Origin of the sequence: Litoribacter ruber, from assembly GCF_018449405.1 — a bacterium.
Lineage (GTDB): Bacteria > Bacteroidota > Bacteroidia > Cytophagales > Cyclobacteriaceae > Litoribacter > Litoribacter ruber.
The window spans coordinates 1-50151 of sequence record NZ_JAHCMY010000018.1 but is presented as its reverse complement, the minus strand read 5'-3'; the positions used below and the strand labels follow the sequence as shown (position 1 = coordinate 50151).

Sequence of the window (50151 nt, the reverse complement as noted above, 5' to 3'; positions counted from 1 at the left end):
CGTGGACAGCATCCACCACCAAGCCCCACAACTCCGGAGGAGTTGAATATCGGCTAGTAAAAATTGCCTTCTTACCGATTTTCACATACTAAAAAGTGAATTTTTCCTTCTGCTCTTTCAGGTACTCCAAGAGCTCCTGCCCTTCTACCACTTCGATTTCCCCGGGAAGGCCCAAAACAAACCTGCCCACCCCCGGCAGCTCAGCCACCTCGGTGTCAAAATAGTAATGCTTCCTGTTTTTGATGCTGGTAAACTGCTTGGCCTCTGGATAACCCTCAATCAAAAGCTGATAAGCTTTGTGGGATAATTTCAGCTTGACCTTGTATTTGGCTTTGCCCGAATAGCCAAACATGGACTCGTTGATCTCGGAATGAAGACTTTTATACAACTGCTTTTTGTTGCTCACCCTCAGGTCACTTATCCTTTCCAATTTGAACTTCTTCATGGACTTGCTTTCCACATCGAAGGCATGGATGTAATCGTAGTCCCTGGTAAAGGCAACCGGCTCAATCAGCCTATCCTTTACCGAATCGGTATGCAGGGAATAATAATCCCTCAACTCCACCTGCAATTCCTTCCTCAAAGCCTCGGCCAACTCATCCACAAAAAGTCCCAGTTTGGCATTGAAAAGACTTTCTATGCTCTGCTTAAATTCCGCACGGGCGTGGATTTTCTCAAGTAAGGAGTCCTTAAGTCTGTTTTTCTTGCCCGACTTGGCAATTGCCTGCGCCAAAAAGGCCGACTCCTCCTCGGTGAAGGTTCCCACAAGGTTCTGCGAGGAGGTCTCCACCATATCCACGATTTTAAATTTCCCGTGTTCCTTTTCAATCTTGAACCCCACCTCCTCCAAAAGCTTGAAATACCGGTAAACAGTCCGGGTATCCGTCTCCAGCGTTTCGGCTAGCCGGTGGACATTTTTCCCTATTCTGGACCTCAAAAGGTTGATTAATTTAAATACGCGAAGAATTTTCTGCTGCTCTACTTTGGCCATAACCTAATCAAAAATCTAAACCCAAAACTACTAAAAACATCATTAAAAATTTAACAATTGACAATAATTGTCCCACAACCCGCACATCTGTCTCCCGTCTTCGGTCTTCCGTCTTTCGCCCTCTACCTATAAAATTTGGCAAATAAACTTTATATTGCATAAAATAGGTAAACTATGAAAAACCCTTATAGCCATTACTATTATTTGGGAGCAGGATGCATCTTCCTAATCTTGTATTGGCTACTGGGCTATGAAGGGATTGCCTTTGAGGATGACGTGCTTTATTTTCAGTTTGGGCAGTCCTATTACCAGGGCCAGCAGGTCCAGTCCGAGGACTATCTCAGTCACCGCTGGGGAAGTTACCTGTTCTCAGGTTGGATTACCAGCTTGCTTGGCCCATCTTACAGGTTGGCCACACTGATCAACCTAGTGGCTTATCTGGGTACGCTGACCATAATATGGCTCGTGATTCCCTACCGGAACCTTAAAAAGTGGGGCGTCATTTTCTTTGTCACTCACCTATTCACTCTTCAATATCTGAATAAACTGTTCCCGGATAGTCTGCTTATCTTCTGGGTTTTATTGATCCCAGTCCTATCCCTGTATCGCCACAGCGAAGCCCCAAAGACAGCCATAGCAATGGGACTGGTTATGTTCTTGGGGTTCTTTACCAAAGAATCCGTTTCATTTCTGTTTATCTATCCCTTGATCCTGATGGCTTTTGACATGCATTTCAAAAAGCCGCTTAAGTTCTATTTCTATTTTTTCCCGTTTGCGGGGATCTTAATGGCAGGCTATTTTCTTTACTACTGGTGGAATTTTGACAGTCCCTTTTATCATATCATGACCTTACAGGAAAGCTACCATTTACTTTCCCATTCATACGCTGAGTCAGGATGGAAAGCCATACTCTCCCGTCTGACCTATCAGCCCTTCATTCATCTGACAGAAAATTACCTCTGGGTCTTGGTAATGCTGGCCTTGCCTAGCTGGTATTTGGGCATGAAATTCCATAAGCCCATCCATTTGGAATTTGCCATCGCCAACACCCTTCTATTGGCCGGGTTCTGGTTTATGACTACTTCCCTTCATCATTACAACCCCATGTATCTGCAGCCCCGTCACATGATCATCATGGTGGCTCCCCTCAGTGTGGCCATAGCCTATGGGGTACCGAGCTGGTTGCAGAATGAAATCTGGAGAAGAAATTTGGCCATTCTGATGTTTGGCGGGAGCCTTATTGCCCTAAGCCAGGCTTGGTGGGTCATGGCGGGGATGCTGGCCCTTATTTCCGCCTTGATCTTTAAGCTTTACGGAAAAAAACTATGGCCTGCCCTGGCAGGGATCCTGCTACTGGCGGGCATCCTGTTTCCTTTTCAGGAAATCACCTCAAAAAACTACAGCCACTTTTACCGTCATTTTGTAGAGGAAAACAAAAAGGCCTCCAAGTCCAAAATCCCCCTGTTCACCAATGACTTTGTCTACCGGAGCCGGGAGGTACTGGCCGTAAACCCAGTGGGGACCCATTACCTGCACAGCATTGGCCATTTTGACCTGATGGAAGAAATCCCCGCCCAGCTGCGCCTGATGGTGTACCACCGGCAGATCCACCAGTACCCGCATGAAGATCAGCTTCTGGAAGAATTCCAAACCTGGCTCACCCGCAACGGTTACCACAAAATCGGGGAAAGTGAAGATGACTGGGTGGGCATCTATCTATATGGCAGATTCTGATCAGGAGGTTGTCGCTTGGGCACTTGGGCCAGCCTACTCCACCCTCACCTTATAAAACACCACATAATCCTCTTCCTCCTCCTCATTTTTCACTTTGTTGAAATAAAGGTGATCATGTCGGGCTAGGAAACCAGCCTGGCCGTCAAATTTATCATGCAGGCGTAAGTCCACTTGCTCATTTCCTTCCGCATCAAACAGCTTCAGCCGGTTCTCCCTCGTGTTTAATTCCTCTTCATATTCGGCCATCCACTTATTCATATCATCAATCTGCTCCAACTCAGCCATTCTTTCCTTGGAAATCCCCTCGAAATATTGAAGATACACCGACCTGTTATCCGCTTGCAAAAACCTCAACCCACTCTTGGCCGGGTCGAAATAGACATCCACATCAGCATACTCCACCGGCATTCCCTCGTTGGGCTGCACATTCTGCAGGGTTAACGGTTTTTTGAAAGCCAAATTAAATGGTTCATCTTTTTCATAGGCATATAAGGTGGGGTCTCCATCAAAACTAACATAGATTTTATCCTCACCCACAGCTAATCTTGAATAAAGATCACCATTGTCATAAAGATTACCATCTCGGAAACGGCTATCCTCTTCCAATGGAAAAAGCTCTATCATCTCAAAATTATTGGTATTGATCAAGGTACCGCCTCTCACTTCATCCATATATCTTTTTTCAGTTCTTTTGATTTTAGGCATATGCCCCTGATGCAAAAGGTGCTGCTCATCTCCTAGGGAAATCTTCTGGGCCTGTCCTCCCGTGTACCTCATGGTTACCGACTTTTGATAATCCCCTTTCATGGGAGTGCTTTTCACTTCATTGCCCTGCAAGTCATACCATTTGATGGCTTTGGTACCCATGATGAATACCGTTTGGTCATCCCAAAAGCCCATTTCGGATAAATACTGCCCATACGTATCCGGAGTATCGCCCCCCTTTTGGAGTTCCTGCAATATCTCACCGGATTCATTCAGGATAAAATAGGTGTTTTTCCGATAATCGGCGGCCAGCAGGTGCTTTCCATCGGGAGAAATATCTGAAAGGGTCATATTCCCCAAATATTCCACTGTAACCGAATCCACTACGGCCCATTCTCCTGCCAATGAGTCTTGCGATTTTTTTTCATCCTGAGGGCTAGTGCAGCCAATTGCCAATAAAATGGCGCAAATTAAAACAAGGTTGTATTTCATAAAAAAGAGATGTAAGCTAAAACATTAGGTCAAATTAAGGGAATTAAGTTTGTTAAACAAAAAGTAGGTTGATAAATATTAAAAGTATAGTGGGTATATCCTTTTTTGATAAACCAATTCGACCGTCTACGGACAAAACTGTCCAAATTTGAATCTGAGTGGTTGAAGGGAAAGGCCCCTGCCAATACCCAGAGGCACTTTTCTTATTGGTATATGAATGGTAATAAACTCATTTTGATCCAATCCTTAGCAATCATGTTTAAAAACTACCTGCTTATCGCCTTTAGAAATTTGGTTAAATACAAATCATTTTCCGCTATAAATATTCTCGGAATGGGGATCAGTCTGGCTTCCGTTATTTTGATCTCACTATATATATGGGATGAATGGCAGTTTGACCGGTACCACCCTGAGGGCGAAAGGGTTTTTCGGATCTACAGCATTATGAGTTCTCCCGAATCAGGTGAGCGTTATGCAGCCATGGTACAGCCTGCCTTGGCAACCAAATTACAGGAGGAGTTCCCGGAGGTGGAGCAGACTGCCAGGATCCTCGGCACAATTTCAGAAAAGCAGGTACAGCTGGAGGAGAAACTATTTAGCGAAACCCGTGGTGCCCATGGTGAAGGTCAACTTTTCGACATCATGGCCATTTCCATTTTGGATGGTGACCCAAATCAGATATTGACAAAGCCTAATGCCGTGGCTATCTCGGAAAGCCTTGCTGGCAAATACTTTGGATCTGATAACCCTATTGGCCAGACCTTAAAAATTGATGGCACCGATCATGAGGTTACTCATGTTTATGCGAATTTCCCATCCCACTCCCATTTGCAACTGGATTTTTTGATCTCTATGGAAAGCCTCACCTGGCTTCCTGAAAGGATAGACTCCTGGACCTGGCACCAGATGTACACCTATTTCAAATTAAGGGAAGGAACAGATTCTAGAGATTTGGAAAAAAAAGTTCAAGCCTATGCCGAAAAGGAATCCGCACCGTTTAACTCTGATTCCGGCTTTAAATCTGTCCCCTATTTCCAAAACCTACATGATATTCATCTAAAATCTTCAAACTTCCAATATGATCTGGCCATCATCGGCAACAAGGACACCGTACATATCCTGATGGTGGCCGCAGGCATGATACTGCTTATTTCCTGCTTCAACTTTATAAACCTTTCCACCGCAAGAGCTGTGAAACGCATGAAGGAAGTTGGGGTCCGAAAAGTCATTGGTGCGCAAAAGTCAAATCTGCAAATCCAGTTTCTCCTAGAATCCTATGCTTTTACTTTTTTTGGTTTAATGTTAGCCATCCTATTGGCTTCGCTCAGTATTCCCCTCCTTGCTGATCTTACGGGCAAGGAACTCTCTTTGCCGTTGTCGATGGCTTCAGTTATCTTACTTATAGCAACTCTACTGGTACTCGGCATATTAGCTGGTGCTTATCCTGCATTTTTACTTTCGAGTTTCAAACCTATTACTGTGATATCAGGAGCCAAGGAAATGCAGGGTGGCCATGGAACCTTCAGAAAAGCCATGGTCATTTTACAATTTGTACTCTCCTTTTTTCTTATCATAGGTGCTTGGATCGTGGTTGAGCAAAACAACCTTTTGAAAAATAAAGACATGGGTTTTGACAAAGACACCTTGATGTCTGTTTATGGGCGTGGAGTCAAAGCTTCTCAATTAGAAAGTATAAAAACTGAGATTTTGAATCGTACCGGAATCAAACATGCCACCTGGAGCTATGGAATCCCAGGTGATATTTTTGCCCAGGACGGGGTGATAAATCCCACGACCGGGGAAAGAATGAGCACCATTATGTTTGTGGTCGATTATGATTACATCCAAACCTTTGGTATGGAACTACTTGCGGGAAGAGATTTTTCCAGAGATTATGGAACTGATCCCCAGAAGGCATTTATCCTTAATGAGACTGCTACCAAAAACTTCGGATTCGGCACCCCTGAGGACGCCCTTGGCAAAAACCTATACTGGGATATGTGGACGGCCGATTCCGTCAAACAGGGAGAGGTCATCGGAGTGGTCAAAGATTTTCATGCCAACAGTTTAAAAGAGGCCATTACACCTTTGGTGATGCACATACAGTCAGAGATTTATTACACCTTGACTATGCGACTGGACAAGAACATGGCAACTGCCCAAATTTCAGAAGTAGAGAAAATCTTTAATGACCAAGTGCCCGGCCAATTGTTCAGCTACAGTTTCGTGGACGACAATTTCAACAAGATGTACCGCTCCGAGCAAAACCTTTCCATCCTGCTCAACATATTTGCAGGATTAACAATACTGGTCGCTTGCATGGGCTTGTTTGGGTTAGTGGAATACCATGTGCACCAAAGAGCAAAGGAAATCAGTATCAGAAAGGTTTTCGGTGCCCGGACCGACAGCATCCTTTTGGTATTGACCAAGCAGTACTTTGTGATGATAATGATAGCATTCGCCATAGCCGTACCCCTGGTCTGGTACACCTCAGGTGGCTGGCTGGCTAATTTTGCCTATAGGATAGAGATTACTCCTTTTCTATTCCTCAAAGCAGCTTTGCTCGTTGGACTCATCACCCTGATCACAGTTAGCTATCAATCTATTAAGGCGGCACTGGGAAATCCAGCGGAAATACTTAAGGGCAACTAATTTTAAAAATTTCTCTTGACCTATTTGCAAAATTGAAAAAAGTGCTAACTTTGAAATACAAAGTACTTTCTATGAAAACAGAACAGGAATATATCAATGACTTATCAGAGATCAGATCCATGATGGAGAGATCCTCCAAGTTTTTGACCCTGACCGGCTGGCCAGGGATTATGGCTGGTATATATGCTTTAATCGGAGCTTTTATCGCCTACAGGTCATATTATAAAAATGATCAGTTGGTATATAATACCCTAGAAAGACAGGAAGTACCCGGAATTGTTAACGACATCTTCCTTTTGGCCTTAGTGGTGCTGGCATTGGCCATTGGCACTGCTATTTATTTTCCTTATAAAAAGGCGCTCAAGAATAGGGAAACACTTTGGAACGCAAGCTCAAAAAGGCTTGTAATAAATATGACCATCCCCCTATTGACAGGGGGTATTTTGGTGCTTATAATTTATTCGAAAGGATTATACGCCCTAATGGCTCCCTTAACCCTGGTCTTTTATGGCCTTTCACTGCTTCAGGGAAGCAAATACACTTATGAAGAGGTAAAATACCTGGGGATTTCAGAAATTGTGCTGGGCTTGATGGCCACCTATTTTATAGGGTATGGCCTCCTTTTCTGGGCCATAGGATTCGGGGTCATGCACATTGTTTATGGGATTTACATGCACCTGAAGTACGAGAAGTGAAGACAATCATCAATGATTTACATAAAGCGTTTGAAAGCAGGGTGAGGTTAGGGATAATGTCTGCACTTGCCGTAAATGAATCTCTGGATTTCACAGCCCTAAAAGAATATTTAGAAGTCACGGACGGAAACCTTGCCAGCCATATGAAAGCTCTTGAAAAAGAAGAATTTGTAGGAGTAAAAAAAACATTCATAGGCCGCAAACCTAACACGATGTATTACATGACCAAAGCCGGAAAAAGGGCATTTGAGGAACATCTGAATGCCCTTGAAGCTTTGATAAAAAGTCAAAAGTAAAGCATATTTTTTTTGAACAATTACTTTGAAACACAAAGTACTTTCATAATCATTATTCAACTATCACTGATCAATTTATAAAACAACTTAACTCGCTATGAAACTTGAAATCCTCCCCCATCTTGACGACCCAAGCTATCTGGAAAAATTGTACAGAAACAACAAGCTGGCCTTCAAAAAAGAATTCACCACTCTTTATCCCGGTCTTAAAGGTAAACCTTTGGCTGACTTTTGGCATGAAAGGCTAAATTTTGAAACCGACGAATTGAATTGGGGCAACGGCAGGGAATTGGGCTTAGTATTAATGGCCTCCTTGTGTGCAGGCCTTTTGGCAAAGCTCCCTGCAATTTTTTCCCTTCCGGTAGAGTTTTTTTATTCCAGAAACATCGGTTTCATTATTTTCCCCGCACTGGCCGCTTATTTTTCCTGGAGACAAAAACTATCTTCAGTAAAAATAGCCTTATTGGCAATTGCCATCCTGATAGGGGTGCTTTATATCAACCTTCTCCCCAACGAGCCACAAAGTGACACCTTGACCCTCTCCTGCATCCATTTGATTATTGTACTATGGGCATTGTTGGGCTTTGTGTTTGTGGGCAACAGAACAAATAGCATAGGAAGACGCCTAGAATATTTACAATATAATGGAGACCTGGTTGTAATATCGGCACTCATTTGCATTGCCGGGGCAATGATGACTGGCATCACAATTGGCCTTTTTTCCTTGATTGGCTTAGAGATTGGCGAATTCTATTTTAAGAACTTTGTGATATTCTTTTTACCGGCTGTTCCTATCTTCGGTACCTTTCTCATCCAAAGCAACCCACTGCTGGTTGGAAAAGTCTCACCCGTGATAGCTAAAATCTTTAGTCCCTTGGTCCTGGTCATGTTATTCATTTATCTGATTGCCATGGTTTACTCAGGAAAAAACCCATACAATGACCGTGAATTTTTGCTTATTTTCAATCTCCTATTAATTGGTGTTTTGGCCATCATATTCTTTTCTGTGGCCGAAACATCAAAAAACACACAAAACAGGACAGAGCTCTGGATTCTTCTATTACTGTCGATTGTGACCATTACGGTCAATTGCATCGCATTATCTGCAATAGTTTTCCGAATTGCGGAATGGGGAATCACCCCAAACAGGGCGGCGGTTTTAGGGGCAAACCTCCTGATCCTAATCAATCTCGGGTTGGTGACTAGGCAGTTTCTAATGGCTTTGTCGGGCAGAGCAACCATTCAAGGCGTAGGGCATACCACGGCCCGATACCTGCCACTCTACGCCATATGGGCCCTTATTGTAACTTTTCTATTTCCATTCCTTTTCGGTTTTCAATAGGGAAGCTTACATAAAGGTCAAGAGCAGGGATTCGCTCCCTGCTCTTTTTCTTCTCCCCGTGCCCTTTATGCCCATTTCTCCTTCGTGCGACTTATTTTTTGAACTTCGTCGACTTTGTGACCAATTTCTCATGGCGTGACTAATTCTTAAACTTCGTGTCCGTTGTGCCCATTTCCCCTTCGTGCGACTTATTTTTTGAACTTCGTCGACTTTGTGACCATTTTCTCGTGATGTGACTAATTCTTAAACTTCGTGTCCGTTGTGCCCATTTCTCCTTCGTGCGACTTATTTTTTGAACTTCGTCGACTTTGTGACCATTTTTGTCTAAGCAACTTAGTCACCCGTTTATTACTTCGGCTCATTCACTCTTAATCGTCTTCACCGGATTGATCCACGATGCCGACAGGGACTGCAGGCTCACCACCAGAGCCGTCAAGGCCAGTCCGCCCAGGATTGTAATTCCAATGGTCAAAGCACCTGGCCATTCCCTCACGGCAAACTGCTGCAGCCAATTCTGCATCAGCCACATTCCTGCCGGTATGGCCAATAAAATACCCACAATTGTAATAGTCAAAAATTCCCTATTGAACATCCAGGTAATGGAGCCGGAAGAAGCTCCCAGTACCTTGCGGATGCCGATTTCCTTGAGCCTTCCCGCAATGGTCATGGCCGTAAAGGCCAACAAGCCCATCACGGCAATCAATACCGCTAACAGCGCAGTGTAAGTCACCATTCGACTCAGTCTCTCCTCGTTTTCGTAAGCTTCAAAAACAAACTCATTGAAAGGATAGTAGTCAAAGCTTTCTCCCGGGTAGATTTTTTGGTACTCCTCCTCCAACATCGAAATAAACTGATCCGTATCTGCCCGATTGCTTCTGACCAGGACCATGGCACTGGTCCGGCTGATTTCAATATCGTTGATGCCCTCAAAAATTAAACGGGGGTTTTTGGATATCAACACCGGGTTGATTTCTTCATACAAAGAGGCATGGTTAAAGTCCTGGATAATGCCTACCACCTCATGGGAGCCAAAATTGGCACTCGCAGGCAACTGGGCCTGCTCAAGACCATTCCAGCCCATTTGCTCGGCAAACTTCTGGTTGACCATAATCGCACTCGAGTCCAGAGTGATGTTGTCATAGAAATTCCGCCCTTCCGCCAATTTCATTCCCATGGTATTAAGATAATCCCCTGTCACGAAATTGAGCTGGAAGAAAAACTGCTTGCCATCCGAATTGGTAAATCCTGCCCGCCACCAGTCACCGTCCCCAAAAAGGGAAACAGAAAGGGCAGCATTTTCCACATCTGTCCTTTCCAGCAACCTTTCCCTGAAAAGATTGGCTTTCTCGAAAGTCGTTTTCATCTTGGCAGACAAATTAGTGGATGACTCGGCCTCAACAGGCACTACAAATACCTGTTCGGCCTGAAAACCCAGATCATGACTTTTCAGAACCTCCATTTGATTATACATCACCAGGGTACAGGAAATCATCAGAAAGGAGAGGAAAAACTGAAAACCCACCAATCCTTTTCTCAAGGCCTGCTTCCCAAAGCTGATGGAATAACTTCCCTTCAGCACTTTGATTGTCTTCATGCCAGACATATAAAAGGCCGGAAAACCTCCCGCCATGGCGGTAAGCAAAGCCAATAAAATGACCATCAGCACTAGCTGCTCCCAAGAATGGCCTATGGCAAGGCTGGTATTGAAAAGCGTATTGAAATGCGGTAGGATTAGGAAAGCAAGAAGAATTGCCAACAAAAATGATAAAATGGTAATCACCATGGACTCAAAAAGAAATTGTGTTGCCAGCTGTTTCCTTTCTGCCCCCAGTGATTTTCGTACCCCAACCTCTTTGGCCCTAACCACTGCTTTGCCAATGGCCATGGTGGTAAAGTTTATGGATCCCAAAACCAGCACGATCAGACCCAAGGCCAACAGTACATACAGCATTTGGGGGTTGGTCACACGGACGTTTCCGGGATTTTCTCCGGTATGGAAGTGGATATCCTCCAAAGCATAAGGTTCAAAATAGTAGAAGCCTTCCCTGTAATTATCCCCCAAGGCCCGCTGCATCATCGGTTCCATACCTGATTGCAAAGCGGCCTTGTCGCTTGGGGAAGTAGTCATAACATACGTATCGGTGTTCACATTAAACCAGTTGTTCAGGGCAGTCTCAGCCTGCATGTCCCGCACCAACTCGTCGGACACCAAAGCATCTACCACAATGCTTGAATTGGCAGGCACATCCACCATGATTCCCTTCACCGTGAAGAGGATGAAATCCTCCATCAACTGCACCTCAACGGTTTTGCCCACGGCGGGCTCCTTGCCAAAGTAGCGCTCAGCGGCAGTTTCGGTGAGGATGATGTCATATTTACCTGAAAAAAGCGGTGCCCTTGCACCCTCTTTGAGGCCAAAATTGAAAATCTCCAGAAACTCAGGACTCACAAAAGTAATGGGCTGCCGGTATTCTGTATTGTCAGGAAGCTTAAAGGCCCGATTTGACTGCAATACCCGAGTGGCCTTTTGTATCTGGGGAAATTCATCCTGCACCACATCTTTAAGCAAGAAGGGGGTTGAAAAAGATTGAACCATACCATCATCAAACATCTCGAACCTTTTGAGCCTGAAGATGCGGTCACCTTCTGTATGAAACTTATCAAAACTCCATTCGAACTGGACGAATAGCAGGACGATGATGGATATGGAAAGGCCAATGGACAGGCCCAAAAAATTGATAAAAGAAAAACCAAGATTCTTCCTGATGTTTCTGAGGGCAATGTAGAAGTAATGTTTTAACATGGGATCTTCATTTCTTTGAAATACCCAAAAACCATTTCCAGATTAATGCCGAAATAAACCCTCTCAAATCACCTAGATTGGACCTTTGGAACAGAAGAAGGCCATAAATTCGGACATTTTTGTTCGGGGACGGTCGGTTTCCTGATACACCCATTATTTACTTCTTACTATCCTCTTTTTTCCACAAAAGTAATAGGCACAAACTTATCCGTAGGGGAACCTATATAATAAACAGTCCAGTTGGGGTCGTGTTTGGCGAGCATCTCACTCAGGCAGTCTGCGCGGTGCCCTTGGGGATTGCTGCAGTCGTCCCAATAAAATAGCTCCACCCTATAATGCAGAGTCTGCTTTTCATTGTTGATGGTCACCTCTACTTGGATATCCTGCTTGCCAGGGGCCGTGGGTATGGGTATGGCTATATGTGTCATGAGAAAACCTTTAAGAAGTTTTAAAACCAAATCACTGATAACCTTTTAGCCTGCGAACTACATACCGAACAAAATCCTCTTAACCACTTAAAAATCAAAGAAACCAACTTATTTGACTTCTAAAAAACGAACATTTTTGTGCGAAAGCGGACTTTTTGCTACCGCAAAATTGAGTCCCTACTTCGTCGTCTTCCCTCCCATTTCTGTAAACACCCTATCTACCGGCTCCCAAAGTTCAATCTTATTACCTTCGGCATCCATGATGTGCACAAACTTTCCGTAATCATAGGTCTCTATATCGTCGAGAACAGTCACACCGTTAGCCTTGAGTTTTTCCACAAGACCTTCGATATTTTGAACGCGATAATTGATCATGAATTCCTTCTTGGATGGGGCAAAATACTCACTTCCCTGCTCAAAGGGACTCCATTGAAGGTAGTTGATTTCCTCGGGGCGGTGGGCATTTCTAAACTCAAAACTTGACCCCCACTGGTTTACCTCCAGCCCCAAATTGTCCGCATACCATTCCCGGGTTTTTTCCGGATTCGGGGAAAAGAAAAATATCCCGCCTATTCCAGTGACTTTAGGGGTATTGTTCTTTTCGGATAATGAGTCCGTGTTCTTGTTGTGTTGCTTTGTCATATATTTAAAGGAAATGAAAGATTAAGAAGATCAATATAGGAATTTTGGTAAAGAATAAACAAGCCAGTTGCCAACCTTTTAACCCTCTATAAATTTATAATTCTCCAAAATGGGCCCCGTGTAGTTGAATCCTGCTAAATAATGCTGCAGGCCATTTTTAAAAAATCAACATCTAGTAGACACACATAGTCCTACCCAAGTTTGGTAAAAAAAAAAAGGACTCCTGCAGGAGTCCCAAAAAAACAATAACCAAACAATAACAAACACGAATTACCATATTCGATATGCCCTATAAGTATAGGGATTAATTTATAAAGAACCAAATTGAAATGCTGAGAATGGTTGAAGAGAAAAATTCGAAATGCGCTTGGGGCGTCTTTAAGTAAGGGAATGAGATTTGACGTCTTTCCCAAAATTAATTTGCCCATTGGTCAGGCAACTCGAAATGAGCACCCCTACAGAAAATAAACTCACCCATGTACAAGTCTCAATTTGGATATAGGGTATTGTATCATGAGAATTAATTAGGTAAAATTGTGGCTTGATTAGACTTAATTGGCCAGAGAATTGGAACTTTTCCCTAAATCAACTATGAAAAATATTCTTTTTACAATTGCGTTATACGCATTTTCCTTGTCTTTACATGGTCAAGAACAAGAAAAAACAAGGATTCTATTGATGGGCACCACCCATTTTACCCCATCCACTTCCGACAGCTACTCCAATGAGGAACTAATTTTGGATGATAAAATGATAAGGGAAATCGAAGATGTGATCCTGAAATTGGCGTCTCTTAACCCCGATCAAATTTTTATTGAGGTGCCCAGGGAAAACCAAGAAAATATTGACAAGCAATTTCAGCAATATATGGCCGGCACCTACCAGTTACAGCTTAATGAAATTGACCTTATCGGATTCCAAACAGCCAAAAGGGCGGGATTGGAAAAACTAACTTGTGTCAACTACAAGGGTAAATTTGACACCAAGCCGGTATTTGAAGCCGCAATAAATAACGGAGAGCAACATATTTTGGATAGTATGGATGTATTTGCACAAGCATATGTGCAGGAAATGAATGGTAACCCCAACCTTGAGCTGAGAGAGAATCTAGTTCACATTAACTCTTCCGAAATGTTGAATAAAAACCAAAGGCTTTATACTAAATACTTCACACTAATTGGAAGCCAAGCGGACTATGAGGGGGCAGGTTTAGTGGCGGAATGGTACAAGACCAATATCCACATATACACAAACATCATCTCCAGCATCCGACCCACAGACAAATACGTCATAGTGATTTATGGCGTTGGACATATCCCCATTCTCAAACACCTCTTCGAATCCAACCCGGATTATAAGGTAACTGAAGTGGGCGATGTGTTTGGTTCAACTATTAATCCCACCAATAACATAGAATGAAGTTTTTACTAAATCTAATAATGCTCCTCTTGATTATATTACCTTCAGGAGTAGCCCAATCCCTTTATGTCAAAAATGTGAACATTTTAGATGTCCATGATGGAACCATGCAGCCAAACATGCATCTATTAATGACAGATGGGGAAATCACTTCCATTTCCGCCAAGCCTTTGGAGAAGGGAAGCGATTACCAAATCATCGATGGCTCGGGGAAATATGCTATTCCTGGACTATTTGAAATGCACGCCCATTTTGGCCAACCTGGGTGGATCCCCATGTATCTTAGCTATGGGGTCACAGGAATCAGAATCATGAGTGGGAATGACCAGCTGCTTGCCATGAGGGACTCACTGGAGGCAACAAATCTGCCCCAACCTGATCTTTACATTGCCTCCCCATTGATCGACGGCAACCCTCCGCTATGGGGAGAGCAGCATACCGAACCCGCCATCGACACCAACACCCCTGTAAACCCTATTCTCCAATCCTATGTAGACAAAGGGTATAAAGAATTAAAGGTTTACAACAGGCTGCCTGAAAATAAATACCTGGAAATATTGGAGTTCGCCCAGCAAAATGGACTGAGGGTTTCCGGCCACCTTCCCTATACCCTGACGGAGGAAAATTTCGCCGATCCCAGACACCGATCAATTGAGCATATGGATGGGTTTGTCCAGCTTGACCCAAGCAGCAGAAGTAAGGATTGGACGCTCATTGGGGAAGAGGAAAAGAACAGAACAGCCTTGTACCATACTTTTCAATTGAAAGAAATTGAGAATTATGTTCAAAAAATTAAAGACAATCAGGTATGGCTCTGCCCTACCCTGGCCCTTTATGCCAATATGGGCAGCGAGCAGATCAAGTCGGAAATCAAGGAGTCAAGGTATGGAAAGGAATTAGCCGGACTGATGAATTGGTGGAAGGCTGCTGAGGGAAATGCGCCAACCTTTGCCGTGAAAGACAGCCTGCATCAAGAAATACTTAAAAAATATTTCCTCGATTACCCTGACCGGATTCTAGCGGGCACAGATAGTCCAAACCCCTACAACCCACCCGGCCTGGGCCTTCACTTTGAGCTGTATCATTTGAGTCAAGTTGGATTCACCAATGCCCAAGTCCTTAAAATCGCCACTTTGAATGCCGCCGAATACCTGGGGATAGCCTCCCAGCTGGGCTCAATCGAAGAAGGTAAGGTTGCCAATGTTGTTTTGCTAAACTCCAACCCACTGGAAGACATCCAATACACAAGAGATATTCATGCGGTAATTGTTAAGGGAACACCAGTAAAGTAGTTTAAAGGTTGAATTCGGATGGCACATTCTAAATTAATCAACCATCTACCGATACGCATGGAGCCAACGACTCATCCGTTGCTTTCGGGTTTCTAAACCCTTAAACCAGGTCGCAGGCCGAATAAACTCATAAACGGATTTTTACGGATTCAACGATAAGAAAAATATGCCTTCTATGCCAGAAACTTTGGAGATATTGTCGCCCAGAAGATAAGTCGGGGTTTTTGATGGCTTTGCTTCATCATTATTTATTAAATAAAAGTTTCATTTTAATGTAAGTAACAAAAACTGGATTAGACAATAATTGAAAAGTGATAAGAATTGTCAAAACTTATAAGACATTAATCAATCTGCATAGACCGTTTTTCATAGCATAAAAACCGCCGCTTAACAACGCTGATAACCATCCAACCTCAAGAGGTTTTCATAAACCACTGAATAGTATACATTTGGAGAAATTTATCCTTTCGCCATCCAACAATGATTATACAATCTAACTATCAAAGGCTGAGTTATAGGTTAATTATGGGTACGCTCTTATGGATAAGCCTACCTCTTGTCTATTTAATTTCCATAGATTTTTTTTGGTCAAATTCTGCTAAAACCTTTTTTCTACTCACAACATTTTTTGCCCTAGCTACAACCTTTATGGTCTGCTCGATTTTTTTTAGACATTTCCAATTGATTATTCAAAACATTCCCCCAAACCAGAATTTTTATTATCAGATTGGTGATTACCTACAAAGCCAAGGATTTGAAAGATCTACAGAAATTAGGGAGACCTATGTAAGATTTATTAGAAAAAGTAAATTTTTCCCAGTTTGCGGCCATTTATTCATACACCATTTCAACGGACGCATCATAATTATGGGAAAAAGAAAGACTTTAATTGCCCTTGAAAAATGGTTTTGTGAGAAAAACAGACACCTATTAACTACTCCCCCACATCCCTCCCGGCTAGTAAGCCGGGCCAAAATTTTAACGAGATCGAAAAATTAATTGAAAATACCCAATTAGGGTATTGCGTTAAACTAATTTAATAGATATTTTAGGGGCTATGATTATTCAAAGTAGACATCATTGGCCTAGCCCAAAGCTTATTTTGGGAATGACTTTTTTGGGGGCAGTGATGTTCCATCAATACACCCACGGGATTCGGGATTATTTCAATAATGGATTTTATATTTTCGGCAACCCCGATATTGACTATTTAACAAACGTAGGTTGGTGGCCCAAATATTTTATTTACCCACTGATCATTGCCCTACCCACAGCCTTCAGAGTAAGATTATACCAGATCTCTATTTCAGATTTTTCAGAAGGAGAAAAGCTTTATAAAAAGATTATAATTCTATTGCGAAAGCAAGAACTGGAGATTTTGGAACAGAAAGAAAATGCTTGTTCATTTTTGCCCCAATGGAGATCCTTTTCAGACAGGTTTTTTCACTCTGACCTTGTTAAGGTATACCACATAGATAATAAAATTGAAATCATTGGTAGGCAAAAATTTATTGGAGAATTGGAATATTATCTTATAAGAATGAACAAAAATAATAGTTCAATTGAAAAGTTAACATCCCGTTAGGGCCTCGAGTAGCAGTATCCTGCTAATAATTCTGCAGCCCATTTTCAATAAATCCCACTACTCGAGGACTTGACTTCTTAACAATGTAATTGGGTACTCATTTTATAATCCAAGTTCTCTATAGCAAAACCCTAAAAATTGGGAGGTAGTGAACACTTCAAAGTCTTCATCCAAATATCTTTTAAGGTAATGCTTAACATCTTTACACTGCAGTGTGCATTCTTCACTGAAAAGGCTATCCATTCTGTAAATGCTCTCATCGTGAACAACATAAAGTTTTTTGTTTATCGAAAAAAGAGACAAATTTTTCATTTGGGCAAACAACAAAAGTAAGTTTTCGTACCGTTCACTTTTTTCAAGTGTAACTTCAATTTCCTCTCGGATAATTTTCAATTCTTCTACCATGGTTCTTTAGGTTAAGGTTATTTGTTTATTAGAATCAAAAATATTAGTAACAAGTAAGCGAGCAGGCCATTATTCTCATGACCTACTCAGCCTAGCCTTTTAATGTTCCGCCTTTTCCTGCAAAGTGAATGAGATTTTGGCATTAACCGCATAGGAAACAATCTGGTTGTTCTCTACATTGGCATTCATGTCCTTTACATAAATGGATTTAATGTTTTTTACACTTTTGGATGCTTCCTTCAAGGCATTGTTGACGGCGTCATCAAAACTCTTGTCTGAAGAGGCTATCACTTCGATTATTTTTACTACTGACATAAAGGTTGGGGTTAAGAGTTAGAATAAACATTTGTGGCACCTGCCAGGAGAGTTTACCTTACAAATACTATTCTAATCCAATGCATTTCCGCCTGAATGACTGCTAAGCTCCAATATCCCGGATAACAGACCACTGTAATTCTTGTAATGTGTTAAAAAGTAACCATTTTGTTTACCTCAATGAACACAATGCCCTTCTATAAACTTGGTAATAAAAAAAGGACTCCATCAGGAGCCCTAAAAAACAATAACCAAACAATTACAAACTCGAAGTACCATATTCAATATGCCCTATAAGTATAGGGATTATAATATTAAGATACAAATTGAAGTGTAATAAATGTGGTTTAAGGGTTGAATTTGGATGGTCATTCTCGAGGAATGACCCAGCATATTTTCTTTTGCTATGATTTTCCCCAATTCTCCTTTTAAAGACCTCTCCAAGGTCTAGTCTTTGCTTGATAATTAACACCACCAACCTACTTTATTGTTATGACCGAATATACAAAAACTTTAATAAGCCCATCTATCGGCGTACAAGCAGACATACCCGTAAAGAAAGTGACCTCTGGCATGGGAAAAATCGTATTAGGAGCAGCTGCTTCCATTTTTCTTGTAGCACTTACCAGTAGGCGTGTAAGAAAAATCACAAAGAAAATCCTAAACAAAACTGTAGGGCATTACAGTGAAGAGAAAGAAACTGTCCAATTGGATCCCACAGAGAGGGCAACCCGTCGGTATATGATGAACATCCTTCTTCCCATCTGGATTGGGGCTGGTTTTCTGGATTGGTATTGGCATAAGAAATCGAGTATTGAAACCACGGCAGGCACTCGTGAGTCAATTACCCATCTGACCATGCTAACCGAAGCTGGCGTACCCATCTTAGCCGCCTTATTTTTTGAGGTGAATTCTGGGCTGCTTGCTACCATGACAGGTGCCTGGGCGGCACATGAAGCTACAGCCTATTATGATGTCACCTATGCGGGTAATCATAGAGATGTCACTATCCCAGAAATACACACGCACACATACCTTGGAGTGCTTCCTTTTTGCGCTTTATCATTTATGTTGGTTTCACATTGGGAACATGTAGAGGCCATCTTTGACAAAAACAAAAAAGCAGACTTCACTCTAAGGAAAAAGAAAGTGCCTTTAAAGCCAAAAGCAGTATTAAAAATTTTCGCCCTCCTTACCGGTGGATTAGCAATTCCCTACCTAGAAGAACTTTACCGTTGTCTCAAAGCTGAGCGTGAAGGGTTCAAAGTGGGAAGCGAAACCCCTCCCCATGTCCATCAACGTGTGGATGAATATGTTACCAGAAAAGACAAGGGCTTAGATAGGTGGTTTTAAGCCATTTTAATGATATAACTATGGTCAATTCCGTTTTTCTTTGCATTGCCTGCAATCAAGAAGTTCAGGAGGGGATATTAACAGAGGATTTCATCCTAACTTTATTAAAAGTAATCCTGCCACTGATTATTTTGGTGCCGCTTCTACTAATATACTTGAATACGGTAAAACTAAGAAATAAAAACATAAGACATAGAACCTCAGAAATCATATCAACCTTGACTTTAGGTATCGGGATGGGGGATTTATAGATGTATTTTCCGACAACTAAATGATTGGAGGCCTTCTTGCAGGATGGGGCACTTTCAATGCAATGGACAGCATCGGGTTATTCATCAAACCTGGCAGGTTTAAAATCATCACTCACTCCTCAGCGCCCTTACTGGGTTCATCAGGCTCATGAGTTGCTCCTTGACACTATTCTACCTTTTAATCAACTCCTCAAATTCCTTTCGGATTTTAGCAGAGGTCTGGTTTTCCAGTACTTCCAGGAGATGTGGCGTGGTGGCCACCTGCTCTCGATTTACCGCCACCATAAAGTCCACAAATTTTTCATAACCAAGGCGGTTTTCCAACTGATATAAGATATATGGTCCTTTTTCATAGATCAGGTCATCACCATATCTCCCAAACCTATCTCCTCCCAATAGAGGAGGCAGTTTTTCAGCACGGTCTGCAAGCTTCTCAATGATCATGTTAAACTTATCTTCCCCCTGCTCATGGCGAATAAACATCATCTCTGAATATTGGGCAAATGATTCAGTCAGCCATTTTTCGGTGGTAAGGGCATCTCCCCTGTTCCACCAGAAATGGGATATCTCATGCGCCAAAGTTGCGATATTTTCATGTGGCTTTGCAAATACTACCGAAGGCTTAAAGGACCTGGTGACCTTATGTTCATCATACGGAATCGGTCTGTAAAGCACAGAACAGAAAGTAACGGGTTCCTCTCTGGCAAAAGTACTGTTGAAGAAATCAAATATCCTCAAGGCCGCATCTCCTACATATCGGGCACTGTCTGCATATTCGGAAAACACCCTGACTTCTTTACCATCAGCTGAATAATCATATAAACCTACACCATTCTTTTGATTATTGCTGGCCAAAATGGGATTGATATAATAGGATGTGGTAACCGATGTCACCTCGACTTCCTGTGTAAGTTTACCTTTCTGTACATCTATAAGTTTATAATTTACATCATCCACAACTGCCTTGATTCTATAATCAAAACTTTCCAGTGTACTAAATACGGGAAGGATCATAAAGTCCGGGTCAATATCCACCCACTGATATTCCTCAATCCAAAATCCTTGGGAGGGTTTACCTGAATAAGCAAATGAAAAGGCAATTTCCTCCCCTTCCGACAGGGCTTCTTTAAAGTCTATTGTGAGAGTAGCAAAGGGTTTTGCTTCCTGATCAAAACTATAGCTTTTCACTAGGTCACCATCTACTGATTGGATCTCCATTGCTGAATCCATCCAAAAGCTTGTGCTTGCACGGGCACTGTCTTTTACTACATAAGTAATATTAAGTGTTGCCTCGATAGCTTCATCTTCTATTGATATCTTCAGTTCTCCTTCTACAAGGGTTGGTTTTTTCTCCTTTTTGGACTCCGCTCCAAAATTAGTGGTGTAAAAAACTAAAGCAATTAAAAGTAAAGTGGCAAGCTTATTCATTTCCATATTTTTTTATAATCATTTTTAACAGCTGAGGAATAAACTTCTTAAAGTTTTGCTCCTATCTGTGTGGAAAATATTCCTTCGCGAGGATTTCCACAAATTCCCGGTACAGCGGACTTTCCTGCCGCTCATTGAGAGACTAAATAGTGATTTCATAACGCACTTTATAAAAAATCAGTCAGCTTGGGATGTAGCCAACTTCAATTTATTACCTTACTCATTTTCAATCAATTGCCGCATATGCAACAATGCAAATTCGAGGACATCTTCTGATTTGTCCAAAAAGACATCGGGAGCAATACCATATGGGTCTATAGGATTGGTATCTACATCCAGCGACCTCACGCTCAAAGGATATCTCAAAGTCACGCAGCCCAGCTCCAGTTCAGCACCGTTAAACCCGTCTATTATACCTGCTGTGTTCTGGCCATAAACAGTTACCCGAGAACTTTTTTTGGCTCTCAAAACAAAGGTTTCTCCCGAACTGATGGTTTTGTCGCTAGTAAGCACAGCTATTCTTCTTGGTTGGGTATATAGCGTATCCGGGTTGTAAGTATAGGTTTCGCCGCCAAAAGCCAATAAAGTATCCATGCTACTATAAAATAACTTATACATGGCCTTTTCCTCTTCATCCTCTAGTTCATCAACATCTTCCTCAGCCACCTCTGCTCCCATTTGAGTTTTATTATAAGCACTCAGGTAGTGGTAAACATTCGGCATTTCTATGGGGCCGGAAAGGATATAGGGCATCAAAGGATAGTAGACATAATCATAGCCACCGCTATTCTGCCGTACATCCACAACCATGAAAGAAGCCTTAACTAACTGCTCATGGTACTCCTCTAAGACTTTTTCCAGGCTTTCAATAGAAGAAGGCGAAAAGCTGGGAAACCTGAAATAAGGAACCTCTCCATTAAGCATTTCGAAATGAAAGCCCTCATAGGCCAGTGTCTCGGGTTGAACTTTTAAACTACCCTGATCTTCAGGCCATACTTTGTACCATTCATTCAAACCTTCAAATTGTAGTAGTCCTGCATTTTTTAGTTTGGATTCCACCGATTTAGGCCGGCGGTCACCCAAATAAAAAGTAGCTTTATAATCATTACCGTAAACTTTCTGCAGAGTAAATTTTACCTCATCCGGGTGCCAGTCCGGATTTTTACTTTCTAGTATCACCCCGACAAAGTCTCTCCTTTTGCCAACAGGATCTTCTTCAGGTATGATGGCCACCCGATAGCTTCCGCTTTCCCAAATGCCAAGCAAATCCTCCGATTCAGCCTCGGCGACAAACCTTTTTTTAAAGTTGTCTTCCCCTAACACAACTCGCTCATTAAAAACCTCCCCATTCTCTTGGAAATTAAGCCACATATGTCCGTCCCTGAAAAATCCCAACCAAGTGTTGAGTACCTTTTTGCATTCCTCAAAATCGGAGGTAGTTTCAGCCTGTTGCCTCATCACTGCTGTAAAGGCCGTATAAATTTCCCGGTTATTATCCGTAACCTTAAATTGAAATAGGGAATAGTTTTGTTCTACTCCTACAGCCAAGGCATCAAATGACTCCCCACAGGAGCATTTCACAGGCGAATCTTCCAAATTCTCAGCAATTTCAGCCTCCTTTTGCCCGAAGCTTGAAAAGATTATAAAGATTAATAGCAATGTAAATGAATGCTTCATAGGTAGATAAGTTAAATTAAGAGCCCTTTCGTGGGATAGGAAAACATTACCGGTGGCAGGTTGAATAACCTCCTAAACTACGCAGTACAGCGCCAGGGATTAATTGAGAGAAAACAACTCAAAACAAAGCTTGTCAATATTTTCCTTTTTAGAGCTTAACCCCGATACATTCGAAAGGATAATTACAGCCGTTTTCTTTACCGGGTCAATTACCATGGAGGAGGAATAGCCCCCGGTACCGCCATTGTGCCAGTAAGCATTATTGCCATTTTGTGATTTGAGTATGTGCCATCCTAGCCCCATATCCATCGTATTATTGATCGAGTGCGTTGACTCCCTTAACAAAGCAAGTACTTTATCATCCTCATTAAAATTGGCTTTTGCGAATTTTACCAGATCTTCGAGCGTGGATAAGGCCCCACCGGCACCACTCAGCACATCGAAGTCCCAATTGGAAACAACCTCACCTTTAGGGTTCATACCCTGTACCAGTTCACGCCGAATATCTTCTACCCGCATATAGGTATTCCCCATGTCATATTTAACAAATACCAATTCATCGACAAGTTGCTTGTAGGGCTTCCCCTGTGACATTGCCATACTATACCCCAAAAGGCCTACACCCAAATTGGAGTATTCATAGTCACCAGGTTTGGATATCTCCAGTTGTTGTTTTAAATATTCCTCCAGCTTTTCCTCCCCATAATATTTAAAAGGGTTTTCCGGGTCCATTCCTTCAAAGTTACCCGGCATTCGGGGCAATCCTGAGGTGTGGTTTGCAAGTTGTAGGTTTGTAATTCGAGAATTTTTGTGAAAATCAAAAGGAAACCATGTATTTACTTCTCCTTCCAAGTCAAGTTGCCCTTCATTCACCAGAGTTGCCAACACTGCCGCTGTAAACACTTTGGTGATGGAGCCGATTTCAAAAATTTTATGATGGTTTTCAATAGGGCGAACAGCTTCCTCGCCGACAAATGTCCCATAATAGCTTGACACCCCTTCACTGATTACTGCAATAGCGAGCTCGGTGTTCTCTGGAAATTGGTTGACCTTGGAAAAGATTGACGATGCAAATTTCTCGGGGTAGCCGGTAAGTCCGTTTTCCCGCTCGGCCAATTCAGCCTCTTCTTCATATGGCCTGACCAGTAATCCACTGATTTCGTTTTGATCGTTTAGGGCAATATTGACTAATAAAACCTCTTTTTCAAAGGTGGTTTTATATACTGCTGAAATGCTCTGTTCAAATTTGATGAATTCCATATCCTGGATGTCGCCAAATTGATTTCGAAGGTCGTTTAAAAATTTACGGGTATTCTCAACAGGCAGGGCACTTTTCATCTGGGCGGAAAACACCTCAAAAATTTGATCGTAATCTTCATCATTGAAATTGCTTTTGAATCTTTCAGCACTTTCGGAATGATTTTCTGATTGGGCAAATAAATTGGCAGTAAGGCATCCAAAAATCAAGAGGGTAAGTAAATATCTCATAGGGAGCATATAAATTGCTATTTGACAATTGATATAGCTAAGATAGCTCATTTTTGGTTACCCGTATAATGAATTATACTTCTTTCCTCATCCCTGCGCCCATGGGGAGGTGGTAGTGAGGTCAAAGCCTCATCTTTCGTGCTGCTAACGATTTCTAAACCCCTTAACCAGGCCGCAGTCCGAATAACCTCCTAAACCCTCTTTTTAATATATTATTCTGAAGTTGTTGGCCCGTGAACCTCTAGTTGGCCATTATCATTGATAGACATACGATCGATGAACACTACCCGTTCATCTCCGCTCCTTTGGGTGCGGCCATGATACACGGCATACATTTCCTTTCTATCTGGGGAAAATAAAACACTATTATGCCCCGTACCTGTCACCTCGCCTCCTGTGGCTGTGTTTTTTTCAATCACCGGGTTGTTGGATGCCTTTTCAAAGGGACCTAGAGGTGACGGTCCAGTTGCATATCCAACCGCATAATGCTCACCCGCAAAGTGGTTAGCGGAATACATAATATAGTACAAATCCCCATGCTTAAATGTAAACGAACCTTCTGTCCACCTCCTATTGACTTCTCCCGCAGTTACAGACCTGCTTTCCCATTCGGCTTGACTATCATCCATAGTAACAGGAGGTCGCAAAAGTAAAACAGGTTCTCCGATTACTCCCAAAAAATCAGGAGCTAACTCCACACCATATATCCAGCTTTCTTCAACTTCACCAAATAAGCCCTTTTCTTTAGCCCAGGTCGAAATTTCTGACTCAACAGGGTGTTTGTAGCACGCTCTCGAATAATATAAGTAAAACTTGCCATCTTTATCCTCATACACATTTGCATCAATGATAGGATAACCCGGATCGAAAAGCGGTTCGTTTTTCATATCTTTAAATGGACCCGTCGGGGAATCAGCGACAGCTACTCCAATCTTAAAATTCTCCTCCTCATTTGTCGGATTATTCCTCCAATCTGCACTGTAGAACATGTAATATTGATTATCAAATTTATAAACTTCCGGGGCCCAAAAGTTTGCTACACTCCAGGAATCCTTTGTATTTCCACTGAATACTTGTCCTTTGTTCTCCCAAGCTTGGAGGTCTTCAGATTCATAGACAACAAACCCATTCTTTGCTCCACCTCCGGTACCATACATGTAAAATTTTCCATTCCCATCATCTAAAATATAAGGATCCCCAAATTCCACATTTAGGGGATTGGAAATAAAATCCGTCGGGAAGCTGTTTGATTCTTCTGCTTGACGTTGTTTGCAACCAAGGGGTAAAATGGCAATGGAGAATACCATTATAATGAAGGAGGTAAAGCTTATTTTCATGAGTGTGTCAATTTGTCTTTACTTTATAATGCTGTTGTGGCAAGGTCTTAAGCAAACCTGCGGCTTTTTCAGGAGTCAAATCCCGCTGTGGATTGGCTAACATTTCATAGCCTACCATGAATTTCTTGACTGTGGAAGATCGAAGCAAGGGTGGATAAAAAACGATGTGCAAATCCCATTCTGGATGTTTATGACCATCGGTTGGTGCCTGATGTATCCCTCCTGAATAGGGAAATGAGACCTCAAACAGATTATCGTACAATATGGTCAGCTTACGATAGGCATCAGCCAGGTCTTTAAGTTGGGCGTTATCCATTTCAGATAGTGAAGGCAAATGAACTTTTGGAGCAATCATGGCTTCGAACGGCCAAACTGCCCAAAAAGGCACTAACCCCACAAAAGTGTTGTTTTCAAAGAGCACCCTATCTTTTTTCTTTAATTCTTCCTGTACATAATTTACCACCATGGACCGCCCCTTTCTATGATAATATTCAGTAAACCGGAGAGATTTTTTGACCTGTTCGGTAGGAATACTCTGCTGCGCCCAGATTTGGCCATGAGGATGTGGGTTGGAGCATCCCATGATTTGTCCTTTGTTTTCAAAGACCTGAACATTATTTATATAAGAAAGGGAACCCAGTTCTTGATATTCCTTCTTCCAAAGGTGAACCACTTTTTCCACATCTTCCAAGGCCAACTCTGGAATAGTCAGGTCATGCCTGGGGGAAAAACACACCACTTTGCAGATACCTTTTTCACTGCGGGCCTGAAAAAACTCCCCCTCGCTCATTTCTCCATCCGGTACTTCTTCGTTGATAGCCCCAAAATCATTCGTAAATGCAAATGTAGTTTCATAGGAAGGGTTAAGGTCCCCTCCAACCCGTGGGTTGCCAGGACAAAGGTAGCAAGTAGAGTCATAGTGCAGCCCTTCCTCCTCAGGTGCTTTTTCCTGCTGGCCCTGCCACGGTCTTTTACCCCTGTGTGGTGATACTTGTACATATTCCCCAGTAAAGGGATTGAACCTTCTATGGCTATGTTCCTCGAAATCGAATCTTTCCATTTAAGTTTTATTAAAGAATCCTAGCTCCATCTTGAATACCGACCCTATAGATTGTCAGATCTCGGCCGAAAGCTTGTTTAAATTCTAGTTTCATCTTTTCTTCAAATACCTGCGCCTGGCTTTTCTCCACCAAATTGATGGTACAGCCGCCAAAGCCACCACCCATCATCCTGCTTCCCAGCACCTCTTCCAAGTCTCTGGTGGCATCTACCAACATGTCCAACTCGGCACAGCTGACTTCATAACTTTTAGATAGGCCTGTGTGCGATTTGTACATCAACGCGCCAAATGCTGCCAGATCCTTGGCTTCCAATGCCCTGCCTGCCTCCAGTACTCTCTGGTTTTCCTCTATTACAAACTTGCATCGCTGATATATTAACGGGTCCAAAGTAGTCTTGTGCTTCTCCAACATGGCCAAACTCACATCCCTGAGTGAATGCACCTCTGGATAATGTTGGGAAATGGTCTTAATTCCGCTATCGCATTCCTCCCTGCGGGTGTTATAGGCAGAATCCGCCAAGGAATGTTTCACTTGGGTATCGCAGAGAAGGATTTCATAATCCTGTAGGTCAAGTGGAAAATGTTTAAATTCCAAACTCCGACAATCCAATCGGATAGCATTCCCGGCTTTTCCCATTATTGAGGCAAATTGATCCATGATACCACATTGCACTCCGGCAAAGGTATGTTCAGCTTTTTGGGCTATTTTGATCAAGTCTACTTTTTCAATTTGGCATCCAAAAAGCTGGCTTAAAGCCAATGCTGTAGCACATTCCAATGCTGCAGAGGAAGACAAGCCCGCCCCAATGGGAATGTTGCCTCCAAATACACAATTGAAGCCTCTAACCTCTAGTTCATTGGCTTGGAATTGGGCTACTACTCCCATGATATAATTGGCCCATCCAGAGGGCAAAGGCTTAAAATCCTTAAGATTAAAGATCACCTCCTGCTCATAATCCAAGGAATAAAGCCTGCAAAGGTCACCATGATTTTCACCCACCGCTAGCTCAATTTCCATATCAATGGCTGCTGGCAACACAAACCCCTCATTGTAATCCGTATGGTCTCCGATCAAATTGATCCTACCTGGTGCTTTGACCAAAATAGGTTCCGAGCCAAAATAGGTTTGATAGGTTGATAGAATTTGGCGATCATTTTTCCCATAAGTACTCAATGAAGGAGATGTATTACCAGATTTTGCCATTATTTTACTTTAAATTATTTTAGTTGTTATACTTTCCATTTGAAGGACCATTTTCCCATTTCCAAGCACTTTCCACTATTGAATAAAGACTTTTGTGCTTGGCCTCCCAACCCAATTGTGATTTTGCCAAACTTGCCTGGGCTACCAAAGAAGTTGCGTCGCCTTCACGACGGGGAACTATCTCAAAGGGCACTTTCCGATTGGTGACATTCTCCACTTCATGAATCACCTCCATTACAGAATATCCTTTACCTGTTCCCAGATTGAAGGCATTGGAAGCTTTCCTTTGCTGCAGGTAGCTAAGTGCAAGAAAATGTGCTTCAGCCAAATCTTCCACATGAATATAGTCTCGGAGACAGGTTCCATCTGGAGTCTCATAATCATTCCCAAAAATTTTTAAAGGCCCACTTTCCCCCTTGGCTGTTTTGAGTAGCAATGGTATTAAATGAGTCTCAGGGTCGTGATCCTCCCCTATACTTCCATCCATGGCGGCACCGGAAGCATTAAAATATCTTAAAAAGACATATCGGAAACCATAGGCCTTACTATAATCCCTAATAATCTGTTCAAGGAAGTATTTGCTTTTTCCATATGGACTCACCGGATGTTGGGGGTGATTTTCATCAAGGGGTAAATAGTGGGGATTACCATACGTAGCACAAGTACTGGAGAAGATGATGTTCACGCACCCAAAAGATTTCATTACCCTCAACAAGGTCATGGGCTGTAAAATATTGTTTTCATAATATTTTTCCGGCTGGGCAACAGATTCCCCTACATAGGTATAGGCTGCAAAATGTACTACTGCTTCAATTTTATGATTGATGAAGATTTTCTTAAGCAAACTCTCATTGCCTACGCTGCCTTGATAGAAATGCAGGTTCTCACTTACCTCCAAAGCATCCCGGTGCCCATATTCCAAATTATCCAAAACTACTAAATTGAGCCCCTTCTTTGACAAAATCCGGCAGGTATGCGACCCTATATATCCGGCTCCACCGGTGATCAAAATGCTGGTTGGAGTTTTGTTATTCATTTCTGGACAGAAAATTTATAAATACTAGTTTGAGTATAAGTATCTCCAGACTCCAACTCCGTACTGGGAAAATTTGGCTGGTTGGGGGAATCAGGAAAGTGCTGGGTTTCCAGGCAAAAAGCCCCTCTATACCCATAGGTTCTTCCGTCCTTTCCACTTACGCTACCGTCTAGGAAATTGCCACTGTAAAACTGAATCCCGGGTTCGGTGGTGAAAACTTCCATTTTAATCCCAGTTTGAGGAGCGAATACGGTTGCTGCTAAGGTCATGGCTCCTACCTCTTCTTTGTCGAGAACAAAGTTATGGTCATAGCCACCTCCAAATTGCAGCTGCTCATGGTCTTGGTCAATCCTTCCGCCGATGGCTGTAGCTTTGGTAAAATCAAATGGCGTCCCTGCTACCGCGCGGATTTCCCCATAGGGAATCAAAACGCTGTCGACAGGTGTAAAAGCACTGGCATTTAGCTGCAACACGTGGTCCCGCACATCAGCCTTGCCTGCCCCATTTAGATTAAAGAAAGAATGGTGTGTCAGGTTGACCACGGTTTTTCGGTCAGTGTTTGCTTTATAATCTATTCGAAATTCATTATCATCGGTCAAATGGTAACTCATTTGCACCTCCAGCCTGCCAGGGTAACCTTCCTCCCAATCTGCTGAAATATACTGTAAGACAATGCGCTGATCGTCAAATTCAACTACTTCCCAAACCACATTGTGGAAACCTCCCGGCCCTCCATGCAATGCATTTGGGCCATTGTTGCGGGCCAGCTCATATTCTTCACCATCCAAAGTAAAGCGCCCATTGGCAATCCTGTTGCCATAGCGGCCGATGGCTGCACCAAAATAGGCCTCCGAGCTTTCCCTGTACTCCTGCACTGAATCAAAACCCAACACCACATCTTCCAGCTGCCCATCTTTGTTGGGCACCACCAACTTGACCACTCTGCCACCATAGTTGGTGACACTCATTTCCATACCATGGTTGTTGCGCAAATGGTAAAGGTTCACTTCTTTTCCGTTGATTTGAGTGTTGAATGTATCTTCGTCTTGTTGCTTATCCGCTGTGCAGGAAAGCCAGGTACTCATGGCTCCTGCACAGACTAAGGCAATCATTCTCTTGCTGCTTCTCATGGCTCAATAGATATTTCGTAAAGTTTTTGGTGAAGTTCCTTAAGCAAGTGCTCATCAAGCTTGATGATTTCCCGATCATATGTCATCAACCCATTCACCTCAATTTCCACATCGGTAGTCTGTGTATAAACAGCTGCAGATAGACCGTCCCTAATCAACGGAAGTAAGGCATCTATCAACTTGCGGTATCTTTCCATCAGCTCCTCCTTGTTTTCAAAACTTTGATAACCCCAGTTATCCTTATCCTGCCAGGTATGACCTTCAACCGGCAATCCCAATCCCCCAAATTCACCTAAAACCAGAATTTGGTCTTTCCCGAAAATGGACGCCTCTGGCATAGCTGCATCCGGATAATTGTGCAAGTCTATCATGTCTCCTGTAATCTTGGTGCCTTCCATGATAAAGTTGCCTCCACTGGCACTGTTGACCAGTCTGGTTGGGTCATAGGCTTGTGTCCACTCGGTGATTTCCATGGTCTTGAACTGGCCCCAAGCCTCATTGAATGGCACCCATACCACTATGGAAGGGAAGTTATAATTGGCGTCCATTATTGCTTTCCATTCTGTGCGGAAGATTTCTTCCGATTCCGAAGTTCTTTCTTTTTCAGTTCCCACACCAGTTATCCCTGGCCGCGGCTCCCACTTGTTTCCATGGTCGCCATTAGGCATATCTTGCCACACCAACATCCCCATTTTGTCGCAATGGTAATACCACCTGGCAGGCTCCACCTTTACATGCTTGCGGATCATATTGAAACCCATCTCTTGAGTTTTGATGATATCGAAAAGCATGGCTTTTTCATTGGGGGCAGTATAAAGCCCATCCGGCCACCAGCCCTGGTCAAGCGGGCCGTATTGGAAAACAAACTCGTTATTGAGCATCATCCTTTGAATGCCGTCTGTATCTGCTTCCATACTGATTTTCCGGAGGGCAGAGTAACTGTCCACCCTGTCTACCTCCTCATTTCCTCTTCGAAGCCTTACTTCAATATCATAGAGAAATGGATTTTCGGGAGACCAATGCTTAGGGTTGGACACCTCCAAGGTAACCTCTGCCTCATTAGCAGAAATGGTACGGGAAGCCACTTCCTGACCTTCATCAAGCAGTCGGACCGCTACTTGAAAACCTTCCTTTGCCCCTTCGACTCGGGTAGAAACTTTAATGGAATTTTGGTCAAATTCTGGGGTGTTTTTAATTTCAGCTATATAGCTGTTAGGTACCTGCTCCAACCATACTGTTTGCCAGATACCCGTCACAGGAGTGTACCAAATGCTATTGGGCTTTTTGACCTGCTTTCCTCTTGGCTGAGGCCCATCGTCCGAAGGATCCCAAACCCGAACCACCACTTCCTGGTTTGAGGTCTCGTTTAGCAAATCAGTGATATCGAAATAGAATGGATCATATCCTCCCCTGTGAGTGCCGGCTGATTGGCCATTGACAAACACCTCTGCTTCCCAGTCCACAGCTCCGAAATGCATCAAGAGCCTTTCCTTCCGCTGTTCCGGTTCGACATTAAATGAACGCCTATACCAGAGTTCATTATCTTCACCTACATTTTTCCCAACTCCTGAAAGCTTTGACTCCACAGCAAAAGGTACCAGGATTTTACCATCAAAGCTTGAGGGAACACTTTCCCCTTTTGGCTTGATTGCGTAATCCCACTGCCCATTGAGGTTGACCCAATTTTCACGGGACATTTGGGGGCGGGGATACTCCCCGTGGGGCTGTTCATCCACCTGATTGGTCCAAGGTGTATCCATAGACCTAATCTCTGCTTCGGAATTTCCTTGCGCAAATAGGCCAAAGCCACCTATAGCCAAAGCTGCAGAAAGTATAATTTTCTTCATCATCTTGGGTTGTTTTATTATTCAATTCTAATTTACCTCTAAATCGTTTTTAGAGGGAAGTTTAGGAAAAGGAGCATGAGGTTCTGTCTGATACCAATATACTACAGAACTAATATCGGATTTCTGCGGCAGGTAGCGATGGTCGCTTCTCCATCCCAAGTCCTGTACAGTGACCTTTAAATCTTTTTCAAAACGAATGGGGTCTTGGATATGCCATCTATACATCCCAAACCTTTGCTGTGAATCATATAAGCCATCTGGTCGAATTACTTGGTGCATTCCAGCGTAAGGGGTAGTATATTCCTCATACTGTTTTGTTTTTTTATTCTCGAAATTATAAGAGCCCAAGAAGTAATCCTCTGTACCAGTGCCAGCAATGGTTGGGAATTCTTTGTCACCGTCCATGTAGAACTTGACTTCCCCTTCTCCCCACCAGCCTCTGTTGTTTACCTGCCAAGCCATATAGGTCCCTACAAAGTGTCCCTTACCCTTAATACCGTCTACAAGTGTATGAAGTGAGCCCTCTGTTGGATTGCTTCTCCTGAACTGTGCGTGGAAGTATGCCGCATCATCCGGCACCTCTGTTTCTGTATAGGTGATTTGGTAAAAGACATTCATTCTTTCGGCCCCCAAGTTCTCCATGGTTATCCTACATTTTCTTCTGAAAGGCATTACCCAAAAAGAATTGAATGAACTTCCGGGATTGACTTGAATAGGAAGAGAGTTAAGGTGGGCATACTCTCCCCAGCCCATTCCGAAGAAATCTCCTACAGGAACCTCTACAGAGGGTTCCTTTTCATCGTCCCAGTAAATCCTAAGGATAGTAAACCTACAATCCCCAGTAGGCGTCATCCAGATATGCTGAATGGCTCCCGAACCCTCTATTTCTGCTAAAGTGTGGGTTTCCCCTGCTTCAATCCATTCAAAGGGATTAACTTTCCATCCCACACCCAACTCCCGAGCCTGGTGACCATGCACACCCTCTTCTAGTTTTGCCATTGCCCCTTTTCCCGGTTCTCCAGTTGGATTTTCGGGACTAATTGACCTTGTTTTGGCATTGGATAATCTATATAGGTTTCCCATATTTACCTCAAGCCCATTAAATTTCTCCTGGCCAACCAGGTTACTTTGTATGGTAATTAGGCAAATCAAAAACGCTAATATCTTTTTCATAATGGTATATTTTATTTTTTAGTCTGGAAGAATTTGGCTGTGCGGTCATCGCTCAGTAGCTCCCAAAGGGAAGCCACAGTCCATCCAGGTGCAAAAAGATCATTGTAGTAACCCTTCCCGTTTTTACCATAATCCCAAGCGGTATGCTGCACCACTTCAGGATAATAACCCACCTTTGCAATTCCCATCATGTTGCCCGGTGTAGGCAGCAGTTGCTCTCTCATCGAGGAGCGAATAACTTCACCAAAAGTCCTAAACCTCTCCTCTCCTGTCTCACTTGAAAGCCAACGCAAAACTTCGGCAAACTCAAAAATAAACACGTCGATGTGGTTGTTCTCAACTGATACGTTACCCCATCCCCTACTCTTGAAACCGATATCTCCAAGCATCTGGCCTTGGGCAAATGGAACATCCCAAGTGTAATACCAAGAAAGAGTAAAGTAAGCTGCTTTTTCAGCCAAGCTCACGTAATGCTTTCTTTCTTTCCCTTTGCTGACCAATGCTAAATAGTACATGGCTGTCGAAGCATACAATGCAGCTTCCTTGTCCTCGCAATCCGCATCCAGTGTAGAGGAAAAATAATCTGACTTCGAAATGATTTCCCTTTCCTGATATTCCCCTACCTTTTTGGCAGCAGCCAAATATTTCTTATCTCCAAAATAATGGTAGGCCATTACCAATGGTGCAACAGCTGAAGGAGAGCTCCCGCCAGTTTCATCTATGACCTGAAGGTCCTCGTCAAACTTGCGGGGGAAGCTTCCATCGGCTTGTTGCACCGAAAGGAGGGTGTCTAATAGGTTTTGGATTTTCTTTTCATATTCGGGATGGTTTCTGCCCATTGCCTTTTCATAATTAAAATAATGCAACAAAGCATAAATACCCTCGGATTGCCGTCGGATGGAATATACAGCGGGTTCATTCCCCTCTCCTCTAAAATCCACCATCTCTCGAATCAATCCATTTTGGGTAAAGCCATTTGCTGCATAACTGTCCATGATATTTCTCGCCATTCGCACCAACTCCTCATCCCCATGGGCCTCTCCAAACTCCAGGGCGTTAAAGGCATTGAGCAGAATTCTACCGATAAAGCCCACCTCATAAATTTCCACCACTTCGCAGGTAGCCGTTTCCAGATGGACTCCCGAAAAACCTTTCAACCCCTGGGTCTCCATATAAGAGGATTTGAAAAACTCAGTTAGAGTGGACTTAATTTCATGATCTGTAAACTGTTGCTCATCAAGGGGAGTTGGCTGCATTTTATCGTAGCCCATGGTCCAATTGTGCGCAACAAAATCTGAGAAATCTTCATTTTGGGATGTGAAAAGCAAGTACCTAAAGGAAATGCTTTCGCCTCCATCTAAACGGAGGAAACTTTGGACAGGGTCACCTAGAGTGAGTTTTCGATAATAGCTGTGTGGGGCTTCGGCATAAGGAAATGCGAAAGACAGGAAAGGTATATCGTTTTTTTCACCGAAACCCAGCGATCCCAAATTTGTCAAGCCGCTTAAAATAACTTCGCCGGACTGATGAGTGGCTAAGGCGATGTCAGTGGGCACATCCATCCGAATGAGACTAAAACCTTTTTTGGCCTCCTGATCATACAATGCCGTCATCGGCGTACTTAACCTGTCCTCTCTCACCAACCAGTCGTTGCTGGTTTTTACCGATGGAGCACGTTCAGGTGAGCGCTGGTTTTTACGGTACCAAAATCCAGGTAACAACATTTGAGCAGATTCAAAACTCAAACCCTCTAGCCCAAGCTCACCATGGAAATTAAAATAAACTTCTTCCTCTGCTTTTAAATTGAATTTTATAACAAATTCACCATTTCTCTCCTGCAGCTCCATTGATACTGAAAGAGGAAGTTTTTCTTGGGCCTGAAAAGTAGTTCCGTTCTCATGAAGGGATAAGGGATGTGCAACTGCTGGGTTCCCAGGTTTTTTCAGATATAAGGTAAAGGAATGATTTTCTTTCACAAGTTGCTCTAGTTCCTGGGCTACAGACACTGCTGCCCAAAACACCATAGCCAAAGTCATCCAAATATTTTTCATGATTAAGGAATTAAGGATTAAAGACAGGTGCTGGTTGAGACGATACACTTGGCTGTTGGTTTCTGATGGTTGGCCAGCCTTCTTCCCACACCAGCCTGTCTAGCATTAAAGGCCTTCTGTTTGTGCCATTGTTGAGACGTGGGTTATTTTTCGGTATTGCATGATAGAGCAACCACTCCGTACCTTCATCATCTAAAACAACATCAGCATTATGACCTGGCCCTGCAAATCCATATGCCACATCATTTGTACTTAAAATGATCTCCCCATAAATCCCAGTCGCTAAGTCATTTCCCTGCTTATCAAGAAACGGCCCCAACAGGGATTCCGACCTACCCACCCTTACTTGGTAGGTACTGTTGGCTCCCTCACAGCAAGACCCTTCAGAACCAAAAAAGAAATATTCACCGTTTTTCTTATACACATAAGGGGCTTCAAGGTGGGTATGCCCAACTCTCTTTTTATCACCAATTACCATTTTGCCATCTTCCGCAAGCTCTACTACATAAATACCATGAAAGCTTCCCCAGAAAAGGTAGTTTTTCCCATCTTCTTGAATAAAAAAAGGATCAATGGAATTTTCAACTCCGATTTCTTGTGACAAGAATACCTTTCCTTCATCTGTAAATGGGCCTTCTGGTGTGGGGGATGTGGCCAACCCAATTCCTGGGTTAGGGTCTCCCCAAGTAGACACAGAATAATACATGTGAAATTGGTTTCCAACCTTGGTCACATCAGGGGCCCATATTCCCCCTTCTGCTTTCCACGAAGGTTTGACTTGAAAAGCATTGTTTACAAACTCCCAATTAACCAGGTCCGCTGACCTCACAATAGGTACTAGCCGATGTCCACCTTCATTTCCCCAATTGTCCTCTGTGCCATAAGCATAGAAAAACCCGCCACTTTTCACTACAGTAGGATCTGCAAGCACAGGTGTAAAAACAGGATTTGAATATGTGGGCACGGTGGAGTCAGGTGCCTGAGGGATATTTTCTGGAGAATTTTCCTGACAGGACACTAGTAGGAATCCTAAGGATAAGCTATATAATAGTTGGCTGAATTTCATAATGTGTTTTAAAGAAGCAGGAATGGGTGCCCCCATCCCCGCTCTAACCCAAAATAATTACGCAGTTGAAAAAATATTTTCTTCTACCAGCGAGGATTCTGCTGTAGGTTAGGGTTAATATCCAGATCTCGTTGTGGAATTGGTAACAATTCATGTTGTCCTTCCACAAAATTTCTAAATCCGGGATCTCTAGACTCTAAGCCTCTGTTCAGATCGCCCCATCGTAACAAATCAGCCCATCTATGACCCTCACCAAATAATTCCACCAAGCGTTCATGTTTTATTTGCTCCAAGAACTGAGGTTGCCCAAGACCAGGCCTAACCTCGCTTAATGGTGCCATCCCCACTCTTTGTCTTACTCTATCCACATGGACATAGGCCTCAGAAGTCCTTCCCAGTTCATTAAGTGTTTCTGCATACATCAATAATACATCGGCGTACCGAATGAATCGATAATTGTTTGGAGATCGGTAACCTTCATCATCTTTCCAATGGTCATTGAGGAATTTTCTAAACCAGGCCCTGTTTTGGTTGGAGTTTCCATACCGTTGAGTGAATGTCTGGCCATAAATCATGGTATAATCCGGACCTCTTTCATCCGTAAAGGGGTAAAGAAGACTGACAGACAATCGTGGATCCCTCTCCCCATTTTCAGTCTGCTCTGAAAGGAACTCATTTATAACCCAAGTGCGTGCTTCTGCATCAGACCAGCCAATACCTGGAGGCGCTAGAAACTGAGGTATGGAGGACCCATAATTATGGTTAGGCGTATCAACATCGTTATCTGTCACTTCTGTAGGATTCACAGCAAACTGCCATTCAAAAACAGACTCCATGTTATTTTCCGTGTGAATTAAAAAATTGTCTCTATAACCTGGAGCCAGATCATAAATTCCTGCTCCTTCACCAGTAACGAGCCATTGCAATTGTGCCTCTGCAAGGTCAAATCTACCTTGCTGCATATATGCTTTGGCCAAGAGTGCTCTAGCAGCACCTTGAGTGACTCTTCCCAAATCACTGCTGGCAGCATATTGAGCTGGCAATCCCTGTACGGCAGCAATAAGGTCTCTTTCTACCTGCTCCCACACTTGTGGCAACTGTGTAGTCGGTGGTAAGTCTGTTGGAGTGGAAGTTTCCAACATTAATGGAACATTACCCCACAAAAGAGCTAAATTATAATAGAAATATCCTCTTAAAAATTGAGCCTCCCCCAAAAGTCTGGCTTTCAGGGTTTCGTCCATCTCAATCTGAGGAACATTATCCAACACTTGGTTTGCCCTGAATATGCCTATGTAGTTATCCTGCCAAACATCCACCACTGGACCGAAGTTATAATCAGGTTGAATAAATTCACCCATCGCATTTGCTAAGTCTGACCACGGACTACCGCTGTAGCCTTCATCAGACCGGGTGATAAATAGTAGGGGCATCCATCTGGAAAAACCACCTCTTGCAAATGTACTGTAGATAGCGTTTACACCTTGCTCAGCATCAGTAGCATTATTCCAATATACCTCAACAGTAGGTTGATTAGGGTTTGTTTTGTCCAAATCCGGGTTACAGCTTAGTATTGTTGCTGCAGTAAGGGAAATGGCTATATATTTTATAGTATTTTTCATTTTTAAGTCAATTAAAATTCACACTGAAAACCTACAGAGAAGATTTTATTGGCTGGCCAATTCCCCATATCAAACCCTCTTTCCAAAATTCCATTCCCAACTACATCTGGGTCTGGTCCACTATACCGGGTGAAGGTTAATAAATTTTGACCACTCACAAATACTCTCGCATTTTGTATCCCCCATCTTTCACTTACTTGCGGGGCAAGACGGTAGCCTAGTTCCACATTACGAAGCCTAACATATGAAGCATCTTCCAACCATCTGTCCGACTCTAGACGAGCGTTATCAATCAAACCAGGATCTCCTACTGAAATCCCCAATCTTGGATCCGAAGTGTTGGTGTTTTCTGGTGTCCAAGGACTAATATCTGAGCGGAAGTTGGTATTTTGATAGCTATCAATTTCTCTTCGCACACCGTTCATGACTGAGTAGCCAAACACACCCATTAGCTGCAGATTTAAAGTGAACCTGCCATAGGAAGCATTGAACTGCGAGCCTGCCTGAAGAGTTGGCCATGGAGAGCCTACAAATGTTCTATCCTCTTGGTTAATTTGACCATCGCCGTTAATATCCAAAAATCGAACATCACCCGGTCTGGCATGTGGCTGGATGAGCTGTCCATCGGGGCCACGGTGATTGTTGACTTCCTCTTGACTTTGGAATATTCCATCGGTTTTCAAAACATACCACTCCCCAATAGATCTACCAATTTGAGTTCTGGTGATACCGGTTTGGATGTAATTGATCCCTTCTCCAAGGTTTCCAACATCTTCTACGCGATTATTTATCGTGGTTAGGTTTGCAGAAATATCCCAATTAAAAGCTCCACCAAGTTTTCGGTAGGCCGCTTCAATTTCCAAACCTCTATTTCTAATAGAGGCAGCATTTACGGCTGGTTCTCCTCCTAAGTTGCCTAGGTAAAAAGCCACCGGCAAATTCACCAATACGTCCTGCGACAAGGAATTATAATATTCGGCAGACAATGAAATTCTTCCATCCAAGAAACTGGCATCAAATCCATAATTTTGGCTTATTCTCCTCTCCCAACCCAAATCAGGATTTGCCAATCTAGCCTGGGTGGCTCCCACGTATGGGCTCTGATCAGGACCGAAGATTGCCCTGGGGTTCATGTTTAGAAAACCTATGTGGTCCCAAGACCCCACCGTTACAATTCCTAGTTCACCATAGGAGCCTCTTAGCTTTAAGTCGGTTACAAAATTGGAAGCAAAAAAGGCCTCATCACTGATTCTCCAGCCAGCAGCAATTGAAGGGAAAAATCTGGATCTTTGGTCAGCACCAAAGCGAGAATCTGAATCATATCGACCAGTAAAAGTCAACAGGTATTTGTCATCAAAGGTGTAATTGACCCTACCCAAATAGCCAGCTATAGAAAAATCTACGGGAATATAACCATCAGCAAACGGCTCACCCGTAGCAGACCCGATGGTTTCCATATATCTCCCTCCAAAAGATTGAAGGTCTGTTCTGCTTCCCAAAAGCACATTTCTATTTGTGTGTTGTTCAGAATACCCTACCACTCCATTAATATTATGGCGTCCAATTTCTTTCTGGAAGTTTAAGGTGTGTTCTAGTAGGATACTTGAATATCGGGACCGGTCTTCAATAACATTTGTCGGAGCAGCAGGTTGATTGAAATGCCACTCTCCAGCCCTTCTCAATCTTTGATTATGATCAAAGCTTGTTTCAAGACCTGCATTAAATCTATAGGTTAACCAATTTGCAATTTCCACATCCAAAAAAGCATTACCTACAATTTTGGCAAACTCCTGTCTGTAGGAATTTATAGCATTTAAAGCCACAGGGTTATTTGCATAGGTCACAGCATCTGGTGTACCTATACCCCAACCATCGGGATTTGAACTAGTGATGTATCTGGAATTTTGCACCGGTATTATGGGAAGGTTGACATAAGCATCATAGAACGGATTTCCCATCCCAGGAGAATTACGAACAGAGTTTGTTAAAACGATGTTCTCACCAAATGTAACCCTACCTTTAGTTGTTCTAGAGTTAATTCTTAAAGCAGCTCTTTCAAAATCATTTCCTATGAGCTCACCACTGTTTTTAAAGTAGCTTCCTGAAATCAAATAAGTACTGGATTGAGATCCTCCAGAAATTGACACATTATAATCTTGAACATTACCTAGTCTGGTACTTTCATCATACCAATTAGTATTAATATTAGGGTCAAAATTATCAGTTACACTTGTAGGTGGGGTAAGCCCGGAATTTAAGAATTGTCTCCTCTGGGTTTCGGCAAACTGGGTACTATTCATCATATCATACCCTCGCGGCAATTGTTGAATACCGAATTTAGCAGTTGCCGAAACTCTGGCTGGCCCTTCTCTCCCTTGCTTTGTAGTGACAATAATTACCCCATTCGCTGCTCTCGAACCATAAATAGCTGCTGCCGAGGCATCTTTTAAAATCTGAATTGATTCTACATCATTTGGGTTGATAGTAACATTAGCATCGGCAATCATACCATCAATCACGTATAAAGGATTGGCATTAATAAAGCTGGCAACCCCTCTGATCTCTACTTGGGCATCTTGGCCCGGGCCGCCTGGATTACGTACCGTGACACCTGGAGCAAGACCTTGTAGTGATTCACCAATAGAATTGGCGGTTACAGCTCGGGTATTTTCTGTTCCTACCACAGCCGTTGCACCAGTGAGATCTTTTTTCCTTACAGTTTGATAACCTATGACCACAAACTCGTCTAACTCATCCACGTTCTCCTCCATTTCCACATTTAAGGTAGTTCTCCCACCCACAACGATTTCCATGGTGGTCATTTGAAGGAATGTAAATATGAGCGTGGCGTTTTCAGAATTTACATTGATGGAATAATTACCATCCATGTCTGTTACTGCTCCATTGGAAGTGCCCTTTTCTAGGATAGTAACTCCGGGAATGGGCTCTTGCCCGGATTTATCCACTACCTGCCCTGTCACCACATGACCTGATTGGGCAAAGGCTGCCCCCATCATGCTACAGCTGAACAGTAGGATCAGACCTACTGCCCTTAGTAAATTTGTTTTCATAGTAAGTAAATTGGGTTTTGTTAATAAAGTAATCGTGAGGTTCTTTAGCTTAATTGGAATGTTCAATACCTTTAGCGTATAAAACTTTCGCATAACCCTAGAATACATGTCGTAAGCTAGGACTTATTGCAATCGATTGCTTAGAACAAATCCTTCATTCTATGAAACATTTCCTTCTAAACACCCTTCATGAAGCTTTTATACTAGTTTTGAAGAGGAATTATCATTTATTTCCGGTTCCTATTGGAAATAGTATCAATTTCTTTTGATCTTTGGTAGAGCTTAATACATAATCCTGCATGAGGCAACTCAATTTATTCTTTCTCCATTTGCTCTTTTTTTTAAGCATCTCCTACTACTTGGAGGCTTCAAAGGAGACCTATTACTTTAAAAGTATTGGGGTAACAGAGGGACTCAGCCATCAAACTGTTTATTCAATATTGCAGGACAACCAGGGATTTATGTGGTTTGGTACCAAAGATGGTCTCAACCGATTCGATGGGAGTAGATTCAAGGTGTTCAAACATGACCCAAAGACCACTAATTCCCTAGGTAATAGCACCATTCTTTCTCTCTTTGAAGATAATGCCCAAAGACTATGGGTGGGCACTGCTGAGGGGCTTTATATTTACGACCCGGAAAAAGAAAGCTTTACTCCTTTTGATATTAAAGATGAAAATGGACACACGGTAACTGGCCCAATTCTGGCTATTGAAGAAGACCATTATGGGAATATTTGGATGGGCTCCAGTACCCAAGGGCTTTTTCGCTTCCATCAGCCATCCGGTAAATTAACTTACCTTTACCACCATCCAGATAATCCCGGAAGCTTAGCATCTGGATCCATCTCCTCTCTGACAATTGACCAGCAAGGAACAGTATGGGTAGGGATTTTAGGCAGTGGAGTTCAAAAATATATACCCGCCAATGAAACTTTTGAGGTGTATTGGGACCAAAACCAAGCGCTTAAACAAGATTTGATTTTTGACCTTTACGATTATGGAAAAGAACTTCTCATCGGAACAAAAAACGGAGGTTTAAAGCGGTTAAATAAGGCAACTAGAAAAATGGAGGATGTATTGGTAAGGGACCACGACCAGAATCCTCTACTGATTAGAGATATCCTTCGAGACAGCAGAAACCAACTTTGGATATGCACTGAACTTGGTATATTTAAATACGATCCCTTGCAGGGAGATTATCAACATATTCAACAGGATGCCAATGACTCCTATTCTATTTCGGACAATGCTACCTATTCTATATATGAAGATAAAGAAGGAGGTATTTGGATTGGTACCTACTTTGGAGGGATCAACTACCTCCCCGATAACACCAAGCAATTTGAAAAATACTATCCTATAAGTAATAAAAATTCCATCAGCGGAAGACGTGTGCGGGAAATGGTAGAAGATGAAGAAGGCAACATTTGGATCGGTACAGAAGATGCCGGGCTAAACAAATTCAATCCAAAAACTAAGAAAGTCACACATTTCAGCTATGGTAATGGCAACCGCCAATTAAGCTATCACAATATCCATGGATTAATGAACCATAACAACAAGTTATGGATAAGTAGCCATAGTATGGACCTCAGATTAGACTTGCTGGACCTCAACACACTTGAGGTTCAAAAAGTTAACCAATCGAAAATCCAAAACCCACTATATGATAGTGATATTTTTTCCATTTATAAGGACAGTAAAAGCCAGATTTGGATTGGGACAATCAGTGGAGTCTATAGAGTAGATGAAGCCACATTGACATTTGACTTTGTAGAAGAAATCGGCATCCCCTTTACCCTGGATATTTTAGAAGATTCTATGGGTCAGTTATGGTTTGCCACCACAAATCATGGTCTCATCAAACTTGACCCGACTACGAAATCCATCCAAACTTACTGGCATGAAAAAAATAACGCAAATTCTTTACCTCACAATTCAGTTTTAAGCCTTAAACTGGATCATCAAGGGCAACTTTGGGTTGGTACAGAAGGGGGCGGACTAGCCAAATTTAGGTCAAAATCTGACGATTTTGAAACTTATGGGTTGGAGGAAGGATTGCCAAGCCAAGTAATTTACAAAATTTTAGAAGACGACCTGCAGCAACTTTGGCTGAGTACCAGCAATGGATTAGTACAATTTGAACCAACATCCAAATCCTTCAAAGTCTTTCATAAATCTACCGGTTTATTATCAGATCAATTCAATTATAAATCAGGGCTTAAAGCAAAAGATGGCACCCTATACTTTGGTTCACTCAACGGATTTATTGCTTTCAATCCTAAAACCTTTACAGAAAAAAAATTTAATCCCCCAGTAGTATTGACAGGCATAAAGCTTTTTAACAAAAACATTCCAATCGGAGAAGCAGATTCACCACTCAATAAATCTGTCACTAAAACTAATATCCTCAAATTAAATCATGACCAAAACTCCTTAGGGTTTTCTTTTGCAGCATTAGGTTATACGGGCATGGACTCCTGGTCTTATGCTTACAAACTCGAAGGTTTTGACAAATCTTGGCAGACTTTAGACCAAAATCAGGAAATCAACTATTCCCACCTTCCTCCGGGAAAATATAGATTTCGCGTTAAAACCAGTCATACTGCCGAAGCAAACCCTACTGCGGAAGCTTCTTTACAAATCGAGATACTCCCTCCATTTTATAAAACGGGGTGGGCTTATATTTTATATGTAATGCTATTGGCAGGCTTGGCTTACTGGTTCTTCAGCAATTACAGGCGAAAGATCCACCTCAAACATCAGGAAAGCCTTAAGGAACTGGAAAATGAAAAAGAAAGAGAAATTTACCACGCCAAAATCGAGTTTTTCACCAACATTACTCATGAAATCAGGACTCCGCTGACGCTGATAAAAGGCCCATTGGAAGAAATTATTAAAGAAAAACAGGCTTTTTCCGCTGAGATCCAGGAAAACCTAATGATTATGGATAGGAATTCCAACCGTCTAATTACTTTAAGCAACCAACTTTTAGATTTTAGAAAAACCGAGCAAAAAGTGTTTAGCCTTAATTTCGTTAAATCTGACATTACTTACATGCTTTCTGAGATTCATTTTAGGTTTAAATCAAATGCCCTTCAAAGAAAGTTGAATTTTGATTTAAAGATCGATCAAGAAAAATCCTTTGCCGATGTAGATAGAGAGGCATTTATCAAAATCATAAGTAATTTACTCTCCAACGCCTTCAAAAATGCGGAAAGCCGCGTTGAAATCCATTTGAGGTCTAATAAAAGTAACGAGATGGAAGTCACTGTCCTCAATGATGGAAAGTTGATAGAAGAACAGTTAACCGAGAAAATCTTTGAGCCGTTCTATCAAATCAGAGATAAAAATGATAAAAATAGCAACCAAGGGACAGGCCTAGGCTTACCGCTAGCCCGTTCCTTGGCCGAACTTCACGACGGCAAACTCGAGTTGATTATAGACGAAGGGAATAAATGCAACAGTTTTGTACTCACCTTACCCGTAAAACAACAGTTTTCCATGGCCTTGGAGGAGGAGGTTCTCTTGGAAAATTTACTGCAACCGGTTCTTGAAGAATCAATGGTCAAACCAGCGGAAAAAACAGACCAAAGCAAGCCTGCCATTCTCATTGCAGAGGACAATAAGGAATTACAATCATTCCTTTACAACCACCTTAAAGGGGATTTTGTGGTTTATAAGGCAGACAATGGACAGGAGGCATTAAAAGTTCTTGATTCCAAGCCAATTGATCTGCTTATCAGTGATATTATGATGCCCCTGATGAATGGTTTTGAGCTTTGCAAAGCGGTGAAAGGTCAGGTCGAATACAGTCATATCCCCGTCATACTACTTACTGCCAAGCAAAACTTGCAATCCAAAATCGAAGGGTTGGAGATGGGTGCAGATGTCTATATTGAAAAACCGTTTTCTATGGACTATCTAGCTCTGCAGGTAAAAAACCTCCTGCACTACAGAGATCAGATCAGACAATCCTTTGCCAGTTCACCCTTGGTGCTGGCAGATACCATAGCTCATACCCAGGCCGATGAACAATTTCTGACAAGAATCAATCAGGTAATTTTGGATAATCTTTCCCAAGAATTTTTTGGGGTCAACGAACTTGCAGAAGCTATGAGTATGAGTCAATCCAGTTTACTCCGTAAAATCAAGGGAATTTCCCAACTAACCCCCAACGAATATATCAGGCTTGTTAGGCTCAAAAAAGCGGCCGCTATCCTTCAGGAAGGATCACATTCTATTTCAGAAGTATGCAGTATGGTTGGGTTCAATTCCCCCTCCTATTTCAGCAAGTGCTTTGCCAAGCAATTTGGAGAATTACCAAAGGATTACCAAAGGGCCGGATAGACTCAAAGTAATGAAGTAAGCGGAAAGATACTAAGCAGCTCCACCTTGTCCCGTCGGTGGTACCAATCATTTCCTACCAGACGAAGTTCATTTACCTTCATTTCTCCAAAATCTTTTCCTCTTGATTGGTTGAGAACAGCTAAGAATTTTATCTTCTGTTGGAGCGGGTATTGGAATCTCAGCACAGTAGTGTGAGCCGTCTGGATTTCATATCGCTTGTCAATGGAGTTTTCTAACCCGTTATTTCTAAATTCCTCTCTCAAATTCCCTCTTAATCTTGTTAGCGAGTCATTATCTACAAACCCCTGCACCATCACTCCTGAAGGGGAGGCCGTAATCCCTTTAAAAGAAATTGAAAAGGATTGGACACCAGAGAGGGACTTTTTCACAGCAACTATATACTTTTCCAAGGGTACATCTCGTGTATTAAACCCACTATAGCAAGATATAATGGACAACACGGTGATATGGATATCTGAGCTAGGGTAAATATATTGATTTGGCTCTATGGTTTTTAATTCAGATAAAAATTGAAGGATGTTGGAACAGATAGCTGCATCTGGCTCTATAATCAATGATAACCCATATCGCGAGTCTCTCGGATCGTTAATTTGCTTATCCAATTTATATTGGTTTCCTTGAATTTTATGTAAGGTCTCCAAGTACATCTGATCGTATATGTTTTTCATTTTCATAAATAAAAATGCTCTAATGGGTAACTAATATAAAAAAGAAACTCCAACTAATATGGGGAAATCTATTCTCTACCATTTTACCACACGCTCGCTATAGCTAAAAAAAAGCCTCATCTTCCTCGCCGCTTCGCGTTTCTAAACCTTTAAACCAGGCCGCAGGCCGAATAACCTTATAAACTACGGTGTTTAAAGGCCTAATGGAATTCCACCGCATTGATGGTCTTCCAACCATCACCCAGTAACTTATATGGTGCGTCCCTCTGGGACTTAGACTGTGATAGGTGTTTGTTGCCCGCCGGTTGCCACCGGCGGTTATAAGACCGGTCGCTCCTAACGGAGCTGTGGTAAACGTTGCGCCCTTTGCGCTTTCTCTTTGCGCTCGTGGCGTGAAACTGCCGCGATGAAGGGCAACCTGAAACACCCTCATCCCTAACCCACCCCGCCTACTACTATCTACTCTCTCTTACTATTTTGCTTGAAACTTCCCGAGAACCTCCAATCTAATAGCAGTTTATAACCAAACCCACAATAAATATCATATTAGAAATACCCAATAATTACAAACATCAACATTTTTATTTTTCACTCTTTTTTTTATACAATTTATAAACACAATAAATTGTTGATCTCAGGCTATTAAATTCATTATAAATTAAGACACCAAATAATTTCAGTCCTCCCAAAATAAATTTTCATCACTCAAAGATCATTGTTTCAATACAAAAAAATGCTTTGTATGTATAGACATGCATTTTTATTAAAAGCCTTTTACACTTTATCTATATTTGATTCAACTAAGCTGTAAAACACCTCTAATCAGGTATTTATACATATAACTATTCTAGTATATAACTACACAAAACCTTAAAATCCAATTCTAATCTATTTGAATAACATATGAAAAAACTCTACTTATTTACTTTTGTGTTATTAATAACCTTGGTTCCCTATCGGGGGTATTCCGACAGGGATCCTTCACCCTTTGATTCCCCACAGCTTGAGGAGCGATATACATGGGATTTTAATCAGCCTGCGACGCTATCCAGTGAGAATGGATGGCCATGGAAAACTAAGGCATTGATTGATATCGGTGGCGTGAGATATAAGTTTCATGGCGGAATTAATGGTGACCTCACAAACCAAAATTCAGGAGGAAACTATAACAGTCCAAGTTTAAGAAAAGAGGGAGGAGGTACTGAATCGCTTATTATTGAGAGAGAAGATGGTCAGCCATTCAAATTTTACGGGCTTTGGTTGAAAAACCAATCTATTTATGATCCGGTATTCTATCCTCCCCCATTTGTCACCATGAGGTTCTATGATAAAAATAACCATGAAATTCAGGGTGAAACTGTTCAGTCTGACATAGAAAATCACACTCAAATTATCAGCAAAGACCTAACGGTAAAAAGGATCACGATCCAATTCACCGGGGTTTTATATTACTGGTTAGATGATTTTATTGTAGGTCAAGCGATGAGTTCTGTCAGCTTACCCACAGTCAGTACCTCAGGCCCTACCGAAATTACCGGAACGTCTGCCAGATTCGGAGGAAATGTGAGCAATGATGGAGGAGCTCCCATTATAGAAAGAGGATTTGTATGGCATACTTCCGCAGAACCGACTACTTCCCATAACAAGGTTCAGGTTGGTTCAGCTACAGGCACTTTTTCACAGGTCATCACTGGTTTGAATGCAGGATCAACCTACTATTTAAGAAGTTATGCCATCAATGAGGCAGGCATAAGCTATGGGAACCAGGTTACCTTTACCCTGCCAGCAGCTCCTGTAATTTCATCAGAACCAATCACCGAAATCGGGTATGGCCAGCCCTACACCTATGGTGTAGTTGCCACCCAAGAGGGCGATTTAGAGACGATATTAACGCCTAGTTCTTTACCCGAATGGCTCGAGTTTAATGCAGAGGGTCAGAATAAAGCAGTTCAAATAGGTGATTTACCTATTAATGCTAGTATTATGAGCGTGGCAGGAGACGATAACGGTAATATTTATGCTTACGATTCAAATGGGGGGAAAATTCACCAAATTAAACCAGATGGGACTACGAGTATTTGGAAGGATGGTTTATTGACGGGTAGTGTATTTGCACTACACATTACTGGTGGATATTTATATATACCAAGATATAATAACAGCTCGCAATCGATTACAAGAGTTCCTTTAAATAACCCTAATGCACCAGAGGAATTATTTGCATCAATTAATGGTGGCGCTATGGGACTAACGGATTTGGATGGCTATATCTATGCAGCATCTTACCAAAGTCATGTTATTCATAAAATAAATATTAATGATAAATCGAAAGAAATATATCTCGATAATGGCTTCCAATCTCCTTGGGGGGTTGAGTTTGACCATGAGCAAAATCTTTTGATCGCAGAATGGGGTAGAAGAAATATTGTGAAATATGATGGAAATACAACAATTACTGTAATCTCAGGACTTCCTGCTAACCCAGCCTCAATCAGAATTAGTCAAAGGGGAGAATACTATATAGCTTTATATGGTGGTGGGGTAAGAAAATATAATAAAGATTTTTCATCATTTGAAACAGTATCCGTATCAGCATCAGATTTTCCAATTAGTGCCTCGCTTACTTCCACAGGAGCTTTAGTCTATGCAAACTATAGTACAAATAAAATATTCCGACTGCAAACAGGTGCTGTATTAACCGGTACCCCAGACAAATCGCATGTCGGAGAACATCCGGTGGTTTTGACAGCAACAAATTCAGCTGGAAGCACAGACCAACAATTTACCATTAAAGTATTGGATAGGAATCCCCCAAAAATCACAAAAAGATTCCCTACCCAAAATATGAACGAGGTAGAACTGCAGCCAACCCTGAGTTTGGAATTTGATGAGGATATATTTTTGGGGGAATCTGGTACCCTAAACCTTTACCAAGGGGAAAGTATCCTTCAAAGCTTTGAAATAGGTAACGATTTTCAGAAGTTCGAAATTTACGGGAATCGCTTAGATATCCAGTTGACAGAAAATCTCCCTATGGCAACCCAAATTTCTGTTGATATAAGCAAGGGACTGATCAAAGATGAGCATGGCAATGAATTCGAAGGTTTTACTGCCAATTCAGGAGCCTGGGGGTTCAGCACCATGAGCAAATTTGAACAACATATTGAGTTTCCAACTTTGGATCCTGTCACTTACGGTGTTGGAACAATAAATCTGGGACCTGAAAAAACAGATCGAGGACTACCTATAACTTACTCGGCTGAAACGAGTGGTATCCTAGAAATTAGTGGTAACAAAGCCACAATTTTAAAAGTCGGAAACACCAAAATCATTGCAAGCCAAAACGGGGATGATAAAAATTTACCTGCAGCAAGCAAGGAGAATACATTATCGGTATTACCAAAACCTTTAACAATAAGGGCATTCCAACTTGAAAAAAATTATGGGAGCCTTCTCGAACTGGAAGGAACAGAGTATGAAGCGGAAGGTTTAGTGAAAGGTGACAACATTCAAACCATCAAGTTAAGAAGTTCTGGACAGGATCCCAAAGCAGGGGTGGAGAATTCTCCCTATCCCTTGATTGCGGAAAACGCCGAAGGAACTGGGTTAGAAAACTATGACATCACCTATGAGGACGGAGAAATAAAAGTGCTCCCTATCCCCCTAACAATAAGTGTAGGGATGTATGAAAAAACCTACGGACAGAACGACCCTAAATTTAGCCCATCGTATTCCGGTTTTGTGAACGATGAAACCGAGGATAATCTGGATGGAAGTATTGTTGTCCAGAGGAATGAAGGTGAGGACGTAAATAAGTATCTCATAACCCCATCAGGGGTAAGCTCTACCAATTATACCATTCAATTCCAGAATGGCATGTTGGGTATAGCCCCATCAAAATTGACAGTAAGGGCCTTAAAGGCAAACAAAATCTATGGTGAAGCGGACCCAACCTTTCAAGTAGCATTTGAAGGATTCCAATTTGAGGACGGCGAAAATTCAATGGGAGGCAACCTGAAGTTCGACAGGCAACCTGGAGAAAATGTGGACAAGTATATAATTACTCCATCAGGCTTTTCCAACTTCAATTACCTAATTGATTACGAAACTGAATATCTCCAAATAAACCCTGCTCCCCTTACCATCAAAGCCGATAAAAAGTCAAAGGTATACGGACAGGAAAACCCTGAACTGACTTTTCAATATATTGGATTGGTGAATGATGACACCCAAACTGAAGATCTGCCAGTAATCTCCACAGATGCCCAAAAAGGTTCAAGTGTAGGTTTTTACGACATCATGCTTGCAGATGCTAAAGACAAGAACTATGATATCACTTTGGAGGATGCCAAGCTGGAAGTCACCAAAGCTCTCCTTACCATCAAAGCCGATAAAAAGTCAAAGGTATACGGACAGGAAAACCCTGAACTGACTTTTGAATATATTGGATTGGTGAATGATGACACCCAAACTGAAGAGGTTCCGGTAATTACTACGGATGCCAAGGTAGGTTCCAATGTAGG

33 protein-coding genes are annotated in these 50151 nt (G+C 42.2%); 11 read left to right on the top strand and 22 right to left on the bottom strand.

Annotation, left to right across the window (positions count from 1 at the left end; genetic code table 11):
- Positions 1 to 88 precede the first annotated feature (88 nt).
- Positions 89 to 991, bottom strand: coding sequence for a helix-turn-helix transcriptional regulator (locus KI659_RS17180; RefSeq protein WP_213946615.1), 903 nt, complete (start codon positions 989 to 991; stop codon positions 89 to 91).
- 174 nt (positions 992 to 1165) lie between these two features.
- Here KI659_RS17180 and KI659_RS17175 point away from each other — a divergent pair, with 174 nt between their 5' ends.
- Complete coding sequence (locus KI659_RS17175) at positions 1166 to 2725, top strand: hypothetical protein (protein WP_213946614.1); 1560 nt, start codon at positions 1166 to 1168, stop codon at positions 2723 to 2725.
- Between the two features lie 33 nt (positions 2726 to 2758).
- On the opposite strand, the gene KI659_RS17170 is transcribed toward KI659_RS17175, so the two are convergent.
- A complete protein-coding gene (locus KI659_RS17170) occupies positions 2759 to 3922 on the bottom strand; it encodes a hypothetical protein (RefSeq protein WP_213946613.1) in 1164 nt (387 codons plus the stop codon).
- Positions 3923 to 4177: 255 nt separating this feature from the next.
- Between KI659_RS17170 and KI659_RS17165 the strand changes: the two genes are divergently transcribed.
- The 4 genes from KI659_RS17165 (at position 4178) to KI659_RS17150 (ending at position 8907) form a co-directional block, all read left to right on the top strand.
- Entirely contained in the window at positions 4178 to 6574 is a 2397-nt protein-coding gene (locus tag KI659_RS17165; RefSeq protein ID WP_213946612.1) for an ABC transporter permease, read from the top strand.
- A gap of 71 nt (positions 6575 to 6645) precedes the next feature.
- The gene (locus KI659_RS17160; RefSeq protein ID WP_213946611.1) at positions 6646 to 7269 is read left to right on the top strand and encodes a hypothetical protein; all 624 of its coding nucleotides are present in this window, start codon (positions 6646 to 6648) and stop codon (positions 7267 to 7269) included.
- Complete coding sequence (locus KI659_RS17155; protein WP_213946610.1) at positions 7266 to 7565, top strand: winged helix-turn-helix domain-containing protein; 300 nt, start codon at positions 7266 to 7268, stop codon at positions 7563 to 7565. The genes KI659_RS17160 and KI659_RS17155 overlap by 4 nt, the downstream gene beginning before the upstream one ends.
- 97 nt (positions 7566 to 7662) lie before the next feature.
- Positions 7663 to 8907 (top strand): hypothetical protein, encoded by a 1245-nt coding sequence (locus KI659_RS17150; protein ID WP_213946609.1) that lies wholly within the window; start codon positions 7663 to 7665, stop codon positions 8905 to 8907.
- 358 nt (positions 8908 to 9265) lie between these two features.
- On the opposite strand, the gene KI659_RS17145 is transcribed toward KI659_RS17150, so the two are convergent.
- From KI659_RS17145 to KI659_RS17135, 3 genes are all read right to left on the bottom strand, one after another.
- Positions 9266 to 11710, bottom strand: a complete 2445-nt coding sequence (locus KI659_RS17145) for an ABC transporter permease (protein ID WP_213946608.1) — start codon at positions 11708 to 11710, stop codon at positions 9266 to 9268.
- Positions 11711 to 11877: 167 nt separating this feature from the next.
- Positions 11878 to 12138, bottom strand: a complete 261-nt coding sequence (locus KI659_RS17140; protein WP_213946607.1) for a hypothetical protein — start codon at positions 12136 to 12138, stop codon at positions 11878 to 11880.
- Between the two features lie 177 nt (positions 12139 to 12315).
- Entirely contained in the window at positions 12316 to 12780 is a 465-nt protein-coding gene (locus KI659_RS17135; RefSeq protein ID WP_213946606.1) for a VOC family protein, read from the bottom strand.
- Between the two features lie 591 nt (positions 12781 to 13371).
- Here KI659_RS17135 and KI659_RS17130 point away from each other — a divergent pair.
- From KI659_RS17130 to KI659_RS17120, 3 genes are all read left to right on the top strand, one after another.
- Positions 13372 to 14199 carry a DUF5694 domain-containing protein gene (locus KI659_RS17130; protein WP_213946605.1) on the top strand — a complete coding sequence of 276 codons (828 nt, stop codon included), beginning with the start codon at positions 13372 to 13374 and terminating at the stop codon, positions 14197 to 14199.
- 29 nt (positions 14200 to 14228) lie between these two features.
- Positions 14229 to 15491, top strand: a complete 1263-nt coding sequence (locus KI659_RS17125; RefSeq protein WP_213946604.1) for an amidohydrolase family protein — start codon at positions 14229 to 14231, stop codon at positions 15489 to 15491.
- Positions 15492 to 16548: 1057 nt separating this feature from the next.
- Positions 16549 to 17076 carry a hypothetical protein gene (locus KI659_RS17120; protein ID WP_213946603.1) on the top strand — a complete coding sequence of 176 codons (528 nt, stop codon included), beginning with the start codon at positions 16549 to 16551 and terminating at the stop codon, positions 17074 to 17076.
- A gap of 102 nt (positions 17077 to 17178) precedes the next feature.
- On the opposite strand, the gene KI659_RS17115 is transcribed toward KI659_RS17120, so the two are convergent.
- Positions 17179 to 17481: a hypothetical protein gene (locus KI659_RS17115; RefSeq protein WP_213946602.1), complete on the bottom strand. Its 303-nt coding sequence runs from the start codon at positions 17479 to 17481 to the stop codon at positions 17179 to 17181.
- Positions 17482 to 17580: 99 nt separating this feature from the next.
- Positions 17581 to 17796, bottom strand: a complete 216-nt coding sequence (locus KI659_RS17110) for a dodecin family protein (RefSeq protein WP_213946601.1) — start codon at positions 17794 to 17796, stop codon at positions 17581 to 17583.
- 492 nt (positions 17797 to 18288) lie between these two features.
- On the opposite strand from KI659_RS17110, the gene KI659_RS17105 reads away from it, so the two are divergent.
- Positions 18289 to 19149 (top strand): hypothetical protein, encoded by an 861-nt coding sequence (locus KI659_RS17105; protein ID WP_213946600.1) that lies wholly within the window; start codon positions 18289 to 18291, stop codon positions 19147 to 19149.
- A 422-nt stretch (positions 19150 to 19571) separates the two neighbouring features.
- On the opposite strand, the gene KI659_RS17100 is transcribed toward KI659_RS17105, so the two are convergent.
- From KI659_RS17100 to KI659_RS17035, 14 genes are all read right to left on the bottom strand, one after another.
- A complete protein-coding gene (locus KI659_RS17100) occupies positions 19572 to 20828 on the bottom strand; it encodes a M1 family aminopeptidase (RefSeq protein ID WP_213946599.1) in 1257 nt (418 codons plus the stop codon).
- Positions 20829 to 21044: 216 nt separating this feature from the next.
- A complete protein-coding gene (locus tag KI659_RS17095; RefSeq protein ID WP_213946598.1) occupies positions 21045 to 22505 on the bottom strand; it encodes a S41 family peptidase in 1461 nt (486 codons plus the stop codon).
- 99 nt (positions 22506 to 22604) lie between these two features.
- Positions 22605 to 23993 carry a serine hydrolase gene (locus KI659_RS17090; RefSeq protein ID WP_213946597.1) on the bottom strand — a complete coding sequence of 463 codons (1389 nt, stop codon included), beginning with the start codon at positions 23991 to 23993 and terminating at the stop codon, positions 22605 to 22607.
- Positions 23994 to 24205: 212 nt separating this feature from the next.
- Entirely contained in the window at positions 24206 to 25330 is a 1125-nt protein-coding gene (locus tag KI659_RS17085; RefSeq protein ID WP_213946596.1) for a glycoside hydrolase family 43 protein, read from the bottom strand.
- A 7-nt stretch (positions 25331 to 25337) separates the two neighbouring features.
- Positions 25338 to 26390 (bottom strand): UDP-glucose--hexose-1-phosphate uridylyltransferase, encoded by a 1053-nt coding sequence (locus KI659_RS17080; protein ID WP_213946595.1) that lies wholly within the window; start codon positions 26388 to 26390, stop codon positions 25338 to 25340.
- Between the two features lie 10 nt (positions 26391 to 26400).
- Positions 26401 to 27594, bottom strand: coding sequence for a galactokinase (locus KI659_RS17075; protein WP_213946594.1), 1194 nt, complete (start codon positions 27592 to 27594; stop codon positions 26401 to 26403).
- Positions 27595 to 27613: 19 nt separating this feature from the next.
- Positions 27614 to 28630: a UDP-glucose 4-epimerase GalE gene (galE, locus tag KI659_RS17070; RefSeq protein WP_213946593.1), complete on the bottom strand. Its 1017-nt coding sequence runs from the start codon at positions 28628 to 28630 to the stop codon at positions 27614 to 27616.
- Entirely contained in the window at positions 28627 to 29760 is a 1134-nt protein-coding gene (locus KI659_RS17065) for an aldose epimerase family protein (protein WP_213946592.1), read from the bottom strand. Before KI659_RS17065 ends, galE begins: the two co-directional genes overlap by 4 nt.
- The gene (locus tag KI659_RS17060; protein ID WP_213946617.1) at positions 29757 to 31607 is read right to left on the bottom strand and encodes a glycoside hydrolase family 2 protein; all 1851 of its coding nucleotides are present in this window, start codon (positions 31605 to 31607) and stop codon (positions 29757 to 29759) included. Before KI659_RS17060 ends, KI659_RS17065 begins: the two co-directional genes overlap by 4 nt.
- A gap of 27 nt (positions 31608 to 31634) precedes the next feature.
- A complete protein-coding gene (locus tag KI659_RS17055; RefSeq protein WP_213946591.1) occupies positions 31635 to 32780 on the bottom strand; it encodes a glycoside hydrolase family 172 protein in 1146 nt (381 codons plus the stop codon).
- 11 nt (positions 32781 to 32791) lie between these two features.
- Positions 32792 to 34831, bottom strand: coding sequence for a glycoside hydrolase family protein (locus KI659_RS17050; protein WP_213946590.1), 2040 nt, complete (start codon positions 34829 to 34831; stop codon positions 32792 to 32794).
- Positions 34832 to 34841: 10 nt separating this feature from the next.
- Entirely contained in the window at positions 34842 to 35897 is a 1056-nt protein-coding gene (locus tag KI659_RS17045) for a family 43 glycosylhydrolase (RefSeq protein WP_213946589.1), read from the bottom strand.
- 83 nt (positions 35898 to 35980) lie between these two features.
- Entirely contained in the window at positions 35981 to 37516 is a 1536-nt protein-coding gene (locus KI659_RS17040) for a RagB/SusD family nutrient uptake outer membrane protein (protein ID WP_213946588.1), read from the bottom strand.
- Positions 37517 to 37527: 11 nt separating this feature from the next.
- Positions 37528 to 40587 carry a SusC/RagA family TonB-linked outer membrane protein gene (locus tag KI659_RS17035; protein WP_246535459.1) on the bottom strand — a complete coding sequence of 1020 codons (3060 nt, stop codon included), beginning with the start codon at positions 40585 to 40587 and terminating at the stop codon, positions 37528 to 37530.
- Positions 40588 to 40916: 329 nt separating this feature from the next.
- Here KI659_RS17035 and KI659_RS17030 point away from each other — a divergent pair, with 329 nt between their 5' ends.
- Positions 40917 to 44939: a hybrid sensor histidine kinase/response regulator transcription factor gene (locus KI659_RS17030; RefSeq protein WP_213946587.1), complete on the top strand. Its 4023-nt coding sequence runs from the start codon at positions 40917 to 40919 to the stop codon at positions 44937 to 44939.
- Between the two features lie 2 nt (positions 44940 to 44941).
- Here KI659_RS17030 and KI659_RS17025 read toward each other — a convergent pair whose 3' ends face one another.
- A complete protein-coding gene (locus KI659_RS17025) occupies positions 44942 to 45628 on the bottom strand; it encodes a 2'-5' RNA ligase family protein (protein ID WP_246535458.1) in 687 nt (228 codons plus the stop codon).
- A 903-nt stretch (positions 45629 to 46531) separates the two neighbouring features.
- Here KI659_RS17025 and KI659_RS17020 point away from each other — a divergent pair.
- On the top strand, positions 46532 to 50151 hold a 3620-nt coding region (locus KI659_RS17020), incomplete at its 3' end, for an MBG domain-containing protein (RefSeq protein WP_213946585.1).

Coding starts and splice junctions, on each gene's coding strand:
- KI659_RS17045 (WP_213946589.1), bottom strand. CDS start 35,897: ATGAAATTCAGCCAACTATTATATAGCTTATCCTTAGGATTCCTACTA.
- KI659_RS17135 (WP_213946606.1), bottom strand. CDS start 12,780: ATGACAAAGCAACACAACAAGAACACGGACTCATTATCCGAAAAGAAC.
- KI659_RS17150 (WP_213946609.1), top strand. CDS start 7,663: ATGAAACTTGAAATCCTCCCCCATCTTGACGACCCAAGCTATCTGGAA.
- KI659_RS17060 (WP_213946617.1), bottom strand. CDS start 31,607: ATGAAGAAAATTATACTTTCTGCAGCTTTGGCTATAGGTGGCTTTGGC.
- KI659_RS17080 (WP_213946595.1), bottom strand. CDS start 26,390: ATGGAAAGATTCGATTTCGAGGAACATAGCCATAGAAGGTTCAATCCC.
- KI659_RS17035 (WP_246535459.1), bottom strand. CDS start 40,587: ATGAAAACAAATTTACTAAGGGCAGTAGGTCTGATCCTACTGTTCAGC.
- KI659_RS17130 (WP_213946605.1), top strand. CDS start 13,372: ATGAAAAATATTCTTTTTACAATTGCGTTATACGCATTTTCCTTGTCT.
- KI659_RS17115 (WP_213946602.1), bottom strand. CDS start 17,481: ATGGTAGAAGAATTGAAAATTATCCGAGAGGAAATTGAAGTTACACTT.
- KI659_RS17170 (WP_213946613.1), bottom strand. CDS start 3,922: ATGAAATACAACCTTGTTTTAATTTGCGCCATTTTATTGGCAATTGGC.
- KI659_RS17145 (WP_213946608.1), bottom strand. CDS start 11,710: ATGTTAAAACATTACTTCTACATTGCCCTCAGAAACATCAGGAAGAAT.
- KI659_RS17175 (WP_213946614.1), top strand. CDS start 1,166: ATGAAAAACCCTTATAGCCATTACTATTATTTGGGAGCAGGATGCATC.
- KI659_RS17055 (WP_213946591.1), bottom strand. CDS start 32,780: ATGAAAAAGATATTAGCGTTTTTGATTTGCCTAATTACCATACAAAGT.
- KI659_RS17095 (WP_213946598.1), bottom strand. CDS start 22,505: ATGAAGCATTCATTTACATTGCTATTAATCTTTATAATCTTTTCAAGC.
- KI659_RS17065 (WP_213946592.1), bottom strand. CDS start 29,760: ATGAGAAGCAGCAAGAGAATGATTGCCTTAGTCTGTGCAGGAGCCATG.
- KI659_RS17110 (WP_213946601.1), bottom strand. CDS start 17,796: ATGTCAGTAGTAAAAATAATCGAAGTGATAGCCTCTTCAGACAAGAGT.
- galE (WP_213946593.1), bottom strand. CDS start 28,630: ATGAATAACAAAACTCCAACCAGCATTTTGATCACCGGTGGAGCCGGA.
- KI659_RS17085 (WP_213946596.1), bottom strand. CDS start 25,330: ATGAAAATAAGCTTTACCTCCTTCATTATAATGGTATTCTCCATTGCC.
- KI659_RS17120 (WP_213946603.1), top strand. CDS start 16,549: ATGATTATTCAAAGTAGACATCATTGGCCTAGCCCAAAGCTTATTTTG.
- KI659_RS17105 (WP_213946600.1), top strand. CDS start 18,289: ATGACCGAATATACAAAAACTTTAATAAGCCCATCTATCGGCGTACAA.
- KI659_RS17165 (WP_213946612.1), top strand. CDS start 4,178: ATGTTTAAAAACTACCTGCTTATCGCCTTTAGAAATTTGGTTAAATAC.
- KI659_RS17160 (WP_213946611.1), top strand. CDS start 6,646: ATGAAAACAGAACAGGAATATATCAATGACTTATCAGAGATCAGATCC.
- KI659_RS17140 (WP_213946607.1), bottom strand. CDS start 12,138: ATGACACATATAGCCATACCCATACCCACGGCCCCTGGCAAGCAGGAT.
- KI659_RS17100 (WP_213946599.1), bottom strand. CDS start 20,828: ATGAATAAGCTTGCCACTTTACTTTTAATTGCTTTAGTTTTTTACACC.
- KI659_RS17040 (WP_213946588.1), bottom strand. CDS start 37,516: ATGAAAAATACTATAAAATATATAGCCATTTCCCTTACTGCAGCAACA.
- KI659_RS17180 (WP_213946615.1), bottom strand. CDS start 991: ATGGCCAAAGTAGAGCAGCAGAAAATTCTTCGCGTATTTAAATTAATC.
- KI659_RS17050 (WP_213946590.1), bottom strand. CDS start 34,831: ATGAAAAATATTTGGATGACTTTGGCTATGGTGTTTTGGGCAGCAGTG.
- KI659_RS17090 (WP_213946597.1), bottom strand. CDS start 23,993: ATGAGATATTTACTTACCCTCTTGATTTTTGGATGCCTTACTGCCAAT.
- KI659_RS17075 (WP_213946594.1), bottom strand. CDS start 27,594: ATGGCAAAATCTGGTAATACATCTCCTTCATTGAGTACTTATGGGAAA.
- KI659_RS17025 (WP_246535458.1), bottom strand. CDS start 45,628: ATGAAAAACATATACGATCAGATGTACTTGGAGACCTTACATAAAATT.